Annotated in this window: 51 protein-coding genes (2 of these 51 cut by a window edge); 19 read left to right on the top strand and 32 right to left on the bottom strand. The window is 72.9% G+C overall.

Features of this window, described 5'->3' with window-relative positions; all coding sequences use genetic code 11:
- Window positions 1-1,546: the 3' portion of an MFS transporter gene (locus HHX37_RS09385; RefSeq protein WP_310740318.1), read on the top strand. It extends 134 nt beyond the left edge of the window; only the last 1,546 of its 1,680 coding nucleotides appear in the window; its start codon lies beyond the left edge, outside the window; it ends in the stop codon at window positions 1,544-1,546.
- Window positions 1,547-1,594: 48 nt separating this feature from the next.
- On the opposite strand, the gene HHX37_RS09380 is transcribed toward HHX37_RS09385, so the two are convergent.
- A complete protein-coding gene (locus HHX37_RS09380) occupies window positions 1,595-2,065 on the bottom strand; it encodes a MarR family winged helix-turn-helix transcriptional regulator (RefSeq protein ID WP_182885356.1) in 471 nt (156 codons plus the stop codon).
- Window positions 2,066-2,125: 60 nt separating this feature from the next.
- Between HHX37_RS09380 and HHX37_RS09375 the strand changes: the two genes are divergently transcribed.
- The 3 genes from HHX37_RS09375 (at window position 2,126) to HHX37_RS37650 (ending at window position 5,174) form a co-directional block, all read left to right on the top strand.
- On the top strand, window positions 2,126-2,542 hold the full coding sequence (locus tag HHX37_RS09375) for a cupin domain-containing protein (RefSeq protein WP_182885147.1): 417 nt from the start codon (window positions 2,126-2,128) through the stop codon (window positions 2,540-2,542).
- A gap of 197 nt (window positions 2,543-2,739) precedes the next feature.
- Window positions 2,740-3,192 (top strand): DUF6220 domain-containing protein, encoded by a 453-nt coding sequence (locus HHX37_RS09370; RefSeq protein ID WP_182885146.1) that lies wholly within the window; start codon window positions 2,740-2,742, stop codon window positions 3,190-3,192.
- On the top strand, window positions 3,189-5,174 hold the full coding sequence (locus tag HHX37_RS37650; RefSeq protein WP_182885145.1) for a multicopper oxidase family protein: 1,986 nt from the start codon (window positions 3,189-3,191) through the stop codon (window positions 5,172-5,174). The genes HHX37_RS09370 and HHX37_RS37650 overlap by 4 nt, the downstream gene beginning before the upstream one ends.
- Before the next feature lie 79 nt (window positions 5,175-5,253).
- On the opposite strand, the gene HHX37_RS09360 is transcribed toward HHX37_RS37650, so the two are convergent.
- From HHX37_RS09360 to HHX37_RS09345, 4 genes are all read right to left on the bottom strand, one after another.
- Window positions 5,254-5,901, bottom strand: coding sequence for a response regulator (locus HHX37_RS09360; RefSeq protein ID WP_117409025.1), 648 nt, complete (start codon window positions 5,899-5,901; stop codon window positions 5,254-5,256).
- Window positions 5,892-7,139, bottom strand: a complete 1,248-nt coding sequence (locus HHX37_RS09355) for a sensor histidine kinase (RefSeq protein ID WP_182885144.1) — start codon at window positions 7,137-7,139, stop codon at window positions 5,892-5,894. Before HHX37_RS09355 ends, HHX37_RS09360 begins: the two co-directional genes overlap by 10 nt.
- A 71-nt stretch (window positions 7,140-7,210) precedes the next feature.
- A complete protein-coding gene (locus HHX37_RS09350) occupies window positions 7,211-7,915 on the bottom strand; it encodes an alpha/beta fold hydrolase (RefSeq protein ID WP_182885143.1) in 705 nt (234 codons plus the stop codon).
- 11 nt (window positions 7,916-7,926) lie between these two features.
- Window positions 7,927-9,138 carry a YbfB/YjiJ family MFS transporter gene (locus HHX37_RS09345; protein ID WP_259406335.1) on the bottom strand — a complete coding sequence of 404 codons (1,212 nt, stop codon included), beginning with the start codon at window positions 9,136-9,138 and terminating at the stop codon, window positions 7,927-7,929.
- Between the two features lie 76 nt (window positions 9,139-9,214).
- Between HHX37_RS09345 and HHX37_RS09340 the strand changes: the two genes are divergently transcribed.
- Window positions 9,215-9,832 carry a TetR/AcrR family transcriptional regulator gene (locus tag HHX37_RS09340; RefSeq protein WP_182885142.1) on the top strand — a complete coding sequence of 206 codons (618 nt, stop codon included), beginning with the start codon at window positions 9,215-9,217 and terminating at the stop codon, window positions 9,830-9,832.
- A gap of 55 nt (window positions 9,833-9,887) precedes the next feature.
- Here HHX37_RS09340 and der read toward each other — a convergent pair whose 3' ends face one another.
- The 11 genes from der to HHX37_RS09285 form a co-directional block, all read right to left on the bottom strand.
- Window positions 9,888-11,318, bottom strand: coding sequence for a ribosome biogenesis GTPase Der (gene der / locus HHX37_RS09335; protein WP_117409021.1), 1,431 nt, complete (start codon window positions 11,316-11,318; stop codon window positions 9,888-9,890).
- Between the two features lie 3 nt (window positions 11,319-11,321).
- Window positions 11,322-11,990 (bottom strand): (d)CMP kinase, encoded by a 669-nt coding sequence (gene cmk / locus HHX37_RS09330; protein ID WP_396775188.1) that lies wholly within the window; start codon window positions 11,988-11,990, stop codon window positions 11,322-11,324.
- Window positions 11,991-12,159: 169 nt separating this feature from the next.
- Complete coding sequence (locus HHX37_RS09325) at window positions 12,160-13,254, bottom strand: prephenate dehydrogenase (protein ID WP_117409019.1); 1,095 nt, start codon at window positions 13,252-13,254, stop codon at window positions 12,160-12,162.
- Window positions 13,255-13,356: 102 nt separating this feature from the next.
- On the bottom strand, window positions 13,357-13,716 hold the full coding sequence (aroH, locus tag HHX37_RS09320) for a chorismate mutase (protein ID WP_182878998.1): 360 nt from the start codon (window positions 13,714-13,716) through the stop codon (window positions 13,357-13,359).
- Window positions 13,717-13,833: 117 nt separating this feature from the next.
- Window positions 13,834-15,843, bottom strand: coding sequence for a pseudouridine synthase (locus HHX37_RS37645; RefSeq protein ID WP_182885141.1), 2,010 nt, complete (start codon window positions 15,841-15,843; stop codon window positions 13,834-13,836).
- Window positions 15,843-16,550: an SMC-Scp complex subunit ScpB gene (gene scpB, locus HHX37_RS09310; RefSeq protein ID WP_182885140.1), complete on the bottom strand. Its 708-nt coding sequence runs from the start codon at window positions 16,548-16,550 to the stop codon at window positions 15,843-15,845. Before scpB ends, HHX37_RS37645 begins: the two co-directional genes overlap by 1 nt.
- Before the next feature lie 76 nt (window positions 16,551-16,626).
- Window positions 16,627-17,502, bottom strand: a complete 876-nt coding sequence (locus tag HHX37_RS09305) for a segregation and condensation protein A (protein ID WP_138462370.1) — start codon at window positions 17,500-17,502, stop codon at window positions 16,627-16,629.
- A 42-nt stretch (window positions 17,503-17,544) separates the two neighbouring features.
- On the bottom strand, window positions 17,545-18,438 hold the full coding sequence (locus HHX37_RS09300; protein WP_182879001.1) for a ParA family protein: 894 nt from the start codon (window positions 18,436-18,438) through the stop codon (window positions 17,545-17,547).
- 97 nt (window positions 18,439-18,535) lie between these two features.
- A complete protein-coding gene (locus tag HHX37_RS09295; protein WP_310737879.1) occupies window positions 18,536-19,480 on the bottom strand; it encodes a site-specific tyrosine recombinase XerD in 945 nt (314 codons plus the stop codon).
- Between the two features lie 34 nt (window positions 19,481-19,514).
- Window positions 19,515-20,153, bottom strand: coding sequence for an NUDIX domain-containing protein (locus HHX37_RS09290; RefSeq protein ID WP_182885354.1), 639 nt, complete (start codon window positions 20,151-20,153; stop codon window positions 19,515-19,517).
- Between the two features lie 20 nt (window positions 20,154-20,173).
- Window positions 20,174-21,844, bottom strand: coding sequence for a CTP synthase (locus tag HHX37_RS09285; protein ID WP_117409012.1), 1,671 nt, complete (start codon window positions 21,842-21,844; stop codon window positions 20,174-20,176).
- A gap of 156 nt (window positions 21,845-22,000) precedes the next feature.
- Between HHX37_RS09285 and HHX37_RS09280 the strand changes: the two genes are divergently transcribed.
- Together HHX37_RS09280 and HHX37_RS09275 are read left to right on the top strand one after the other, a co-directional pair.
- Complete coding sequence (locus HHX37_RS09280) at window positions 22,001-22,687, top strand: acyltransferase (protein WP_182885139.1); 687 nt, start codon at window positions 22,001-22,003, stop codon at window positions 22,685-22,687.
- Window positions 22,688-22,889: 202 nt separating this feature from the next.
- Window positions 22,890-23,468, top strand: a complete 579-nt coding sequence (locus HHX37_RS09275; protein WP_182879003.1) for a Uma2 family endonuclease — start codon at window positions 22,890-22,892, stop codon at window positions 23,466-23,468.
- A 96-nt stretch (window positions 23,469-23,564) separates the two neighbouring features.
- Here the strand turns inward: HHX37_RS09275 and HHX37_RS09270 are convergent, their stop codons facing one another.
- Entirely contained in the window at window positions 23,565-24,170 is a 606-nt protein-coding gene (locus HHX37_RS09270) for a DUF4126 domain-containing protein (RefSeq protein ID WP_117409010.1), read from the bottom strand.
- 320 nt (window positions 24,171-24,490) lie between these two features.
- On the opposite strand from HHX37_RS09270, the gene HHX37_RS09265 reads away from it, so the two are divergent.
- Window positions 24,491-25,537 (top strand): serine hydrolase domain-containing protein, encoded by a 1,047-nt coding sequence (locus HHX37_RS09265; protein WP_182885138.1) that lies wholly within the window; start codon window positions 24,491-24,493, stop codon window positions 25,535-25,537.
- A gap of 109 nt (window positions 25,538-25,646) precedes the next feature.
- Here HHX37_RS09265 and uvrB read toward each other — a convergent pair whose 3' ends face one another.
- Entirely contained in the window at window positions 25,647-27,758 is a 2,112-nt protein-coding gene (gene uvrB / locus HHX37_RS09260; RefSeq protein WP_117409008.1) for an excinuclease ABC subunit UvrB, read from the bottom strand.
- 260 nt (window positions 27,759-28,018) lie between these two features.
- Between uvrB and HHX37_RS09255 the strand changes: the two genes are divergently transcribed.
- From HHX37_RS09255 to HHX37_RS09245, 3 genes are read left to right on the top strand one after another with little or no spacing between them, the layout of a single operon-like run.
- A complete protein-coding gene (locus HHX37_RS09255) occupies window positions 28,019-29,056 on the top strand; it encodes a hypothetical protein (protein WP_220502332.1) in 1,038 nt (345 codons plus the stop codon).
- 10 nt (window positions 29,057-29,066) lie between these two features.
- A complete protein-coding gene (locus HHX37_RS09250; RefSeq protein WP_182885137.1) occupies window positions 29,067-29,720 on the top strand; it encodes a hypothetical protein in 654 nt (217 codons plus the stop codon).
- Window positions 29,693-30,571 carry an inositol monophosphatase family protein gene (locus HHX37_RS09245; RefSeq protein WP_182885136.1) on the top strand — a complete coding sequence of 293 codons (879 nt, stop codon included), beginning with the start codon at window positions 29,693-29,695 and terminating at the stop codon, window positions 30,569-30,571. The genes HHX37_RS09250 and HHX37_RS09245 overlap by 28 nt, the downstream gene beginning before the upstream one ends.
- Here the strand turns inward: HHX37_RS09245 and HHX37_RS09240 are convergent.
- From HHX37_RS09240 to HHX37_RS09215, 6 genes are all read right to left on the bottom strand, one after another.
- On the bottom strand, window positions 30,568-31,173 hold the full coding sequence (locus HHX37_RS09240) for an energy-coupling factor transporter transmembrane component T family protein (RefSeq protein ID WP_182885135.1): 606 nt from the start codon (window positions 31,171-31,173) through the stop codon (window positions 30,568-30,570). The two genes, HHX37_RS09245 and HHX37_RS09240, sit on opposite strands and share 4 nt — an antisense overlap.
- Window positions 31,170-31,844, bottom strand: coding sequence for an energy-coupling factor ABC transporter ATP-binding protein (locus tag HHX37_RS09235; RefSeq protein ID WP_182885134.1), 675 nt, complete (start codon window positions 31,842-31,844; stop codon window positions 31,170-31,172). Before HHX37_RS09235 ends, HHX37_RS09240 begins: the two co-directional genes overlap by 4 nt.
- Entirely contained in the window at window positions 31,845-32,996 is a 1,152-nt protein-coding gene (locus HHX37_RS09230) for a thiolase family protein (RefSeq protein ID WP_182885133.1), read from the bottom strand.
- Window position 32,997: 1 nt separating this feature from the next.
- Window positions 32,998-34,497, bottom strand: coding sequence for a class I adenylate-forming enzyme family protein (locus tag HHX37_RS09225; protein ID WP_182885132.1), 1,500 nt, complete (start codon window positions 34,495-34,497; stop codon window positions 32,998-33,000).
- Between the two features lie 7 nt (window positions 34,498-34,504).
- Window positions 34,505-35,116: a biotin transporter BioY gene (locus HHX37_RS09220; RefSeq protein WP_182885131.1), complete on the bottom strand. Its 612-nt coding sequence runs from the start codon at window positions 35,114-35,116 to the stop codon at window positions 34,505-34,507.
- A gap of 136 nt (window positions 35,117-35,252) precedes the next feature.
- Window positions 35,253-36,443 carry an SLC13 family permease gene (locus HHX37_RS09215; protein ID WP_182879012.1) on the bottom strand — a complete coding sequence of 397 codons (1,191 nt, stop codon included), beginning with the start codon at window positions 36,441-36,443 and terminating at the stop codon, window positions 35,253-35,255.
- Window positions 36,444-36,634: 191 nt separating this feature from the next.
- On the opposite strand from HHX37_RS09215, the gene HHX37_RS09210 reads away from it, so the two are divergent.
- Window positions 36,635-42,412, top strand: coding sequence for a TIR domain-containing protein (locus HHX37_RS09210; protein ID WP_182885130.1), 5,778 nt, complete (start codon window positions 36,635-36,637; stop codon window positions 42,410-42,412).
- A 12-nt stretch (window positions 42,413-42,424) separates the two neighbouring features.
- On the opposite strand, the gene HHX37_RS09205 is transcribed toward HHX37_RS09210, so the two are convergent.
- The 6 genes from HHX37_RS09205 to HHX37_RS09180 form a co-directional block, all read right to left on the bottom strand.
- Window positions 42,425-43,015 carry a TetR/AcrR family transcriptional regulator gene (locus HHX37_RS09205; RefSeq protein ID WP_182877155.1) on the bottom strand — a complete coding sequence of 197 codons (591 nt, stop codon included), beginning with the start codon at window positions 43,013-43,015 and terminating at the stop codon, window positions 42,425-42,427.
- The gene (locus HHX37_RS09200; RefSeq protein WP_182885129.1) at window positions 43,008-43,883 is read right to left on the bottom strand and encodes an alpha/beta fold hydrolase; all 876 of its coding nucleotides are present in this window, start codon (window positions 43,881-43,883) and stop codon (window positions 43,008-43,010) included. The genes HHX37_RS09205 and HHX37_RS09200 overlap by 8 nt, the downstream gene beginning before the upstream one ends.
- A gap of 198 nt (window positions 43,884-44,081) precedes the next feature.
- Complete coding sequence (gene coaE / locus HHX37_RS09195; protein ID WP_182885128.1) at window positions 44,082-44,678, bottom strand: dephospho-CoA kinase; 597 nt, start codon at window positions 44,676-44,678, stop codon at window positions 44,082-44,084.
- A gap of 10 nt (window positions 44,679-44,688) precedes the next feature.
- Complete coding sequence (locus HHX37_RS09190) at window positions 44,689-45,156, bottom strand: GNAT family N-acetyltransferase (RefSeq protein ID WP_182877152.1); 468 nt, start codon at window positions 45,154-45,156, stop codon at window positions 44,689-44,691.
- 139 nt (window positions 45,157-45,295) lie between these two features.
- The gene (gene rpsA / locus HHX37_RS09185) at window positions 45,296-46,771 is read right to left on the bottom strand and encodes a 30S ribosomal protein S1 (protein ID WP_117408740.1); all 1,476 of its coding nucleotides are present in this window, start codon (window positions 46,769-46,771) and stop codon (window positions 45,296-45,298) included.
- Window positions 46,772-46,980: 209 nt separating this feature from the next.
- Complete coding sequence (locus HHX37_RS09180) at window positions 46,981-48,057, bottom strand: polysaccharide deacetylase family protein (RefSeq protein ID WP_182885127.1); 1,077 nt, start codon at window positions 48,055-48,057, stop codon at window positions 46,981-46,983.
- 74 nt (window positions 48,058-48,131) lie between these two features.
- Between HHX37_RS09180 and HHX37_RS09175 the strand changes: the two genes are divergently transcribed.
- Entirely contained in the window at window positions 48,132-48,965 is an 834-nt protein-coding gene (locus HHX37_RS09175) for a DUF2127 domain-containing protein (RefSeq protein ID WP_182879018.1), read from the top strand.
- Window positions 48,966-49,104: 139 nt separating this feature from the next.
- Here the strand turns inward: HHX37_RS09175 and polA are convergent, their stop codons facing one another.
- Window positions 49,105-51,789: a DNA polymerase I gene (gene polA, locus HHX37_RS09170; protein ID WP_182885126.1), complete on the bottom strand. Its 2,685-nt coding sequence runs from the start codon at window positions 51,787-51,789 to the stop codon at window positions 49,105-49,107.
- Window positions 51,790-51,887: 98 nt separating this feature from the next.
- Between polA and HHX37_RS09165 the strand changes: the two genes are divergently transcribed.
- From HHX37_RS09165 to HHX37_RS09140, 6 genes are all read left to right on the top strand, one after another.
- Complete coding sequence (locus HHX37_RS09165) at window positions 51,888-52,262, top strand: PaaI family thioesterase (protein WP_117408745.1); 375 nt, start codon at window positions 51,888-51,890, stop codon at window positions 52,260-52,262.
- A 459-nt stretch (window positions 52,263-52,721) separates the two neighbouring features.
- Window positions 52,722-54,008, top strand: coding sequence for an ABC transporter permease subunit (locus tag HHX37_RS09160; protein WP_259403192.1), 1,287 nt, complete (start codon window positions 52,722-52,724; stop codon window positions 54,006-54,008).
- A 13-nt stretch (window positions 54,009-54,021) separates the two neighbouring features.
- Window positions 54,022-55,011 carry a branched-chain amino acid ABC transporter permease gene (locus HHX37_RS09155; protein WP_117408737.1) on the top strand — a complete coding sequence of 330 codons (990 nt, stop codon included), beginning with the start codon at window positions 54,022-54,024 and terminating at the stop codon, window positions 55,009-55,011.
- The gene (locus HHX37_RS09150; RefSeq protein ID WP_117408736.1) at window positions 55,001-55,930 is read left to right on the top strand and encodes an ABC transporter ATP-binding protein; all 930 of its coding nucleotides are present in this window, start codon (window positions 55,001-55,003) and stop codon (window positions 55,928-55,930) included. The genes HHX37_RS09155 and HHX37_RS09150 overlap by 11 nt, the downstream gene beginning before the upstream one ends.
- On the top strand, window positions 55,927-56,820 hold the full coding sequence (locus tag HHX37_RS09145) for an ABC transporter ATP-binding protein (protein WP_182885125.1): 894 nt from the start codon (window positions 55,927-55,929) through the stop codon (window positions 56,818-56,820). Before HHX37_RS09150 ends, HHX37_RS09145 begins: the two co-directional genes overlap by 4 nt.
- A 119-nt stretch (window positions 56,821-56,939) precedes the next feature.
- Window positions 56,940-57,437, top strand: a complete 498-nt coding sequence (locus HHX37_RS09140; protein ID WP_182885124.1) for a hypothetical protein — start codon at window positions 56,940-56,942, stop codon at window positions 57,435-57,437.
- 19 nt (window positions 57,438-57,456) lie between these two features.
- Here the strand turns inward: HHX37_RS09140 and HHX37_RS09135 are convergent, their stop codons facing one another.
- Window positions 57,457-57,671, bottom strand: partial view of a MauE/DoxX family redox-associated membrane protein gene (locus HHX37_RS09135; RefSeq protein WP_182885123.1) — the 3' end only. 319 nt of this gene lie beyond the right edge of the window; only the last 215 of its 534 coding nucleotides appear in the window; its start codon lies off the right edge, out of view; its stop codon occupies window positions 57,457-57,459.

The raw sequence follows: 57,671 nt of genomic DNA, 5'->3' as shown, positions 1-57,671 counted from the left end.
CGTGCCGCTCAACCACCTGGAGAGGGCGACCCCGGTCGTGACCGGGTTCCTGCTCGGGTACGTCGCGGCGATGCCGCTGCTGGGCCGGCTGTCCGACCGGTACGGCAGGCGTGCGCTGATCCACGCGTGCCTGGCCGGGTTCGCCGCGGGCTCCCTCCTCACGGCCCTGGCGGCGAGCGTCCCGGCGCTGGTCGCGGGCCGTACGCTCCAGGGCGTCGCGGGCGGCGCGCTGCTGCCGATCACGATGGCTCTCATCGGCGACCTGTGGGACGAACGGGCCCGGCCCGTGGCGCTCGGCGCGGTGGGCGCGGCGCAGGAGCTCGGCAGCGTGCTCGGCCCGCTGTACGGCGCGGGCCTGGCCGCGCTCGCCGGATGGCGCGGCATTTTCTGGGTCAACCTCCCGCTCACGCTGATCGCCGCCGTCGCCGTGCAGGCGGCGGTGCCCGGCGGCCGGGAGCCGTACGGCGCGGATCACCCGCCACCAGGCGCGGCGCGCCCGCGTCGTTCGCCGGGCCTCGCGGAGGCGGGCGCCCCCGCGGGCACGGCGATCACCGGCGGGACGGACGCCGCCGCACGGCCGGACGCCTCGCCACCGGACGGCTCACCGGTGATCGCCGCACGGCCGAGCACCTCACCGGCGGATGCGTCGCGGGCGGACGCCTCGCGGCCGGATCTGGGCGGCGGAGCACTGCTGGCGCTGGCCCTCGGCCTGCTGGTCGCGGGACTGTACAACCCCTCCCCCGGCACGGCGGTGCTGCCGCCGTGGGGGCTGCCGTGCGTGGTCGCCGGGGTGGTGGCGGCCGTGCTGTTCGTGGTGTGGGAGATCCGCTCTCCGGTCCGGCTGCTCGACCTGACGGGCGTGCCCCGGAGGCCGCTGCTCGCCACGCTCGCGGTGAGCCTGCTCGCCGGGGCGGCGCTGCTGGTCACGCTGGTCGACGTGCAGCTCGTCGCGCAGACGCTGCTCGGCCTCGACGCGGTGGGGGGCGCGCTGGTGCTCACCCGGTTCCTCGCCGCGCTGGCGGTGGCGGCGTTCCTCGGCGGGTTCCTGGTGCGGCGGTTCGGTGAGCGGCCGGTGGCCGTGGCGGGCATGGCCCTGGCCGCGGCGGGCTACTGGATGATCTCCCGTTGGCCGCTCGACCTGGCCTCGGCCGGGGTGCGCACGGACGTCGACCTCGTGGTGGCCGGCCTCGGCCTCGGCGTGGTGATCGCCCCCGTCTCCTCCGCGGCGTTGCGCGTGGTCCCGGCGGCGCGGCACGGCGTCGTGTCGGCGGCGGTCGTGGTGGCCCGGATGATGGGCATGCTGCTGGGCGTCGCCGCGCTGTCGGCGTGGGGCTTCCACCGGTTCCAGTCGCTCACCGCGCATCTCGACACGCCGCTGCCGTTCGGTGTGGACGCGGCCGAGTACGCCCGCAGGCTCGCCGAATACACCGCGAAGGTCCGGGCGGCGCTGCACACGGAGTACGCCGAGATCTTCCTGATCACTTGCGGGCTGTGCCTGCTGGGCGCGGTCGCCGCCCTCGCCCTCCCCCGGCGTTCCGCGGACTGAGCCCGACGCCAAGCCCGACGTCACGCGCCGACGTCGCACGGCAGCGGGTCAGGAGGCGCCGAACCAGCCGGGCACGTCGAGCCGGAAGACGTCCGGGGGCGTCACCCTGCGCAGGTCGGCTTCCAGCTCCCTGAGCCGCTCCGGCCCGATGACCGCGGCCCAGCGGGCCCGCAGGTCGTCGAAGATGCGGGCCGAGCGGGTCAGCAGGTCGACGCCCGCCGGTGTGAGCCGCACGATCTTGCGGCGCGTGTCGCGGGCGTCCCGGGCACGCTCCACGTAGCCCAGGCGCTCCAGTGTGTCGATGGTCTTGCCCGCCGCCTGTTTGCTGACGCCCAGCGTGCGGCCGAGTTCCACGGCGGTCGTGCCCTCCGCGCCGATCGCCTGCATGACGAATCCGTGCATGGGCCGGGCGTGCGGGTGCCCCTGACGGGCCAGTTCCGCGTGCAGGTCGTCGATGAGCACGCGAAATCCCAGGAAGAGCCGCAGCGGTAGCTCGAATCCGGGCGGGTCGATTGACACGATAGACAACCTGGTTCACTATAAGGACAACGACGTTGTCTATTCTAGGAGGCACCACCGATGTCTGTCATCCATTCCGCCGACAGCCGCCGGAGCACCACGCCGAACGGCGTCATGACCACCCTGGCCTCCCCGACGCAGGGAGGGGCGGCGCACGCCGTGTGGCGTGTGGACATGCCCGCGGGCAACAGCGGACCCCTGCACTCCTGCGACCGCGAGCAGGTGTGGACCTTCCTGTCCGGCGGCGCGACCGTCGACCTCGACGGCGAGACCTACGGCGTCGAGGCGGGAGACACCATCGTCCTGCCGGCCGACCTCAGCCGCAGGGTGCACAGCGACGCGGAGTCGGGCTTCAGCGCGATCGCCGTCGCCCCCGCGGGCGCCGAGGTCTACATCCCCGGCGGGGTCACCGCCGAGGACGCCTGCGACCTCGCGCCCAAGGGCACCGACCGGATCGTCCCGCCCTGGATGCGCTGACCGCCCCACTCCGCCCGATCTCGCCCCGCCCGATCTCGCCCCGCCCGATCTCGCCCCGCGCGACTTCCCGGCGGGGCGGGACGGGTGTCCCGGGCGCCCGGGACACCCGCGGGTCCACCATGGCCGCGTACCTTTCCGGCGCTCGCCGCCCCGCAGAACCCCCGGGGCTCCGCCCGTACCTCACAGGAGGCCCCACAATGCGCAAGGTGTTCTTCGGTCTCGCCGTCGTGCAGCTCGTCGCCGTGCTCGCCCAGTTCTACCTCGCCACGTTCGGCGCGTTCGAGACGCCGCATCCGGCGCCGGGCGACCCGGACGCCGCCATCGGCTACCACGCCATGAACGGCACGATGGTCATCCCGCTCGTCTCGCTGGTGGCCGCGATCGCGGCCCTCGCCGCCCGCGCGGGCGGCCGGACGGCGGGCCTGGCGATCCTTCCGTTCGTGCTGGTGGCCGTGCAGCTGTTCGTCATCTTCCCGCTGGCCGAGATCGCCGGGGCGACGGAGACCGCCACGACGACGGCCTCCCTGTTCGTCATGGGCTTCCACGCCCTCGACGGCGTGGCGATCCTCGCCGCGGCCGTCGTCCTCGTCCGGCGGGCCCACGCCCTGACGAAGAGCGACGCCGCGATCCCGGCGCACGCCGCGGCGTGACCACCGCTCGGCTGATCGCTCTCGATCAGATCCTTTTCGTCCTGGTCGCGGCCGCCTGGGCCGCGACCGCCGGGATCGCCCTGACCGGGCTGCGGCAACCCGCCGCGGCCGGTCGGCGGACCCGGCTGATCGCCGCGGCGTCGTGCGCCGCGGCGATCGTCGTGACCGCGCTCAGAGTCGCCGTCACCACCGGCCTGGCCGGAGCGGGCTGGTGGTTCGTGGCGGAGAAGGTCACCCTCGCACTGCCCCTGGTCGTCGTGCCCGCGCTCGTCTCGGCCGCCGTCAGCCTGCCCCGCCTGCTGCGCGGCCCGGCGATCGGCTCGTCGACCGGCTCGACCCGGATCGTCGCGTTCCCCCTGCTGGTCACCGCGTACGGCGCGGTGGCCGGGATCGCCTGCGCGGTCGTGATCTCCTATCCGGTCACGACCGGAGGGGCGGCGGCGGTGCTCGCGCTCTTCGCCGCGGCGTCCGCCGTGACGTGGCGGCTGCTCGGCCCGGCCCGCTCGCCACGGCACGGCTGGCAGGCCGCGGGAACCTGCGTGCTCGCCCTCGCTCTCGCCCTGACCATCGGCGGAGGGTGGCCGAGCGGCCACCTCCACCCGGGGCACGACGCGGGCGGGCGCGGCGTCTCCGTCGACCTGCTGCGTGGCCCCGCTCCCGCCGCGGCCGGCGGCCCGGCCGGGGCCAGGGAGCGGGTCCGCCGCTTCACGCTCACCGCCCAGCCCGCGACCGTACGGCTGCCGTCCGGCGGCGGCGCCGAGGCGTGGTCGTTCAACGGGCAGGTGCCGGGGCCGGTGCTGCGGGTGCGGCAGGGCGACCTGGTCGAGGTCGTCCTGCGCAACCGGCTGCCGGTGCAAAAAGGCACGGTGCAGGGAGGCACCGGGCAGGCCGGCAACGGGCAGGCGGGCAGCGGGCAGGGCGTCACGATCCACTGGCACGGGTACGACGTGCCGGCCGCCGAGGACGGCGTGCCCGGCGTGACCCAGGACGCGGTCTGGCCCGGCCAGTCCCACGTCTACCGCTTCCGCGCCGAGGACGCCGGCACGTACTGGTACCACAGCCACCAGAACTCCAGCGTCGCCGTGCCACGCGGGCTCTTCGGCCTGCTGGTCGTCGACCCGGCGGCCCCCGCGCCGGAGAGCGAGGACCACGTGCTCGCGCTGCACACCTTCGGCTCGCGCCCGACGCTGTCGGTGGACGGCGCCGCGCCGTCCGACCTGCTCACCCGCCTCACGCTCGCGCCCGGCGCCCGTACGCGGCTGCGGGTGGTGAACACCGACACCCGGCCCGTGGTCCTCGGCCTGAGCGGCGTGCCGTACCGGATCGCGGCGGTGGACGGCGGGGACGTGCCGGGGGCGACGGACCTCGACGGCGCCCGACTGCACCTCGCGGCGGGCGGGCGATACGACCTGACCTTCACCGTGCCCTCCGGGCCGGTGCTGCTGACGACGGGAGACCGGCCCGCGTTGCTGGTCAACGGACCGGCGACGCCTCCACCGGCGGCCGGGCCGATCGTCGACATCACCCGGTACGGCTCTCCCGCGGCCCTGCCCGCCCGGTTCGACCGGGAGACGACCTGGGTGCTGGACAAGACGCTCGCCGTCTCCGGAGGCCTGCCGCGGCTCGCCCAGACCGTGAACGGCAAGGCGTGGCCGAACATCCCCACGCCGGTCGTCCGGCAGGGACAGACCGTCAGGATCCGGGTGGTGAACCGGGGCACGGACACCCACCCGATGCACCCGCACGGCCATCACGTGCGGATCCTGTCCCGGAACGGCGTACCGGCGACCGGGCTGGCGATGGACACCTTCGACGTCGCCCCCGGCGAGGTCTGGGAGGTCGCCCTCGTGGCCGACAACCCCGGCGTGTGGATGTCCCACTGCCACGATCTCGCGCACGCCGCGCAGGGCATGGAGTTCCATCTCGCGTACGAGGGGGTCACCACGCCGTACGACATGACGGCCGGCAACCACCCGGCCTGACCGCGTCATCCCGGCCCGTGCCGTCCTGCCCCGCGCCGTCCCCGCTCCCGCCGTCCTGCGGCGGGCCGGCGACGCGACGTCAGGACCGCAGGTAGGCCAGCACCGCCAAGACGCGGCGGTGCTGGTCGCCGTCCTCCGCGTGCAGGCCGAGCTTGGCGAAGATGCCGCGGATGTGCTTTTCCACCGCGCCCTCGGTGACGACGAAACGGCGGGCGATCGCGGGGTTCGACCTGCCCTCGGCCATCAGCGCGAGGACCTCCCGCTCGCGCGGCGTCAGCGAGGCCAGCGGGTCGTCCCGGCGCCGGCGCACCATCAGCTGGGCGACGACCTGCGGGTCGAAGACCGTCCCCCCGGCGGCCACCCGGCGCAGGCCGTCCATGAACTCCTCGACGTCCACCACCCGGTCCTTCAGCAGGTAGCCGACCGCTCCCCGCGCGTCGGCCAGCAGGTCGTCGGCGTACGACACCTCGACGTACTGCGACAGGATCAGCACGGGCGCGCCCGGCACCTTCTCCCGCGCCTCGACCGCGGCCCGCAGGCCCTCGTCGGTGAACGACGGCGGCATCCGGACGTCCACCACCGAGACGTCCGGCCGGTGGGCGACGACGGCCTCGACCAGTCCCTCCCCCGTTCCGGTCGTCTCGACGACCTCGCAGTCGAACTCCTCCAGCAGGCGGACGAGTCCCTCCCTGATGAGGACGGCGTCGTCGGCCACCACTACGCGCACGGAACCTCCGCCGTGATCGAGGTCGGCCCTCCGGCGGGCGAGCGCACCGTCAGCTCGCCGTCGACCGCCCGCAGCCGGTCGGCCAGGCCGGACAGGCCGTGTCCCTTGGCGACGTGAGCGCCGCCGACCCCATCATCCCCGATCGTGAGCAGCAGGACGTCCCCGATCCGGGTCAGCGCGATCATGCAGGACGTCGCCCTGCTGTGCTTGGCCACGTTGGTCAGGGCCTCGGCGGTGACGAAGTAGATCGTGTTCTCGATCAGCGCGGGGTACCGCTCGGTCGTCTGGACGTCCAGCTCCACCGGGACCGTGCAGCGGCCGGCGAGGGCGGCGAGCGCGGGGGCGAGGCCGCGGTCGGCGAGAATCGGCGGGGCGATGCCGCGTGACAGCGCCCGCAGCTCGTCGAGCGTCTCGCGGGTGGCGCTGATGGCGTTGCCGATCGTCTCGTGCGCGGCGGTCGCGTCCCGCTTCAGCTCCCGCTGCGCCCGCGACAGCTCCATCGCCAGGTGGACCAGGCGCTGCTGGGGGCCGTCGTGGATGTCCCGCTCCAGGCGGCGCAGCGCGTCCGCCTCCGCGTGGGCGGCGGCGTTGCGGCCCTCGGTCAGGTCCTCGATGCGCTCCTGCAGCGCGGCGACGCCGGTCAGCAGCGCCCGGCCGAGCGACGCCTGGATCAGCGCGCAGGACCGGACGACCGGGTAGAGCGTGAGCGCGGACAGGGCGCCCAGAGCCAGGTAGAAGACGCTGTTCACGAAGTAGCCCCGGCCGAGCCCGAGCAGTTCGGGCAGCTCGTGGTTGTCCGGGATGTTCGACAGGATCCACCCGTACAGCGGGTAGGTCAGCCCGAAGAGCGAGACGGCCCACCAGGTGACGGTCACGCAGAACGCGGCGACCGCGACCGGGAAGGCCAGCAGGCCGTGCAGCGCGTCGAGCCAGGGCTGGCCCCCGGCGAGCGGCGTGACCGTGCGGCGCAGGATGCCCGCGCCCTCCGGCGCGCGCGGGTAACGCGGCCGGGGCAGTTCCCGGCCCAGCACCGGCCGCATGCGCAGCCGTTCGACGTCACCCATCCCCCTGGCCATGAGGAGGGTGAGCGCGAGGATCGGCACGCCCAGCCAGACGACCAGCAGTCCCGCACCGGCGGACAGGCCGCCCACGGTGAGGACGAACGTGATCGCCGCGAGCGGAAACCCTATGAGGACGTAGACCGTGTCACCGGCCAGACGGGAGAGAAGTCGGCGCATGCCCCCAACGCTATTGACTCGCCCGCCGATGATCGATCCTGCGGACGTCAGACCCGGGGGTAGGGCCAGCCCTACCATCCCCCGGCGACCGGCGGGGTTCCGGGCCCCCCGGGCCCGGCGGCGCCGAGCAGGATCCCGAGCAGCTCCCGCGGCGCGTCCCGCATGAGGTTGTGCCCGCTGTCCAGCGCGTGCACGGTCCACGACGGGTCCTCGCGCAGCCGCTCGTACGTACTCGTGAAGGCGGACCGCACGTCCCGGTCGGCGTACACGTAGACCCGCCGCCGGACGCTCGCGAGACCTCCGGTGAGCCGGAGCGGCTGCAGCAGCGAGGCGACGGGGTGCGGGGTCGCCCGGGGGTCGAAGAACGGCAGCGGCCGCGTGGCGTATCCGGTCTCCTCCACGTCCGCGTACCACTGCCGCTCCTGCTCGGAGGCGAGGGTCCAGCAGGAGTCGCCGTCCTCCGGCACGAAGGCGTCGAGGTACGCCAGGGCGGCGACCCGGCCCGGCAGGCGGTCGGCCACCCCGGTCATCACCATGCCGCCGTAGCTGTGCCCGGCCAGCACCGCGTCCCGGACGTCCCCGGCCTCCAGCACGCCGGTCACGTCCTGGATGTGGGTGTCCAGGTTCACCCCGCCGCGCAGCAGGTGGGCGCGTTCGCTCACTCCGCTGAGCGTCAGCGGAAGGGCCTGGTGGCCATGGCCGCGCAGGTCCTCGACGAGGTCCTGGAAACACCAGCCACCGTGACACATGCCGGGGATCAGGACGAAGGTCGCCATGGTCGTGCTCCTCACTGTCTCATGGACGCTTCCCCTCCGGGCGTCTTCTCGGCGCTGCCCGGCGGGGTGTGACGTGTGGGATCGGCGAAGGCGGCGACCAGGGCCGCCGCCGCGCACAGGATCGCGGTCCACGCCAGGGCGGCGCCGGCCGAGGTGTGGTCGGCGACGAGCCCGGCGAGCCACGGGCCGGCGGTCTGCCCGGCCGCGAAGAGTGTGGTGAACGCCGCCAGCGTGGCCGTCCAGTCCGCGGGCGCGGTGTTCGCCTTGATGATCGCGGTGACGGCGGCGGGCACACCCATGAACGTCGCCCCGTAGACGACCACGGACGCGAGGACGACCGGCGGTGCGGGCGCCGCCATCGCCGGCGCCGCTCCGGCGGCGGCCAGGAGGCCGAGCAGCACGGTCAGTGCCCGGGTGCCGGGCCAGCCGGTGGTCGGACGGCTCCACAGGGCGGGCGCCGCCACCACCGCCAGGCCGAGCGCCGTCCAGGCGAGCACCACCTGCCCGAGCGGCGCCTCGGCGAGGTAGGCGGACAGGAAGGTGATGTACGTGATGTAACCGGCGGCGAACAGCAGGTAGGCCAGGGCGATCCCCCGCAGTGGGCGCAGCTGAGCCCGCCCGGCGGTGACGGCCGGCGCCTCCTCCCCGGCCTGGGCGGCGGTCCAGCTCACCAGCGCCGCCAGCCCGGCGGCCACGCCCAGGCCGACCCAGGCCGGCCGCCAATGGCCGCCCAGCGGCGGAATGCCGGCGCCGGCGACGGCGATGCCCAGCCCGGTGCCCGCGAAGTAGACGGTGATAGGCGTCCCGGAGGCGGCGCGGGCGGCGAGGCGTGAGGCGATGACGCCGCCGCTGACGAACACCGCGGCCCCTGCCGTCCCGGCCGCGGCTCGGGCCGCCAGCAGCACCGGATAGGCGTCGCTCGTCGCGGTGGCCGCGAGCACCGGCGCGGTGAGGACCGTCCCCCATCGGAAGACGGTCGCGGCGCCCCGGCGGCGAACGGCGGCCGCGGTCATCAGCGCACCGAGCAGGTAGCCCAGTCCGTTGGCGGCGCTCACCGCTCCGGCTTCGGCCAGGGTCCACCGCAACTCGTCCCGCATCGCCGGCAGGAGCAGCCCGTACGCGAAACGGGCCAGCCCGAGAGCCGACGCGGTGCCGAGAGCCAGCCGCATCGCCTGTCGTGTCTCGGGCCCGGCCCGCATGCCTACGGCGAAGAGGTGGGGCATGACACTCCAGAGATCGAACCGATCGGTACGATCTCAGATCGTAGCAATGCATCGAACCGATCGGTACCATCTAGGTATGCCGGTTCCCAAGGGCTCGACGATCGACCCGGAGCGCACCCGTGCCGCCATCCTGGAGGCGGCCACCCCCGTGCTGTACGAACGTGGGCTCGACGGCGTCGGCGTGGCCGAGCTGTGCGCTTCGATCGGGGTGTCGAAGGAGACGCTCTACCGGCACTTCGGCACCAAGGACGGGCTGGTGGAGGCCATGCTCACGGCCCGCAGCGAACGGGTGACCCGCTGGCTGGCCGAGGCCGCCGCGGAGGCCGGGGACGACCCCCGTGACCAGCTCGCCGCGGTGTTCGACGCGCTGCGGGAGTGGTACGAGGACCCGGTCTTCCGCGGCTGCGCGATGCTGAACGCGGCGGCCCAGCATCACGTGGAGGCCGTGCGCGCCATCACCGCACGCCACCTCGATCGCTACCTCGACCTGCTGACGGGGATCGCCGAGCGTGCCGGAGCCACCGATCCGCCCCTCCTGGGGCGCCAGTTGCTCATGCTGGTCGAGGGCGCCACCGCCGTCGCGGCGCACCACGGCACGGCCGGCACGGGCGAGCAGGCCCGCCAGGCGGCGCTCACCCTGCTGTCGGCCGCCGCCCGGCCGTCCGCGTGTTCCCGGCGCGGCTCCGGAGTCTGACCCCGGCCACCGCCACGACCACCGCCACGGCTTCCGCGGCGCGCGGCCGGTGGGGTCACTTCTTCTTGCGCTTCTCCCGGATCTTCATCGTGACGTCGATCGGGGAGCCGGCGAAGCCGAACTCCTCGCGGATGCGGCGCTCGATGAAGCGGCGGTAGGTCTCCTCCAGGAACGCCGAGGTGAACAGCACGAACTTCGGCGGCTCGGTCGAGGCCTGGGTGGCGAACAGGATCTTCGGCTGCCTGCCCCCGCGCACCGGCGGCGGCGTGGCCTGCACCAGCTCGGTGAGGAACTGGTTGAGCCGGGCCGTCGGCACCCGCGTGCCCCACGACTCCAGCGCCCGTTCGATGGCCGGGGCGAGCTTCTCGACGTGACGGCCGGTCTTCGCGGAAATGTTCACCCGCAGCGCCCAGGGCGTGCGGACGAGCTGCCGGTCGATCTCCTTCTCCAGGTAGTAACGCCGGTCCTCGTCGACCAGGTCCCACTTGTTGAACGCGACTACCATCGCCCGGCCCGACTCGATGACCAGGCCGATGATCCGCAGGTCCTGCTCGGTCAGCACGTCGGAGGCGTCGATCAGCACGACCGCGACCTCCGCCCGCTCCAGCGCGGCCCGGGTGCGCATCGCCGCGTAGAAGTCCGCGCCCTTGAGCTCACGGTCGCGCCGCCGGATGCCGGCGGTGTCGATGAAGCGGTACGTCGTGCCGCCCAGCTCGACCAGCTCGTCCACCGGGTCGCGGGTGGTGCCGGCCATCGGGTCGACCAGCACCCGCTCCTCTCCGGCGACCTTGTTGAGCAGCGACGACTTGCCCACGTTGGGCTTGCCGAGCAGCGCGATCCGGCGCGGGCCGCGCCGCTCGCCGAACGTCTGCGGCGGCGTCTCCGGCAGCGCGTCGAGCACCACGTCGAGCAGGTCGCCGCTGGCGCGGCCGTGCAGGGCCGAGACCGGGCGCGGCTCGCCCAGGCCGAGCGACCACAGCCCGGACGCCTCCAGCTCCATCTGCTGGTTGTCGACCTTGTTGGCGGCCAGCACGACGGGCTTGCCCGCGCGGCGCAGGACCGCCCCGACGGCCTCGTCGGAGTCGGTGACCCCGACGCTCGCGTCCACCACGAAAAGGATCACGTCGGCCAGCTCGGCCGCGATCTGCGCCTGCTCGGCGATGCGCAGGGCCATGCCGGTCGCGTCCGGGTCCCAGCCGCCGGTGTCCACCAGCGTGAACCGCCGCCCCCGCCAGGTGGCCTCGTAGGTCACCCGGTCGCGGGTCACCCCGGGCACGTCCTCCACGACCGCCTCACGACGGCCGATGATGCGGTTGACCAGCGTCGACTTGCCGACGTTGGGGCGCCCCACCACGGCGACGACCGGCAGCGGGCCCGAATCGGGCTCCCGCTCCGCCTCCTCGGCGGACAGCTCGGCGAGCTCGGCCTCGATCCAGCCGCCCTCGTCCTCGTCGTACTCCACCGTCACGTCCATACCCTGCCTCATCCGTCAGACCCGCTCCTTGACGATCCGGAGCACCTCGGCGATGACCTCGTCCAGGTCCAGCGGCGTGGTGTCGAGCTCCACCGCGTCCGCGGCCTTCGCCAGCGGGTCGGCCTTGCGCGTCGAGTCGAGGGTGTCGCGGCGGGCCATCGCGGCCCTCTGCGCCTCCACGCTCGTCCCCTCCAGCTCCGCCGTACGGCGCAGCGCGCGGGCGTCGGCGCTCGCGGTGAGGTAGATCTTGACCGGCGCGTCCGGCGCGACCACGGTGCCGATGTCGCGCCCCTCGACCACGATCCCCCCGCCCGGCAGGGAACTCGCGATGATCTCCCGCTGCAGGGCCACGAGCCGGCGGCGCACCTCGGGCACCGCGCTCACGGCCGACACCGCGCCGGTGACCTCGGCGCCGCGGATCGGCCCGTTGACGTCGACGCCGTCGACGGCGACACCCGGCGCGTCCGGATCGGTGGTCATCGTCAGCGCGGGCTCGGCCGACCTCGCGGCGATCGCCGCGGGGTCCTCCAGGTCGACGCCCCGCTGGAGCATCCACCACGTGACCGCCCGGTACATGGCGCCCGTGTCGAGGTAACGCAGGCCGAGCGCCCGCGCGACGCCCCGCGACGCGCTCGACTTGCCCGACCCCGAGGGACCGTCCATCGCGACGACCAGACCCGACACCGGTCTCTCCTTCTCCTTCGGAATCGTCGTCCCCGAGGCTACCGGGATACCGCGGGAAAGCATGCATCGGCGGCCGGCCGGAGGCCCCGACGGTCTGGGGCCTCCCGGTCAGGGGCCGGGCGTTCGCTCGGTCTGCCCGGAGGTCACCGGCCGGGGCGGGCGGGCCGGTCTAGCCGGCGACCTGCCAGCCGCGCTCACGGAGGGCCTCCGACAGCGGGGCCGCCGCCTCCGGCTGGACGTACAGCTCGGCTGCGCCGAGCGGCAGGCCGGGGGCGTGCTCCAGCCGGATGTCCTCGATGTTGAGGCCCGTCTCGCCCGCCGCCTGAACCAGGCGGGCCAGCTCGCCCGGACGGTCGCCGATGAGCACCTGCACCACCGCGTACGTGCGCGCCGGGCCGCCGTGCTTGCCGGGGATCCTGCCGGTGCCGCGCACCCCGCGTGCCAGCAGGTCGGCGATCTGGTCCATGGCCGCGCCGTCGCCCGCCAGCGCGCGCAGCGATCTGGCGGCGGCGCCGAGGTCGTCCGCCACCGCCTCCAGCACCTCGGCCACCGGCAGCGCGTTGCCCGAGAGGATGCCCATCCACAGCGCCGGATCACTGGCGGCGATCCGGGTGACGTCGCGCACGCCCTGCCCCGACAGCCCGAGCGCCGTCTCCGGCGCCTCGGCCAGCCGGGCGGCCACGGCCGCGGCGGTCACGTGGGGAGCGTGCGAGACGACCGCCACGGCCCGGTCGTGCTCGCCGGCGTCCACCCGCACGGCGTTGCCGCCGCACAGGTCGATGAGCTCCCGCACCGCCGCCACCGCCTCGGGCGCGGCGTCCTCCGTCGGGCAGTACGCCCACGGGCGGCCGAGGAACAGGTCGGCCCGGGCCGCCGCGGGACCGGACCGCTCGCGGCCGGCCAGCGGATGCCCCGCGACGTACGTCGTCAGGTCGCAGCCGAGCTGGGCCGCCTGGGCCAGCGGAAGGACCTTCACGCTGGCCACGTCCGTGTAGAAGCGGGCGGCGCCCTGCTTCTGCAGGTCGAGCAGCTGCTGCGCGACGAACTGGGGCGGCACCGCGACGACCGCGAGATCCACCTGCCGCGCGCCCGTCCAGTCCTCCCCCGCGCCCAGCTCACGCGCCAGCCGTACGGCTCCGGCGTCCCGGTCGGCGAGGAAGACCCGCAGGTCCCGCTGCCGCAGCGCCAGTGCGATGGACGTGCCGATGAGGCCCGTCCCGACAACGACCACGCTGCCGATCCCGGCGCCCTCGATGGGAGTCATCGTGCTCTTCCTGCCGTCACCGTCCCGGGGACGCGGCCCGCGGGCGAATGCCTGTGGATGGGAGAATCCCGTTCTGCCGGACCTGTGGCCCGGGCCGTCTCCCTACTGGGCGATGTCCACGCGAAGCGCCAGGGCGCCGCGCAGGTACACGTGCTGGATCTCCTGCCGCGGCCGGTCGGTCTGCACGTGGGCCATGAGCCGCACCACGCGCGGGAGCGCGCCCGGCACGTCGATCTCGGTCGCGCACAGCAGGGGGACGTCGTGGAACCCGAGCTTGCGCGCGGCGAGGGCGGGGAACTCCGCGGTGAGGTCGGGCGTGCACGTGAAGATCACGCTGATGACGTCGTCGGTGGTGAGGTTGTTGCGGCCCATCACCTCGCTCACCAGTTCCGTCGTCCCGGCGAGGATCGCGTCACGATCGTTGCCCTCGACCTGGACGGCTCCGCGAATCGCCCGCACCATGTCGTTCCCCTCTCGCTGAGACGGGCCGGCCCGCCGTGACGACGAGCGCGGCCCATCTACCGCCTGTTCGGCTTAATTCTGCCCGGATTGCGGGTGTATGCCCGCAGTTTTGCCAGGCTACAGGCCGACCGCCGCGTACAGCTCGCCGATCTCCTGAACGGTGAGCGTGCGCACCGTGCCCGGCTTCAACCGGCCGAGCTTGACCGGGCCGAACTCGATGCGGGCCAGGTCGATCACGCGGTGCCCGACCGCCTCGAGCAGCCGCCGGACGATGTGCTTGCGTCCCTCGTGCAGCACGATCTCGACCAGCGCCTGCTGGCCGTGCTCCTGCACGATCCGGAACTCGTCGACCTTGGCCAGGCCGTCCTCCAGCTCCACGCCCTTGCGCAGCACCTTGTGCAGGTCGCGCGAGACGGGGCCGGGCACCTTGGCCCAGTACTTCTTCTGCACGCCGAAGCTCGGGTGGGTCAGCCGGTGGGCCAGCTCACCGTCGTTGGTGAACAGCAGCAGGCCCTCGGTCTCGGTGTCGAGACGCCCGACGTGGAACAGCCGGGGCGCGAGGTCCTGCACGTAGTCGTGCAGGCACGGCCGGCCCTCGGGGTCGTCCATCGTGCTCACCACGCCGATCGGCTTGTTGAGCGCGTAGTAGACGGTCTCGGCGGAGGTCGGGATGCGCTTGCCGTCCACGTGGATGACCTGCTTGTTGGGATCGACGCGGGCGCCGAAGCGGCGCACGGTCTGGCCGTCCACCGTCACCCGGCCGTCGCCGATCAGCTCCTCGCAGGCCCGCCTGCTGGCCACCCCGGCCTGGGCGAGCACCTTCTGGAGCCGGTCGCCGCCCGGCACCTCGGTGGTGTCGCGCTCGTCGGTGTAGTTCTCGTCGTAGAAGTCGGGGTCGCGCAGCGGCTGCCGGGACGTCTTGAACGGGTTGCCCTGCGTTCCCCGGACCCCTGCACCCCGGGCCCCTGCGCCCGTACCGCCCGTGCTCCGGCCCCCTGCCGACCCGGCGCCGGAGGGACGGCCCGCGCCGGCGCCGCGCACCGGGCGTCGTGCGCCCCCCTCGGTGCCGCCGAAGCGGCCCCGCGTCGCGCCACCGGTGCGGCCGATCGTCTGCACCTCGTCACGCCGGGCCCCGGCCCCGCCGCGGGCCGCACGGAAACCGGCCCGCTCGTTCCGGTCGCCCCGCTCGGCGCGGCCGTCCCGGTCGGTGCCGCGGCCGGTGCGGGAGTCCCGGTCGCCGCGGACTTCGCGATCGCCGCGCCAGGAGTCCCGGTCGCCGCCGGCGCTCCGGCCGGCGTATCCGTCGGCGCGGTCCTCACCGCCGCGGAAGGGGCGGTCGGAGCCGCGGTCCGTCCCCCTGTCCGTCCCACGGTCCCGCAGACCGTCCCGGCCGCCTTCCGGCCTGCCGTACCGCCCGCGCGTCCCGGCCCCCTCCGTACGGAAGGTGGAGCGGCCCGCGGACGGAAACTCACGTCCGCCACGCTCCCTGCCGGAGTCGCGGTCGAAACCACGGCCGCCGTCCCGGTCACGGCCGAAACCGCGCGCACGGTCGGAGCCACCTGAGCGGTCGAAGCCGCGCCCGCCGTCGCGGTCACGCCCGAAACCACCACGGTCACGGTCGGAACCACGGTCGCGGTCGGAACCACGCTCAGGGCCGAAATCACGGTCACGGCCGAAGCCGCGCCCACCGTCGCGGTCGCGGTCGCCGGAGCGGCCGGCCTCGGGCCTGCCGTACCCGCCACGCGAGCCGCCCCGCTCGGCGCGGAACGACGTGCGGTTGTCATCGCCGAAACGCCGGCCGCCGGGGCGGGCGTCGCGGCGGTCGCCACCACGGGCGTCCCCTGCACGCGCGTCCCTGGCAGGACGGTCGCCGTACCGGTCGCCGCGCGGGGCGCCCTCGTCGCGGGACCGCCTGAAGTCGGATCGAGAGTCGGACCTGAAGTCCTGCCTGGAGTCGGAACCGTACCCGGACCGGGAACCAGGGACGCGGGAACCGCCGCGCCGGTCGTCCTGGGGACGGAAGCCGCCGGACCCGCCACGGGATCCACGCGCGCTCGCGCCCTGCTGACCGGTGCTCCGGCTCCGACCGCGTCCCTCACCGGACGGGGTGCCACGCCTGTTGTCCACTACTTCTGCTCCTCAAGAATTTCCACGTCGTCCGGGAGGAACGGGGCGAGCTCGGGAAGCTCGTCGAGGCTCCGCAGCCCCAGTCTCTCCAGGAAGTAACTCGTCGTCCGGTAGAGCACCGCCTGGCTCTCCGGGTCGGTTCCGGCCTCTTCCACGAGGCCTCGTGCGACCAGCGTCCGCATGACGCCGTCGCTGCTCACGCCGCGCACCGCCGCCACCCGGGCCCGGCTGACCGGCTGCCGGTAGGCGACCACGGCGAGGGTCTCCAGTGCGGCCTGTGTGAGCCGCGCCTGCTGGCCGTCCCTGACGAACCTCTCCACCAGCGCGGCACACTCCGCCCTGGTGTAGAAGCGCCAGCCTCCGGCCACCTCCCGAAGGTCGAAACCCCGCCCGGACGCCGTGTATTCCGCCGACAGCGTGCGGAGCGCGGCGGCGACCTCCGCCGTCGGGCGTTCGAGCACCTGCGCGAGGGTGATCTCCGCGACCGGTTCGTCCACCACCATCAGGATCGCCTCGAGCGCCTGGGCGAGCGACGGCCCCTCCGAAGGCGTCTCCTCGCCGCCGGATCCGGCGTCGTCCGCCAGGGACGGCGCGACCTCGGCGGCGAGTGTGGGGTCGCCGGCGGGCCCGGGCGCCACGTGAGTGGCGCGGGTGTCCGGAGCGCCGTCTGTGCCGTCGGTGGAACCGGGGATGCCGCTCGCTGTCATCGCTCCTCGCTCGTCGTCCGTGGTTCCGCCTCCGGCGCGCCGTCTCCGCCGCGTCACCGCGCCCGGCGCGGGCGGGTCACTCCTCCGGTGCGCCGGACGGCTCCGCCGGTCGCTCCTCGCTCCGGCCCTCGTCGTAGTCGTCGCCGACCGTGACGTCGCCGTCGGCGGTTCCCGTCCAGGTGACGTACAGGTCACCGAGCGGTTCGACCTGCTCGAAGGAGACCGCGGCCTCCCTGAACAGCTCAAGTACGGCCAGGAACCGGGCGACGACCTCGAACGTCCCCGAGCAGTCGGCGGTCAGTGCCCGGAAGGTCGCCGTCTGCACCCGCCTCAGCCGCTCCACAAGGATAGCGGCTTGTTCCCGGACGCTGGCGAGCGGTTGGTAGATGTGCGCGACCGACACCGACGGCGGTGCCTTGGGCGTGAAGGCCCTGGCGGCGATCCTGGCGAGCTGCGCGGGCCCGATGCCGAGCACGAGTTCGGGCAGCAGGTCGGCGAAGCGCTTCTCCATCGGCACCGCGCGCGGGAAGCGCAACGCCTCCTCGGCCATCCGCCCCGAGAAGATCTTCGCGACCTCCTTGTACGCGCGGTACTGCAGCAGCCGGGCGAACAGCAGGTCACGGGCTTCCAGCAGGGCGAGGTCCTCCTCGTCCTCCACCTCGCCGGTGGGCAGCAGCCGAGCCGCCTTGAGGTCGAGCAGGGTGGCCGCGACCAGCAGGAAGTGGCTCGTCTGGTCGAGGTCCCACTCGGGTCCCCGCGACCGGATGTACGCGATGAACTCGTCGGTGACCTTGTGCAGGGAGACCTCGGTGATGTCCAGCTTGTGCTTGGAGATCAGCCCGAGCAGCAGGTCGAAGGGGCCTTCGAAGACGTCCAGATGGACCTGGAAGCCGCCCGGCGCGCTCTCCCCGCTCCCCTGGTCCGTCTCCTGGCCGGTCGTCACGCCTGCCATTGTCCTCCACCGGCGCGAGCGCCGGCACCTACATCGTCATGGTCAGACGCGGGCGGGCCACCTGGCCAGCAGCTCACGGGCCAGCTCGCGGTAGGCGGTGGCGCCCATCGAGCCGGGGTCGAACTGGGTGATGGGCTCTCCCGCGAGGGTGGCGTCCGGGAACCGCACCGTACGGTTGATGACGGTGTGGAACACCTTGTCGCCGAAGCCCTGCATGATCGTCGAAAGGACCTCGCGGGCGTGCAGCGTCCGGGGGTCGTACATGGTGGCGAGCAGGCCGTCGATCTCCAGGCTCTTGTTGAGCCGCTCCTGGACCTTGCCGATCGACTCCATCAGCAGCGCCACGCCGCGCAGCGCGAAGAACTCGCACTCCAGCGGGATCATCACGCTGTGCGCGCAGGTCAGCGCGTTGACCGTCAGCAGGCCGAGCGACGGCTGGCAGTCGATCAGGCAGATGTCGTAGTGCGGCAGCAGGGGCTCCAGCGCCCGCTGCAGGGCGTACTCACGCGCGACCTCGTTGACGAGCCTGATCTCCGCGCCGGACAGGAAGATGTTGCTCGGCAGGAGTTGCATGCCGTCGACGGTGGTGTCGAGCAGGACGTCCTCGACGGTGACGTCGGGCTCCTCCATGATGAGGTCGTAGACCGTCGCCTCGAGCGGCCGGGGGTCGATGCCGAGCCCCACCGACAGCGCGCCCTGCGGGTCGAAGTCCACCAGCAGCACCCGCTGCCCCACCTCGGCGAGCGCGGCGCCCAGGTTGATGGTGGTCGTCGTCTTGCCGACGCCGCCCTTCTGGTTCACCATCGCGACGATGCGCGCGGGTCCGTGGGACTCCGGCGGTGTCGGATCGGGGAACACGGGGGTGGGACGGCCGGTAGGCCCGATCGCACCGCCTGGAGACCTCGCGGTCCACGTCGGCTCTGTGGTCGCAGTCACCTGTTGGTCCTCCCCTGACGGCCTCGAACCTGATCGAATCTAAAGGGTCGGCACGTATGCGGCAAGGCGGCGCGCCACGCGTCCGCGGATGCGTGCCTCAATGCAGGGCGCGGGGATGCGCCGCCGCGTAGACCTCGCGGAGCTTGTCGACCGTCACCAAGGTGTACACCTGCGTGGTGGTCACCGAGGCGTGGCCGAGCAACTCCTGGACAACCCTAACGTCGGCTCCGCCGTCGAGGAGGTGGGTTGCGAACGAATGTCGCAACATGTGCGGTGATACGCCGGACAGCCCGGCCCGTTCCGCCGCCAGCTGCAGCACCTCCCACGCGCCCTGCCGGGTCAGCCGCCCGCCCCGCGCGTTGAGGAACAGCGCGGAGGTGCCCCGGCCGTGCGCGGCGAGCCCGGGCCGCGCCCTGACCAGGTACGCGTCGAGCGCCTGGCGGGCGAAGCGGCCGAGGGGCACGATCCTGCTCCGCCCGCCCTTGCCGCGCAGCCGCACCTGGTCGTGGTCCTGTCGGCTGTCGAGGCCGAGGTGACGGCCCCCGGCGTGGCCCGCGGGCACGTCGTCCACCGCCAGCCCCACCGCCTCGGAGATCCGGGCGCCGGTGGCGTACAGGACCTCCAGCAGCGCCCGGTTGCGCAGGGCGAGCGGGGCGTCCTCCGGCCCGCACGCGGCGATGAGCCGCTCCACCTCCGCCACGGTGATCGCCTTGGGGAGCCTGCGGAGCTGGCGCGGCGGGCGCACCTCGTGGGCCGGGTCGTGCCCGGCCACGCCCTCCCGCAGCGCGAAGCGGTGCAGGCCGCGTACGGCCGACACGGCGCGGGCGGCCGAACTGGCGACCAGCGCGGGGTGGTCGTCGTCGCCCTCCCGCAGCGCGGCGAGGAAGGCGACCACGTCCGCCTCGGCGACCTGCCCGAACGTCTCCAGCCCGCGCGCCCGGAGGTACTCGACGTATCGGCGCAGGTCCCGCCGGTAGGACGCGAGCGTGTTGGCAGACAGCCCCCGTTCCACCGCCAGATGGGCGAGGTAACTGGACAGCACCGCCTCGGGCTCGCTCAGGACGTCTCCTACGGACTCATGCCTCCGGCGCGCCGGCGGGACGAAGGCCCTTGAATCCGTCGGCGGAAGCAGCGTACGCCGCGAGGATACCGGCGACGGCGGGAGAATTGTGGATCATTCCGCTCAGCGCCTTCTCGACCGCCGTGACCAGGGGAATCCAGACCGCCGGCATGTCGGTCTCCTCGTGCTCGCGCACGTAGGTGTTCTCCTCGTCGGGGATCGGCTCCACGTCGCGGGCGAGGAAGATCCGGATCCGCTCGTCCGACATGCCGGGCGAGGTGGCGAGGTCGACCAGCGTGTGCCACGTGCGCGCCCGGTAGGCGGCCTCCTCGGCGAGCTCACGTGCCGCGCACTCCACCAGCGGCTCCCCCGGCACGTCCCGGATGCCGGCCGGGAGTTCCCACATCAGGCGCCGCATCGGGTGGCGGTACTGGCGGATCAGCAGCACCCGGTCCTCGTCGTCCAGCGCGACCACCGCGACCGAGCCGGGGTGGACGACGTAGTCGCGGTCGGCGACGACGCCGCCGGGCATCTCCACGGTGTCGGTGCGCACCGAGATGACCCGCCCGGCGAAGTGCCGGGTGGTGGCGACGACGTTCCAGGACTCCTCGGCGTCCTCCACGTTCACCGCGTCCACGGTCCCTGCGTTCTCCATGATCTCCGCGTCCTCGGCGTTCACTTGGCCCGTCCCGCCTTCGCCGCGTTCTCGCGCTCGCCCGCGTACTCGAGGGCGGCCTGGACCAGACCCGTGAACAGGGGATGCGACCGGGTCGGCCGGGAGCGGAACTCGGGGTGCGCCTGCGTGCCGATGAAGAACGGGTGCAGGTCGGTCGACAGCTCGGCGTACTCCACGAGGCGGCCGTCCGGCGACAGCCCGGAGAACACCATGCCGGCCTTCTCCAGCTGGTCGCGGTAGGAGTTGTTGACCTCGTAGCGGTGCCGGTGCCGCTCCTCCACCTTCGCCTTGCCGTACAGGCGCCGGGCGAGCGAGCCGTCCGTGAGCTTGGCCGGGTAGAGGCCGAGCCGCATCGTGCCGCCCATGTCGCGCTCGCCGGCGACCACGTCCTTCTGGTCGGCCATGGTCGAGATGACCGGGTCGGCGGTCTCGGCGTCGAACTCGGTGCTGTCGGCGTCCTCGATCCCGGCCAGGTGGCGGGCCGCGTCGATGACCATGCACTGCATGCCGAGGCAGATGCCGAGCAGCGGGACGCGCCGTTCGCGGGCGTGCCGGATGGCGCCGACCTTGCCCTCGATGCCGCGCACCCCGAAACCGCCGGGGACCAGCACGCCGTCGACGCCGTCCAGCTCGCGGGCCGCGCCCTCGGGGGTCTCGCAGTCGTCGCTCTTGACCCAGCGGATGTTGACCCGCGCGTCGTTGGCGAAGCCGCCCGCGCGCAGCGCCTCGGTCACCGACAGGTACGCGTCGGGCAGGTCGATGTACTTGCCGACCAGCGCGATCGTGACCTCCTTGGCGGGCCGGTGGACCCGGCGCAGGAGCTGGTCCCACTCGGTCCAGTTCACGTCGCGGAACGGCAGGCCGAGCCGGCGCACCACGTACGCGTCGAGCCCTTCGGTGTGCAGCACCTTCGGGATGTCGTAGATCGACGCGGCGTCGACGGCCGAGACCACCGCGTCCTCGTCCACGTCGCACATCAGGCTGATCTTGCGCTTGAGCGAGGAGGTGATCGGGCGGTCGGACCGGCAGACGATCGCGTCGGGCTGGATGCCGATGCTGCGCAGCGCGGCGACCGAGTGCTGCGTGGGCTTGGTCTTCAGCTCCCCGCTCGGGCCGATGTACGGCAGCAGGGAGACGTGCAGGAAGAAGACGTTGTCGCGGCCGACCTCGTGGCGGACCTGCCGGACGGCCTCCAGGAACGGCAGCGACTCGATGTCGCCGACCGTGCCGCCCACCTCGGTGATGACCACGTCCACGTCCGGGCCCGCCATGCCCCGGATGCGGTCCTTGATCTCGTTGGTGATGTGCGGGATCACCTGCACGGTGTCGCCCAGGTACTCCCCGCGCCGCTCCTTGGCGATGACGTTGGAGTACACCTGGCCGGTGGTGACGTTGGCGGAGCCGTGCAGCTCCGTGTCGAGGAACCGCTCGTAGTGGCCGACGTCGAGGTCGGTCTCGGCGCCGTCGTCCGTCACGAACACCTCGCCGTGCTGGAAGGGGTTCATCGTGCCGGGGTCGACGTTCAGGTAGGGGTCGAGCTTCTGCATCGTGACGCGGAGACCGCGTAGCTTGAGGAGGCGCCCGAGGCTGGAGGCCGTGAGCCCCTTGCCGAGACTGGAGGCGACGCCGCCGGTGACGAACAGATGCTTGGTTTGTGCGGCGCTGCGCAAGGAACACTCCCGTGGTCGTTTGTAGAACCGGCGCTCCGGATGGACGCCGCCTGCCCACGGGCTCTCAGAATATCAAACGCTGGGCAACATTGGGCTTGTCACGTGCACTAATCCGCAATAGCGGGACAAGACGACCAAGCGGTAACTTGTCGCGTTATGTCGTTCGTGAAGCGCGCCGTCGGCCGCATGGTCCACCGCTGGTGGCCCTACGTGCGGGAGGCGGCGGCGGTGACCCCCGCCGCCACCGGCGCATACCGGTTCCGCAGCCTCGGCGAGGGAGTGTGCATCTCGTTCCCCCAGGGCGCGATCTTCGGTGAGCAGTGGATCGAGATCGGACCGCACACGCTGGTCGGGGAGCGGGTCTCGATCTCCGCCGGGATGGGGCCCGGCGTGGACCTGGGCCCCGACTCGATCGTCCGGATCGGCGGAGGCTGCTCGATCGGCCGGGGCAGCCACATCGTGGGCCACCAGTCGATCGACATCGGCGACGACGTGTTCACGGGCCCCTACGTCTACATCACCGACCAGAACCACGTGTACGACGACCCCGAGACGCCCATCGGCCGCCAGTGGCCGCGCAACAGGCCGGTCTCGATCGGCTCGGGGTCCTGGATCGGCACGGGGGCGATCATCCTGCCCGGGACCCGGATCGGCCGACAGTCGGTGGTCGCGGGCGGCGCGGTCGTACGCGGCGAGTTCCCGGACCACTCGGTGATCGCCGGCGTGCCCGCCAAGGTCGTCCGCCGGCACTCCCCCGGCCTCGGCTGGCACAGCCCCTCCGCCATCGCCCGCACCCCGCTCTCCCCACCGCATCCGGCAGGCAGACCCGCCCCACTGTCCTGACCCACCCCTCCACGGCCGCGATCCGCACGGCCCGCCACACCCCGCAGCGAGTACGAGCGCCCGGCGGCCGACGTACGCGCACCCTCGCCCATGACCGGATCGGACGACTGGCGGTCCCCGTCCACGGAACCACTCGCCTGTGGTTACGGCTCGTGGCAGGATGATGATGTCGAGTGATCACCCCAGGGAGAGGAGGCCTTGGATGACCGCGGCTTTCCCCGAGTGGTTCTATCCCGGTCCGCCCGGCGGGTGGACCGCTGACATGCTCGACCGTCTACCCCCTGACGCGCCTCCCCACATCGAGCTGATCGATGGGTCCCTCATCATGATGTCCCCCCAGACGGCCTTCCACATGTTCACGCTCAGGCTGCTTGAGCGTGAACTCACCCCACCGCAGGACTTGTGCGTCGTCCGCGAGATGAGCGTCACCCTGGGCCTGCGCCAGCGACCCGAACCCGACCTCATGGTCGTGAAGCGCAGCGCGCTCCCCGATCTCAGGACAACATCCTTCAAGCCCGAGGACGTTCATCTCGTCGTCGAGGTGGTGTCGCCCGAGTCGGCGGAGAGGGACCGGCTGACGAAGCCGATCAAGTACTCGAACGCCGGCATCAGATACCTCTGGCGGGTGGAGCAGGAGGACCAGCACGCCGTCGCGTACACGTTCGAGCTGGAGCCGAGCGTCAAGGCGTACGTGCCGACGGGCATCCACCGCAAGCGCCTCGTCACGTACGCCGGGTTCGACGTGGACATCGACCTGGACCTGAGCCAGTTCATGGGCTGACACCCGTCCTCCGGCCGGTTCGCGCCCGGGCCGGCGCCTGTCGGAGCGGGGTCCGGACAGGTCCGGGCGCGGCACGGGTCAGACAGGCGGCACGGGTCAGACAGGCGGGGACGCCGCCCGGGCGCGGCGCGCCTCCTTGAACCTTCGTACGCGGCGCAGCACCCGCCAGGCGACGAACGCCAGCACGGCCAGCGCCACCACGACGAGCACCGGCAAGAAGATCGCGATCAGGCTCATCCCGAGCGAGCCGACGTCCTCGACCGTGCTCACCACCGGCGCGCCGACGCCGGCCGTGGTGGCGTTGACCACCGGCCGGGCCCCGGCCTTCAGCAGATGTACGGCGAGGGCCACCGCGATGCCCAGGATCCAGCCCACCGCCGGGTGATCGGCCATCCAGGCCGAGTCGTCGAGCTTCGCCGCCGCGGCCGTGGCGCTGAAGACCACCCCGCCGGACGCCGGCCGCACCGCCGTCTGGATCATGTCGTTGACGTGGTCGACCACCGGCACCTTGTCGAGGACGAACTCGGCGACCAGCAGCACCGCGATGATCGCGAGGACCCAGGTGTCGGACAGCCAGGCGTACTCGTGCGGCAGCCGCACCGCGTCGGTCACGCGCGCCAGCACGCCGACGAGCAGCAACGGGATGTACGCGTTGAGCCCGGCCGCGGTCGACAGCCCGAGCCCGGTGAGCGCCGCGAACATGAGCCACCTCCTCGATGCGACGGGAAACTCCCGCCCTCCCCTCAACGGACGACCCCGGCTCCATGTCCCCGGCGGTTCGCTCCTGCCCACGCCTTCGCGACCCCATCCGCCTCACTTGCCGACGGTTGGCCAGAAGAACATCACTATTTCGGTGATTTCCGGATGGTCCTGATCGATGGAACGTGACAACACGCCCGCACCGACGCCCTTCCCTCACAGAGCGGGCCTCCGCCGAGGGCCGGCCCCGGCCTCCTCGTATCGGCCGTGACCCGTGTCCCCACTCCTGAGTCCCTCGTCTCGACCACCCCGGAGGTTCCCCCGTGATCACTTCGCTGAGGCGCGCCGTGGCGCCGATCCTGACGGCGGCGGCGGTGCTGGTCTCCGCGCCGCTCCCCGCCGGCGCCCTGACCGACGCCCGTGCCGCGGCACGGGCGGGCGTCCAGGACCGCATCGACGCCGCGCTGCACCAGTGGATGACCGCCAACGGCGTCAGCAACGCCGGGCTCGCCGTGATGCGCGACAACGCCCTCGTCGGCTCCTACGGCTACAACGAGATATCGGCGGAGAAACCCGTCAACGTGGCCTCGCTGTCGAAGCCGATCACCGCCGTGTGCCTCATGTCGCTCATCGACAACGGGCGGCTCCGGTTCGACACGCGGCTCGCGGCCATGCCGCGGAGCTTCCGGCTGCGTCTGGGGTACCGGGCGAGCCGGACGGCGCGCAACATCACCATCGAGCAGCTTCTCCGGCACACCAGCGGGATCACCTACGACCCCACGCAGAGCGGGCTGGTCGGCGTCAGGAACGCCTCGTACTCCGACGTGACCCTCGTGCGCCGCGCCCTGTCTCGGCCGATCAGCGCCAAGCACGACGAGGTCTACAACAACATCAACTACGCGATCCTCGGTCTCGTCATCCAGAGCGTCACCGGGCAGCCGTACGAGAGCTACTGCCGCCGGATGGCGCTGGCGCCGCGTGGCGCGACCGGCAGGATCGGTCCCGGCACCCGCGCCATGAAGGCGTTCGGCGGCTGGGAGATCTCGGCGGTCGACTACGCGATGTTCGCCCGCGCCTTCGACCCGCGCGCCCGGCTGCTCAGCCCCGCGGCGCACCGCTTCATCGACGCCTCCGCCGTCAGCGGCAGGCCGGCCGCGTCGCTGGGTGTGTTCGTGGTGCCCACGGCGCACGGCCGCAACGTGTTCCACCACGGGAACTGGCAGTCCAGGGCGACCCGGCCGACCGCCTTCAGCGCCTTCTTCGCGATGTGGGACAACGGCATATCGGTGGTGGTGACCTACGACCGCAACCTGACGGACGCCGCCCGCGTCGCGCTGGACAACGCGCTGCGCCAGGCCGCCTACAGCTGAGGCTCATCCCAGGGCCGCGTGAAGGCCCGGACCCGGCCGCGCGGACCGGCGTCACGTGACGCCGGTCCGCGCCGGAAGGGCCGGGGCCGTGGGGTGAACGCCGGGGGCGTTACTTCACGCCGGCCTCGCGCATGTCGCGGACCTCCCGCTTGAGCTCCTTGATCTCGTCGCGCAGCCGGGCGGCCACCTCGAACTGCAGGTCGGCGGCGGCGGTGTGCATCTGCTCGGTGAGCGACTCGATCAGCGACTCCAGCTGGGCGCGGGGCATCTCGCCCGCGATCGCCTTCGCGTGCTGGCCCGCGCCGCGGGACGCGACCCCCGGCACCGGCGCCTTGCCGCGTGACTGCTGACGCCCGGCGCCGCCGAGAAGCTGGGCGGTGTCGGCGTCCTCGCGGACCAGGCTGTCGAGGATGTCGGCGATCTTCTTGCGCAGCGGCTGCGGGTCGATGCCGTTGGCCTCGTTGTAGGCGACCTGCTTGGCCCGGCGCCGGTTGGTCTCCTCGATCGCCCGCTCCATGCTCGGGGTGACCTTGTCGGCGTACATGTGGACCTGGCCGGACACGTTTCGCGCCGCGCGGCCGATGGTCTGGATCAGCGAGGTCTCCGACCGCAGGAAGCCCTCCTTGTCTGCGTCGAGGATCGACACCAGCGACACCTCGGGCAGGTCGAGGCCCTCACGCAGCAGGTTGATGCCGACGAGCACGTCGAACTCGCCCATCCGCAGCTCGCGCAGCAGCTCGATGCGGCGAAGCGTGTCGACCTCGCTGTGCAGGTAGCGGACCCGGATGCCGTTCTCGAGCAGGTAGTCGGTCAGGTCCTCGGCCATCTTCTTGGTGAGGGTGGTGACCAGGACCCGCTCGTCCCGCTCCGCCCGGGCCCGGATCTCCTCCATGAGATCGTCGATCTGGCCCTTGGTCGGCTTGATGACCACTTCGGGGTCCACCAGGCCGGTCGGGCGGATGACCTGCTCGACCACGTCGCCCTTGCTGCGGCCCAGCTCGTACGGCCCCGGGGTGGCGGACAGGTAGACGGTCTGGCCGATGCGCTCCAGGAACTCCTCCCACTTCAGCGGGCGGTTGTCCATGGCCGACGGCAGGCGGAACCCGTGGTCGACGAGGGTCCGCTTGCGCGAGGCGTCCCCCTCGTACATGGCGCCGATCTGCGGGACGGTCTGGTGTGACTCGTCCAGCACGAGCAGGAAGTCGTCGGGGAAGAAGTCGAGCAGCGTGTGCGGCGCCGTCCCGGGCCCACGTCCGTCGATGTGCCGGGAGTAGTTCTCGATGCCGGCGCAGGTGCCGACCTGGCGCATCATCTCGATGTCGTAGGTGGTGCGCATGCGCAGCCGCTGGGCCTCCAGCAGCTTGCCCTGCCGTTCCAGCTCGGCCAGCCGCTCGGCGAGCTCGGCCTCGATGCCGCCGATGGCCCGCTCCATCCGCTCGGGGCCGGCCACGTAGTGCGACGCGGGGAAGATGTGCAGCTCCTCGTCCTCGGCGACGACCTCGCCCGTCAGCGGGTGGAGCGTCGCGAGCTTCTCGATCTCGTCGCCGAACATCTCGATGCGGACGGCCAGCTCCTGGTAGACCGGGATGACCTCGACCGTGTCGCCGCGCACCCGGAACGTCCCCCGGGTGAAGGCGAGGTCGTTGCGGGCGTACTGCATGTCGACGAGCTTGCGCAGCAGCTGGTCGCGGTCCATCTGCTGGCCGACCTTGAGCTTGACCATCCGGTCGACGTACTCCTGCGGGGTGCCCAGGCCGTAGATGCAGGAGACCGAGGCGACCACCACGACGTCGCGCCGGGACACCAGCGACCAGGTGGCCGAGTGACGCAGCCGCTCGACCTCCTCGTTGATCGAGGAGTCCTTCTCGATGTAGGTGTCGCTCTGCGGGACGTACGCCTCGGGCTGGTAGTAGTCGTAGTACGACACGAAGTATTCGACCGCGTTGTTCGGCAGCATCTCGCGCAGCTCGTTGGCGAACTGGGCGGCGAGCGTCTTGTTCGGCTGCATGACCAGCGTCGGCCGCTGGACCCGCTCGATGAGCCACGCGACCGTGGCCGTCTTGCCGGTGCCGGTCGCGCCGAGCAGGACCGTGTCCTTCTCTCCGGCGTCAACCCGGCGCTCCAGCTCCGCGATCGCCGTGGGCTGGTCGCCGGACGGCGTCATGTCGGTGACGACCTGGAAGGGCGCGACCCTGCGCTTCAGGTCCATCATGGATGTCATCGCCGCTCAGCTCCTCGCTCGCCCCGCCCGCCGGGCGGGAACCGGGGACGCGCCCGGCCCGCCGCCGTTCACACTCCATAACCTACGCGCGGCCACCGACATTTCCGGTCCCCTCCGCACGCCGGGGTCCCGCCCACGGCCTGGCGCGAGGGGCAGCCGCACGTCACCCCGCCGCACCTTTGCCGGGGCATGACGCTCTCGTTACGATGCCAGCCGGGGATCACGGGATGCCGGCAAGCACGGGATGGCGGGGCGGACCTATGGCGGGGTTGCGAGATGCCGTGGGCCAGGCCGCCGCGTGGGCCGGCAAGAACGTCGACGGCGCCATCGCCCTGGTGCTGGCCGTGGTGGTGGGCGTGCTCGGCGTGCTGCCCGACGACGTCCTGTCCGACAAGGTCAAGTCGCAGCTCGTCAGCGGCACCACGCTGGTCGTCCTGGCCCTGGTGGCGACCGCGCTGCTGCGTGACCGCGCCCGGCAGGAGCCGGTCGAGGAGGCCATGCACGCCACCTCCGGCGTCCTGGCGCGGCTGCCCGAGCGTCTCGGCCGCCTCGACCAGCTGGAGGAGCTGGTCGCGGGCACCCGCAGGGCGCTGGAGGACATGGCGGTCATCCGCATCCTCGGCAGCCGGCACGAGATCGCCCAGGCGCACGCCGACGCGCGGCGGGGCACCGACCACTGGACGTTCAAGGGCGGCACCGGCACCTACATGCGCGCCGTCACGCTCCCCGAGTGCGTGGCCGCCGCGCGGCGCGACCGGCGGCACCTCACGATCCGGATGGAGATCATCGACCCCACCGACGAGGCGGTGTGCGAGAGCTACGCGCACTACCGAAGGTCGCTGTCGGACCGCCCGGACGGCACGGGCGAGATGTGGACGACCGAACGCGCCAGGAAGGAGTCGTACGCGAGCGTCCTGGCCGCGTTCTGGTACCGCCAGCGGTACGGCCTGCTCGACATCGCGGTCGGGCTGTCCCCGGTCATGACGACCTTCCGCTGGGACATGTCGGACCACGCCCTCATCATGACCTCCGAGGACCCCAACCGGGCGATCATCGCCTACAGCGGTTCGTTCTTCTACGGAAGCTGCGGCGCCGAGCTGCGCACCAGCTTCGAGCAGGCCCGCCGTCTGCCGATCGACCGCTACCGGTCGGTGCAGCTGAGCGACGAGCCGACGGTCGAGGAGGTACGCCGGCTGTTCGACGGCGTCGAGCTGCCCCTGCCCAAGTCGTTCACCGACCGGGACGTGGTCGACGTCACCCGCAAGGCCCTGCGCGCCAAGGACCCGTACGCGCCGTGAGCCGCCGGCCATGAGATATCGGGAGGTGCTCGGCGTGCTGACGGGCGGGAACGCCCGCGAGTGGGCGCTCGGCGTGCTCACCGAGATCGCGGCGGGCGGCACCCCGGTCCTCGGCGTGCGGCATCCGCTCGGGTTCCTCTGCCTGCCCGTGGAACGCGACGGCGGCATCGGGGTGTGCGTGCACATCTGGACCTCCGCCGCGCGGCCCGCGCGCAGCACCACCTCGCAGATCCACTGCCACAGCTGGGACCTGATCAGCCACGTCCTGTACGGCCAGGTGCGCAACGTCCACGCCGCGCTGACCGACACGGCCGAGTCCCCCACCCACCGCGTGTTCGAGGTGGTCAGCAGCCCTGAGGGCGACGTCCTGCGGCCCACCGGCAGGACGGTCAGGTACGCCCCCGGGCGCGCCGATCTCTTCGGCGCGGGAGACACCTACACGCTCGTCGCGGGCGCCTTCCACAGCAGCGTCATCCCCGAGGACGGCGAGGCCGCCACGGTGGCCCTCGGCCGCGTCAGGCCGGAACGGGGAGACCTGTCGCTCGGCCCGCTCGCCACGCCCCTCCACCACGTCAGGCGGGAACGCCTCGACGCCGCCGAGACCGCACGTGCCGCCGAGCTGGCCAGGAGAAGCCTGTGGACCTCGAACACGCAAGGCGGATAGCCGTGGAGGCCGCCCTGGCCGCCGGGTCGATGCTCAGGGAGAGCGTGCCGGGCGCGGCCGTCGCCCGGCCGAAGGGCGCGTCGGGCGACGTCGTGACCGACCTCGACCTGGCCGCCGAGAAGCTGATCATCGAACGTGTCCGGGCGGCGTTCCCGGCCCACCGCATCGTGGCCGAGGAGTCGGGGGTCCACGCCGGATCCGATCCCGGCCCGCCCGCGGGCCGCCCCGGGGACGACCCGGCGGGCGGAGGGTGGACCTGGCTGGTCGATCCCCTCGACGGCACCAACAACGTGGCGATCGGCCTCCCGGCGTACGTCGTGGGCCTGGCGCTGTGCGCGGGCTCCCGCCCGGTGGTGGGCGTCGTCCACGAACCGGTGTCCGGCCACACCTGGTCGGCCGTACGCGACGCCGGGGCGTCCGGGCCCGCGGGGCGGCTGACCGGGCCGCCACGGCGGGCCCTCCCGCACGGCCCGGTGCTGGGCTGGACGCAGGGCCACGGGGTCTCCCGGCGCGACCGGGCGGCGCGGTCGCTGAGGATGACGATGGAGGTCCGCGCCCGGCGGGTGCTCCAGCTGTGGGCGCCGCTGCTGTGCTGGGCGATGCTCGCCCGCGGCGACATCGACGGCATGATCGGCTATCACGCCGAGGGTCTCGACCTGCCCGCCGGTGCGCTGATCGCGCGGGAGGCCGGGGTGGAGATCCGGGGGTTCGACGGAAGGCCCTTCGAGGCGTCCGCCGAGGGACCGCCCGAGGACCGCAGCTTCGTCGCCGCGCCGCCCGCCCTGGTCGGCGACCTCCTCGACCTGGTCGCCGAGGCCCGCCGCCTCGCTCCCGCCCTCCCCCCGGTCTAGTCGTCCAGGCCGCGGGCGGCGAGCGCCTCGCCCAGGGCGTCGGCGTGCCGCAGGGCGCCCACCACGAGCGGGACGGCGAAGGCGCGCGGGCTCCGTTCGACGCCTCTGGCGCGCTGGGCCTCCCTGACCCGGGTGGCCAGTTCCGCGACGACCGGCACGCTGCGCAGCGTGAGAGACAGCAGCAGCGACAGGCGGAACGGGTCGAGCCCGGCGAACCTCGCGGGGGCGAGGCACCGCTCCAGGAACGCCATGAGATCGCTGGTGCGCGTCGTGAGGGTGACCAGCCCGGCGAGGGCGATCGCGAGTACGACGCGGAGCGTGGACGACACCGCGCCGGACAGGTCCGCGACCACCAGTTGCATCCCGAACAGGACCAGGGCGAACCAGCGGACCGGCCGCACCTGCGCCCAGGCCGCCGCCGCGCCCACGCCCGACACGGCGTACAGGGCCGCCACGACGACGGCGGCCGCCGCCAGCGCGGCGGGCGGGCGCAGCAGCAGGAGCACCGTGCAGCACACGGCGAGCCCGGCGAGCTTGACGCCTGCGGGCAGCCGGTGCAGGGGCGAGCCGCCCGGCACGTAGGCGCCGGTGAGGCCCTTCACGCCATCATCTTCCGGTAGTGGCCGATCGCGGTCGCGGGATCGGCGTCGGCGACGACGCGGCCCTGGTCCACCACGAGCACGCGGTCGAAGTCCTCCAGCAGCGCGAGGTCGTGGGTGACCACCACCACCTGCTGGGACAGGGTCCGCAGCACGCCCGCGACCTGCCGGGAGTGCCGCAGGTCGAGCAGGGTGGTGGGCTCGTCCATGACGAGGATCTCCGGTTCGAGCACCAGGACCGAGCAGAGGGCGAGCAACTGCTTCTGCCCGCCGGACAGGTGGTGGGCGGGGTGGTCGGCGTGGTCCGCGAGGCCGTACCGCTCCAGCGTCTCCCGCACCCGGCGCTCGGTCTCCTCGCGCGGCAGGCCCTTGCGCCGCAGCGAGAAGGCGACGTCCTCGGCCACCGTCGGCATCACGATCTGCGCGTCGGGGTCGGTGAACAGGAACCCGACGCCGCGCCTGATCCGGGCCGCGTGGCGGCGCGTGTCGAGCCCGGACACCGTGACGGTGCCCGACGACGGCAGCACCAGGCCGTTGAGCAGGCGGGCGAGCGTGCTCTTGCCCGAGCCGTTGGCCCCGATCACCCCCACCCGGCGCTCGGTCAGCGTGGCCGTGACGCCGCGCAGCACCTCCCGCTGCCCGAGCCGCACATGGACGTCCGTCAGCCGGATCACTCAGACCACCTCGAACAGGGCGGCGATCCCCAGACCGCCGCCGACCGCGACCGCCGCCAGGCCCAGCGTGCCCGGCGGCGCTCCCTCCCCGAGGAGCCGGCCGAACAGCCGGGTCACCACGACGGCGCCGGTCGCGCCCCAGGGATGGCCGAGGGCGAGCGCGCCGCCGTCGGCGCAGACCCGGTCCGCGTCCGCGCCGAGCGGGTCGAGACCGAGCGCGTCGGTGACGGTGAGCACCTGCGCCGCGAACGCTTCCACGATCTCCACCGCCGCCACCCGCGCCAGGTCCGTCCCGGTCCGCTCCAGCACCCGCCGTACGGCGGGCACCGGCCCCCATCCGGGCAGCGCGGGGTCGCAGCCGGTCACGGTCCCGGCCAGCAGGCGCAGGCCGGGCAGGCCGGCCGCCGCGCGCAGCCGCTCCGGCACGACGGCCACGGCCGCGGCGCCGTCGCTAACCGGGGAGGAGTTGCCGGCCGTCACCGTGCCGCCCGGCACGAACGCGGCGGGCAGCCGGGCCAGCGACGCGGGCCGCAGGACGCGCGGCCGCTGGTCGTCGGTCCGGCCGCCGATCGGGACGACCTCCCGCGCGAACCGGCCCGCCGCGCGGGCGGCCAGCGCCCGCTCGTGGCTCCGGCGGGCGTAGGCGTCCTGGCGCTCCCTGGTCACGCCGTACGCGGCCGCGAGCGCCTCCGCCGCCGGGCCCATGTCGGGGTCCGGGTGACCCTCCGGGGCGAACGGCGCCCGTTCGTACGGCACGCCCGGCTCGCCCTCCCGCCTGCGGACCCGCAGCGGCGCGGTCGAGGCGCTCTCGGCCCCGCCGGCGACGACGAGGGCGGCCTCCCCGCACCGCACGGCCTGGGCCGCCAGCAGGATCGCGGCGAGCCCGCTGCCGCACTGCCGGTCGACGGTGACGCCCGGCACCTCCGGCCCCAGCCCGGCGGCCAGCGCGCAGACCCGCGCCAGGTTGCCGCCGGGGCCCGTGCAGTTGCCCAGCACCACGTCGTCCACCGGAACGCCGAGAGGCGCGGCGTCGCGGACCACCGCCTCGACGACGGGCGCGGCGAGCCGGTGGACCGGCACGGTCGCGAAGGCGTGACCGGCGGTGCCGATGGGGGTACGGCGGGCCGCCACGATCACCGGCTGGTCGTCCATCTCAGCCGAGCCGCCAGATCTCCGCGTCGCCGATCACCGCGCCGCTTCCCAGACCATCGCTCTCGGGGCCACCGCTCTCGGGGCCTCGGCTCGCGGAGCCGCTCTCCGGGTCGCCGGTGAAACGGGCGGCGAGGTGGGCGGCGAGCAGGCCGCGGGCCGGCTTCCCGGCGGGCGTGCGGGGCAGGGACCCGGTGGCGTACCAGCGCCGGGGGCGCTGCGCCGGGTCGAGTTCGGCGCGCGCCACCTCCTCCAGAGCCGCCCGGGAAAGTCCGCCGGTCCGCACGACGGCCCCGACGGCGCCCTCTACGGCGCCTTCGACGACGGCGGTGACGACCGCGCCGAGGTACGGGTGCGGCGTGCCGACCACGACCACGTCGTTCACTCCCGGCACCTTCCTGAGCACCTCCTCGACGTCCTCGGGCACCACCGTGGCGCCGCCGGTCTGGATCGCGCCGTCGCCGCGGCCGCGCAGCCGCAGGACGCCGCCCGGCCGGTACGGCTCGGCGAGGTCGCCGACCGTCGTCCAGCCGTCGCCGTCCCGGCGCAGGGGGCCGGCGGCGCCCGCCAGGTAGCCCTCGCACAGCCAGGGGGAACGCACCCACACCTCGCCCAGGGAGTGCCCGGGCTCCGGCCTGACGTCGATCTCGACGCCGGGGAATGGCCGCAGCCCGCTGCCGTCGGCGTCCACGGCGACGAACGACAGCTCGGTCGCGCCGTAATAGGACACCACACGCACTCCGGCCTCCGCCGCCCGGGTCCGGGCGGCGGGGTCCAGGGCGGCCCCGCCGACCACGGCCGTGCGCAGCGGGCCGCCGGTCGCCTCCAGTGCGTCCAGCACGGCCGGCAGCCGGTGGGGCACCACGTGGACGGCGGTCGCCCGGCGCAGCTGCCCGGCCAGCGCCGCGGGAGACCACCGGCCGGGCACCACGGCGGTGGCGCCCGACGCCAGGGTGTGCGCCGCCGCGAAGCCGTACAGGGAGGAGACCAGTGGGCCGGGGATCAGCACGACGTCGTCCGGGCCGATCCCGGTCAGCTCGTCCAGGTGGGCGAACGACCCGGTCCAGGAGGAGCGGGTGCGCACCAGAGCGCGCGGCCTTCCGGTGCTGCCGGAGCTGAAACAGGCCCAGGTCAGGTCGTCCGGGCCCGGATCGTGCCGTACGGGCGGGCCGTCCGCACCGGGCAGCGGGGCGTCGAATCGGGCGGTGACGGGCACCGCCGCCATGACCTGCTCGCGCCGCTCCTCGCTCCACGTGTGGTCGCAGAGCAGCGGCGTGACCCCCGCGAGGTCGCAGGCGAGCACGGCGACGAGCAGGGCCACCGGGTCGGCCTGACCGGCCGCGACCAGCGCGCCGCGCCCGGCCCCCCGGTCGCGCAGGTGACGCGCGGCCCGTCCGGCGCGGCCGGCGAGCTCGGCGTAGGTCAGGTCGCCCCCGGGACCGGACACCGCGACGTGGTGCGGACGGCCGGCGGCGTGGCGCAGGACCCGGTCGGCTACCGGCACGGGCGGATCACCGTCCCCCGGCCCGCAGCCGCTCGCGGTGCACCGCCGGGACCGCGTCCGGGTAGGCCCGCTGGGTGCCCCGCGCCACGACCGCCGCCAGCACCGCCTTGATCAGGTCGCCGGGCAGGAACGTGGCGCTGAGCAGGGCGGTCTTGCCCAGGGAGAGACCGGTGACCAGCGCCTGCACGGGGATGCCGCACAGGTAGACCACACCGACGCCGCCCGCCAGGCAGGCGGCGAGTATCCGCATCGTGCCCGGGGCGCGGCCGCCGCGCTCGACGATCCAGCCGGTCAGGGCCGCCCCGGGAAGCCAGCCGACCAGGAAGCCGGCCGAGGGGCCGGCGAAGACGCCGAGGCCGCCGCGTCCGCCGGCGAGCAGCGGGAGCCCCGCGGCGACCAGCACGAGGAGGACCGCGACGGCGAGGGCGGACCGCCAGGTGCCGAGGATCGCCCCGGCGAGCATGACGCCGAACGTCTGCAACGTGATCGGCACCACGTCGCCGAAGGCGTTCAGCGTGCCCGGCAGGCCGAGCACGGCGATCAGCGCGGCGAAGACGCTGACCCTGGCGATGTCTCCCGCGGGGAGACGCCGCCGCGATGGGCGCTGTTCATCTGTCACGGGACGATCCCATACCAGGACCACCCGTATGACCCATGAGGATTTCCACAACTTTTTCCCGTGTCGTTCTCAGGGGTGTCCATAGCCGCGGCGTTCCACGCGTACGCCGCCTGGCCGGGACCGCGTGGCGGGGCGCTCAGCCGGTGAGGACCAGGACGGTCACCGTCGCGGCGAGGCCGGTCACGGCGAGGCCCGCGCCGGTGACGACGAACTTGGCCAGCGGCACCCGCACGTTTCCCCGGCGGCACCACTCGAACCACAGCAGGGTCGCGAGCGACCCCCACGGCGTGATCACCGGGCCGAGGTTGGTGCCCGCGAGAAGCGACAGCAACTGCGTGTGGTTGGCCGCGGGGATGACCTGCTCGCCCGCGACGTACGCCGGGAGGTTGTTGACCACGTTGGACAGCGCGGCCCCGGCGGCGGCCGCGCGGTAGGCGCCGTCTCCGTCGCCGCCCACGCCGACGAGCGCGCGCATCACGTCCGCCAGGCCGAGACGGCTGAGCGTCGGGACCACGAGGAACAGGCCGGTGACGAAGACCAGCAGCCGCCAGGGGATCAGGCTCCACACGAGCTTCGCCCGGTCGCGCCAGGCGAAGGCGGCGACCACCGCGACCGCCGCGACGAGGGCCGCGACGCCGATCTCGACGCCCGCCAGGATCGCGGCGATGAACAGCAGGCAGGCCACCCCCGAGACGCCGAACAGCACCCGGTCGGGCACCGGGACCGGCGGCGGCGGCTCGTACCGGTCCTCGCCCCGCTCGCCGCGCCGCCAGAAGAACACCCAGAGGAAGGCCATCGTGACCGCGATCGAGACGAGCTGGGGCGCCCACATGCGCGCGGCGAACTCCTGCGTGGTCAGCGCGACGCGGTTCATGGCGAGCAGGTTGGTGAGGTTGGAGACCGGCAGCAGCAGGCTCGCGGTGTTGGCCAGCCACACCGTGGTCATCACCATCGGCAGCGGGGCGATCTTCGCGCGGGGCGCCAGGGCCAGCATGACCGGCGTCAGCAGGACGGCCGTCGTGTCCAGGTTCAGAAATATCGTGACCAGAGAGGCGAACGCCGCGCACAGCAGGAAGAGGCTCGCGTAGCTGCCCCGGCCGACGATCGCGATGCGGGTCGCGATCACGTCGAAGACCCGCGCCTCCTTGGTCAGCTCGGCGAGCACGATGACCGCGCCGAGGAACAGCAGCAGGGGCGCGATGCGCCCGACGCTCTCCCTGGCCGTCTCGGCCGGCAGCAGGCCGGTGGCCACGAACACCAGGCCCGCCGCGAGCAGCCCGAACCTGATCCAGTCGAGAACGCTCAGCCGCCGCAGCCCACTCGCCACGCGGACACCCTATCCCCCGGGGGCGAGATGATCGAACCCCTCCAAACCGTCGGTGACAGCGGGAATACTGGGCCCCATGACGCACGTCGATGGGGGCTGCCGATGGGCGATTGCGGCGATCAGGGCATGAGCCGGCGAATCACCAGGCAACGGGCGGTACGCAGGCCCGGGCCGCCGGTTGAGGGGGCGGCATGAGCGGGCGCGGGGACGCCAGAACGGAGATCTTCGTCAGCTACTCCCCCGCCGACGAGCGGTGGGCGACGTGGATCGCCTGGCAGCTCGAAGCCGCCGGCTACCGCACGATGCTCCAGGCGTGGGACTTCGTGCCCGGCACCAACTTCATCGACTTCATGGACCGCGGCGTCAGCGAGGCCGACCTGGTCGTCGCCGTGCTCACCCGCAACTATCTGGGGTCTCGGTACGGCAGGCTGGAGTGGCAGGCGGCGCTGCGCGCCGATCCGGACAACCCGTCCAACAAGCTCGTGACGGTCCGGCTGGAGGACTGCCCGCTCGACGGGCTGCTCTCCACGATCACCTGGGTCGACCTCCTCGGCGTGACCGACCCCGGCGAGGCGCGGCGGCTGTTGCTCACCCGGATCAGGCAGGCTCTGGCCGGACGGGCGAAACCGGACGAGGCGCCCCGGTTCCCGGCCGGGTCCGCCGACGGCTCACCGGGTCCGCACGGCTCGCACGGCCCGCGTGCCCTCCGGCCGCCCGCCGACCCCCCGCCCGCCGTACGGATCCCCCGGGCGCGGCGGTCCCCGGCCGCCGAGCCGGCCTTCCCGACGGCCGAGCGCGCGGGCGGCGCGTCGTCGGTCACCGTGCTGCACGTCGCCGGGCCGCGCTTCGGGCGCGGGCTGGCGGAGGCGGACGAGCCGCTCGACGCGGGCGAGTTGCAGGCGAGCGTGTGGGCCGACCTGACCCGCCTCGCCGACGCCGGGGTGCCCCGGCCCGACCTGCTCGTGGTGACCGGAGACCTCACCGAGTCGGGCAGCATCCGCGAGTGCGAGCAGGCCCTGGCGTTCCTCACCGGGCTGCGCGTGCTGCTCGGGCTCGAACCCGGACGGCTGGCCGTCGTCCCCGGGCCGCGCGACGTCACGAAGGCGGCCTGCCGGGCCTACTTCGCCACCTGCGAGGCCGACGACGTGCGCCCGCAGCCGCCCTACTGGCCGAAGTGGCGGCACTTCTCCACCCTCTTCGGCGAGCTCTACCAGGGGCTCGACGGCCCCGCCTTCGACAGCGCCCAGCCGTGGACGCTGTTCGAGCTGCCCGAGCTTCGCACGGTCGTCGCCGGGATCAACTCGACCATCGCGATGAGCCACCGCGAGGAGGACGCCCACGGCTTCGTCGGCGAGGCCCAGGCGGCGTGGTTCGCCGAGCGGCTGCGGGCGTACGAGGGATGGCTGCGGATCGGCGTCGTCGCCCATCCCCCGCGCCCCGGCCTGCGTGACGCCGACACCCTGGAGCGCCTGCTGGGGTCCCGGCTCGACCTGCTCGTCCACGGGCGGGACGCCCGGCGCGGCGATCCGGCCGAGGCCGGGGAGCTGAACGGCCTGCCGTGCGTGCCGGCGCTCGCTCCGGGACGGCACCAGATCCTCCAGTTCACGCCCGAGGGGCTGCGCCGGTGGACCCGCGACCGGCCGGAGCTGCGCGAGCCGGAGGTCCTGCCCTACCACTGGCGCGGATGGCGCCCGCAGAGCCCTCCGCCGCCGGTCGCGGAGCCGCCGGAGGAGGCCCCCGAGGAGCCCGCCGGCCCGGCCGACCTGCTGCTCGACCTCATCGCCGAGGTCTGCGAGACCCGGTTCGAACGCGCCAAGATCAAACGGGTGGCCGGGGACCCGCCGCGCCTGCTCGTCACGCACCCCGAGGACGGCTTCGTCCGGCAGGTCCTCGTCGGCGCGCACGCCGGGGAGCCGGGCGAGGAGCACGTCGAGGCGTTCCTCGGGCACGTCCACGCGGCGGGGCTGGAGCACGCGGCGGAGCTGATCTACCAGGGCCCGCCGCCGCCCCGGGCGTTACGCGACGACGCCCTGCGGCGCGGGCTGCGCCTGCGCAGCTTCACCGAGTTCCAGGGCCTGCTCGACCTGTCGGCGTACGTCGCCGGGCAGACCGCGCGGCTGCGCGGCGACCGCCGCTACCCGCCGGAGCTGTACGTGCCGCAGCGGTTCCGCGAGCTCGACCGCAACGGCGGCGAGGTGCGCGACGACCTCGGCGGCGAGCTGATGCGGCTGCTCGCGGCCGACCACGGGCGGTTCGTGCTCGTGCTCGGCGACTTCGGCCGGGGCAAGACGTTCTCGCTGCGCGAGGTGGCCCGGCGCATCCCCGCCGAGCTGCCGCACCTCATCCCGATCCTGATCGAGCTGCGCGCCCTCGACAAGGCGCACTCGGTCGCCGGGCTGGTCGCGGCGCACCTCGCCAACCACGGCGAGGAGCTGATCGACCTCAAGGCGTTCCACTACATGCTGCGCCAGGGCCGCATCGTGCTGCTGTTCGACGGGTTCGACGAGCTGGTCACCCGGGTGACGTACGAGCGGGCGGCCGACCACCTGGACACCCTGCTGCGCGCGGCGGAGGACAAGGCCAAGATCGTGGTGGCCGGGCGGACCCAGCACTTCAAGTCGCGCAGCCAGGTGATGACCGCGCTCGGCGAGAAGGTCGGCCTGCTGCCCAACCGCCGGGTGCTCGGCATCGAGGAGTTCACCGAGGAGCAGATCCGCGCCTACCTGGTCAACCGGTACGGCTCGCGGGAGGCGGCCGACGACCGGATGGCCCTGCTCACCGGCATCGCCGACCTGCTCGGCCTGGCCCACAACCCCCGCATGCTGAGCTTCATCGCCGACCTGCCGGAGGAGCGGCTGCGCGCCGTCGCCCGGGCCGGAGAGACGATCAGCGCCGCCGGCCTCTACCAGGAGATCCTCGACACCTGGCTGGCCTTCGAGGAGGAGCGGGTCGGAGGCGTGGCCGGGGCCCCCGGCGGGCTCACCCGTGAGGAGCTGTGGCGGGCCACGACCACCCTCGCGCTGCGGCTGTGGGAGACCGGCGAGACCTACCTGCGGCCGGCCGAGCTGGCCGAGGCCGCCGACACGCTCACCGGCCTGGCCGCCGACCCGCAGGTCCCCGTGCCGTACGGATCGGGCGGGGCGGCGGGGGCCGCGCGGCTGACGCCCGAGCAGGCCGTGCACGCGGTCGGAGCCGGCAGCCTGCTCGTCCGCACCGACGAGGGGCTGTTCGGCTTCATCCACGCCTCGGTCGCGGAGTGGCTGGTCGCCCGTCATCTGGCGGAGTCGCTCGGCGGTCCTCCGGGCGGGCCCCCCGGCGGGCCTTCCGCCTGGCTGGGCCTGCGGCCGCTGTCCACGCTGACCGTCGACTTCCTGTGCGACCTCGCCGACGCGTCACGGCTGCAGGCGTGGGCGGCCAGGACGCTCGCCTCCCCCGCCTCCGGCGACGTCGCCCGGGCCAACGCCATCAAGGTGACGACCCGGCTGCGCACCTCGGCGCGCACCGACCTGCGCGGGGCGCGGCTCAGCGGCGAGGACCTGTCGTACCGCGAACTGCAGGGCGTCGACCTCACCGGCGCCGACCTGACCGACACCCGGCTCGTCGGGGCCGACCTCTCCCACGCCGTGCTGAGGGACGCCCGGCTGGCCGGCGCCCGCCTGGACGAGGCCGTGCTGGTGGGCGCGGACCTGCGCGGCGCGGACCTCACCCGGGCCCGGCTCGCCCGCGCCGACCTGCGGGACGTCGCCGTCGAGGGCAGCCGCTGGGACCGGGCCGCGCTCATCGGCTCCACCGGCGTCCCCTTCGCCGCGCCGGAACTGCGCGGCGCGGCCGTCGCACCCGCCGTACCGGCCGGGCCCGGCGGCCCCGGACGAGCGGGCGACGCGGTCGGCGCCGAGCCCGCCCCCGCCGTCGTGGGCGTCCCGTACGGCTACCACTTCGAGAGCAGCCGCCTGCCCGAGCCGGTCGCCTACCACCCCGACGGCGGCGTGCTCGCGCTCGGCGGGGAGGACGGCGGCGTGCTGGTCTGCGACGCCGTCACCGGGTCGGCGCTGCGCACGCTGCACGGCCACCGCGGCCGCGTCTACAAGGTCGCCTACGGCGAGGCCGGGCTGGTGACCGGCGCGAGCGACGGGACCGTGCGGGTGTGGGACCCCCACACCGGAGCGCCGTCCCACGTCCTGCACGGCCACCCCGAGGGGGTGTGGCCCGTGGTGACCTCCGGCGACCTGATCGCGGCCGGCGGCGCCGACGGGGTCGTGCGGATCTGGGCGTCCGGAGAGCTCGTGCGGGAACTGCCGGGCCACACCGCCCCGATCTACACCGCCGTCTTCCTGCCCGGGCTGCTGGTGACCGGCGACCGCGCGGGGGTGATCCGCGTGTGGGACCTCGCCACCGGGCAGGTGCGCCATCATCTGCGTGGCCACAGCGGAGCCGTCTACCGGCTGGTGCTCAGCCCCGACGGCACCCGCCTGGCCGCCGGCGACGGGCAGGGCGTGCTGCGCCTCTGGGACCCCCGCTCCGGCGCCGCGCTGCACGAGCTGACCGGCCACCCCGGGCGGATCTACTCCCTCGCCTTCCACCCGGAGGGCCGGCTGCTCGCCTCCGGTGACACCGAGGGGGCCGTACGGCTGTGGGACCCGGTCACGGGCGAGGCGGCCGGCAGCCTGCCGGGGCACCGCGGCGCGGTCTACCAGGTGCTGTTCGACCCCACCGGGGAACTGCTCGCCACCGGTGACAGCGACGGCGTCGTACGGATCTGGGACCCCGTCACCGCCCAGGCGCGGGCCGAGCTGACCGGGCACCGGGGATCGGTGTGGCCGTTCGCCTTCCGCCCGGACGGCCGGCAACTCGCGACCAGCAGCAACGACGGCACCGCCCGCCTGTGGGACCCGCGCACCGGCCAGTGCGCGCAGACGCTGCGCGGGCACGGCCGCCGCATCACCTCGGTCCGCTTCTCCGCCGACGGCGGCATGCTCGCCGCCTGCGGCAACGACGGTTACGTACGCCTGTGGGACCCGGCGACGGGACGGCGCCTGCGCTCGCTCACCGGGACGGCCGACCGGCTGGTGTCGGCCGTCTTCAGCCCGGCCGGCCCGCTGCTGGCGACCGCGAGCAACGACGGCGGGGTCTACCTGTGGAACCCGGTGGCGGGGGTGTACGAGCGCGAGCTCAACGTGGAGACCGACCATGTCTGGGCCGAGGCGTTCAGCCCCGACGGGGAACTGCTGGCCACCGCCAACGACGACGACAGCGTGCGGCTGTGGTACCGCCCCACCGGGCGGCAGGTCGCGAACCTCTCCGGGCACCGGGGACGGGTCAGGTCGATCGCCTTCGACCCCGGCGGCCGGTTCGTCGCCACCGGCTGCGACGACCGCAGGGCGCGGCTGTGGGACCTCCGGACGGGCACGTGCACGGCGACGCTGGACGGCCACGGCGACCGGGTCTACGCGGTGGCCTTCTCCCCGTCGGGCGACCTGCTGGTCAGCGCGAGCAACGACGGCACCGCCCGCCTGTGGGACGTCGCCTCCGGCGAGTGCGCGCACGTGCTCGACGGCGGCGGCCGGCTGTGGACGGCGGCCTTCAGCCCGTCGGGCGACCTGCTCGCCACGGCCGGCGACGACCTCGCCGTCCACCTGTGGGACCCGTCGACCGGCGCGCGCGTCGGCACGCTCGCCGGCCACGGCCGCCGCGTCTGGTCCGTCGCGTTCCATCCCTCGGGCGACCTGCTCGCCAGCGGCGGGGACGACGGCGTGGTGATCCTGTGGGACGTCCCGGGGCGCAGGCGCCGCACGACCCTGCTCGGCCTGCCGGAGGGCTGGGCCGCCTTCTCCCCTGACGGGCTGTACAAGCTGGAGGGCGACGTGACGGGCCAGTTCTGGTTCGTGATCGGCATGTGCCGGTTCGAGCCGGGCGAGCTCGACGAATACCTGCCAGAGGTCCGGCGGCTGGCCCTGGACGAGCCCTTCTGACCCGCCGGGGGGTCAGCGCTCGGACGGCTCGGTGCTCGTGATGCTCGTTTCGCGGGCGGTGCGGAGCCCGGAGACGACCATGTGGGCCAGCAGGGCGTAGCTCTCGTCCAGGTCCTCGGCGAGACGGAACGCACCCTCCGCCTCCAGGACGGCGAACCCGTGCGTCACGGCGCGCAGGCAGCGGACCGCGTGGATCGCCGCCGAGCCCTCCAGGCCGTACGCCCGCAGCGCCGCGAGGAGGACGCCGACGAGCCGCTCCCCCGCCTCGGCCGTCTCCGGGAGCGGCGCCTGGACCAGCACCGAGTAGCGGTGCGGGTGCCGGGCGGCGTACGCTCGCCAGCCGTCCATTAGGGCGCGCAGCGCGTCGTCGCCCGACCGGCCGAGCGCCGCCTCCGCCGCGATCTCGGTCAGCTCCGCCAGCACCCGCCCGGAGACCAGGCCACGCAGCTCGGCGAGCCCGCGTACGTGCTTGTAGAGCGAGGGGGTGGCGACTCCCGCCCGCCCGGCGACCGCGGACAGGGTGAGCGCGTCCGGGCCCTCCTCGTCCACCAGCCGCAGCGCGAGGGCGACGACGGCGTCCGGGGACAGCGCGGCCCTAGGCACGGGCCTCCTCCTCGAGGAACGCGAGCACGGCGGCGGCGACCTCGCCGGGGTACTGCGCGTGCGGGTAGTGCCCGGCGCCGTCGATCATCGCCACCCTGCCCAGCCCGGCAGGCATGCCGGCGACGACGCCGTCCGCCTCGGCGCGGGGGTCGGCCCAGTCGGGGTCCCGAGACCCCATGACGACCAGGGCGGCGCAGCGGATGCCGCCGAGGTGCGCGCCGGCGTCCTTCGGGGCGGCCGTGCCCATCGCGCTGAGCACGGCCATGCGGCCCGGCCTGGCCAGGTCGTCGCCCAGGGCGGTCAGGTAGTCCGCCCAGTCGGCCGGCTTGACGCCAGGGTAGGCGTGGCCGAGGTAGCTCTTCCACAACCCGGCGCTGCGGAAGATCGCCACGCCCATCAGCAGCAGCATGCCGCGGCGGTAGGCGCTGTCGCGCAGCAACCCGCCCAGGTCGGGCTGCTGCGGCCGGGTGAACGGGCCGATCTCCACGAGCGCGCCGACGAGCTCGGGCCGCCGCGCCGCCGCGATGGTGGCCGCCCCTCCGGCGAACGAATGCCCCACGACGACGGCGGGCCCGCCCAGGTGCTCGATCAGGGCGACGATGTCGTTCGCGGTGTCGGTGCGGGTGTAGGAGTCCCAGCCGAGGCTCGACTCGCCGTGCCCGCGCAGGTCCACGGCCGCCACGCGGTACCCGGCGGCGGCCAGCACGGGCGCGAGGAACCGGTAGGCGCGCCTGCTGTCCCCCATCCCGGGGACCAGCACGACCAGCGGGCCCTCCCCGATCACGTCGTACGCGATCTCGCCCTCTCCGATCTTCAGGAACCGTGTCACACCGCTCTCGGTCACGCCGTCCTCCAGGCTTATTCTCATAGCCTTGAGGCTAATGGCATTAGCCAGACGAGGTCAAGGTCCGGCAGGGCGATGGCCTTCGGCCATGCGGACTGTACGGAAGCCACGCGGACGCCTTTACGATGTAGATTCGCATGGAAGGCGGCCCACGTGGCGGGCGATGAACCGCTCATCCGCTCCCCGGCCGGAGCCGCCCGGCTCCGCCGGTCGTCGGCGCTGCTAGAAGGCGCGGGCGGTCAGGTCCTGCCAGACCTTGTCGACCTGGGCGTCCAGTTCGTCCAGGGAACCACTGTTGCCGATCACGATGTCGGCGATCCTCAGCCGGTCCTCCCGGGAGGCCTGGGCCGCGATCCGGGCGCGGGCGTCCGCCTCCGGCATGCCGCGCGACCGCAGCAGCCGCTCCAGCCGCACGTCGTCCGGCGTGTCCACGACGATCACCACGTCGTACAGCGGAGCCAGCTTGTTCTCGGCCAGCAGCGGCACGTCGTAGACGACGACCGCGTCGTCCGGCGCCTCCCGCTGCAGTTGCTCACTGCGCTCGCCCACCTTGGGGTGGACGATCCCGTTGAGGACCCGCAACTTCTCGGTGTCGGCGAACACGATCGAGCCGAGCCGTTCCCGGTCGAGGGTGCCGTCGGGGCGGAGGACTTCCTCGCCGAACGCCGCGACGATCTGCGCGAGCCCGGGGGTGCCGGGTTCCACGACCTCTCTGGCGATCTTGTCGGCGTCGACCACGACGGCGCCGCGCGCGGCCAGCCGGCGCGACACCTCGCTCTTGCCCGAACCTATGCCGCCCGTGAGCCCAACCTTCAGCACGCCCCGCAGCCTATCGGGCGGGCTGGGGCTCCCGCCGCAGGTGGACCAGCATCAGGTGGTCCTGCACCCGCTCCCGCTGGGTCTCCCGATAGCCGAGACGCCGGTAAAGGCGCAGGTTCCCCTCCGACAGATGCCCGGTGAACAGGTCGAACGCCGCCGCCTCGGGCACCGCCTCGTGGATCGCGGCCAGCAGCGCGCTGCCGATCCCCTGCCCCTGCCGGTCGGGCGCGACCACGAGCCGGCCCACCAGGCAGGTCGAGCCGGACAACCGGCCCCGGACCGCGCCGACCACCCGCCCGCCGTCCGTCGCCTTCAGCACGATCGCCGTCTCGATCACCGTACGCACCTGATCCAGCGACTCCACGAGCGGCGCGATGAACGGGTCGCCGTAAAGCTGCGCCTCGGTCACGTACGCGGCCCGTTGCAGGGTCAGGATCTCCCCGGCGTCCCCGGGCACGGCCCGCGCGATCTCCACCACGCCGCCACCCTATCGGCGATCAACCCGGTGCGACCGGCGGGCCGGGTGCGGACAGCGGAAAGGCCCCGCCGAAGCGGGGCCTTTCCTTTGGTGTTCCGATGTCCGTCGGGGCCGTGTGTCAGCCCGTCGGGACCGCGGGTCAGCTCTGGCCGCCGGCCAGCTTCTCACGCAGGGCCGCGAGGGCCTCGTCGGAGGCGAGAGCGCCGCCGCCGGTGGAGGAGGACTGCGAGGTGGACTCGCCGCCGCCGCTGTAGGACGACGGAGCGGCCTCGCTGGCCGCCGCCTCCTCCTGGCGGGCCTTCTCGATCTGCGAGCGGTGCGCCTCGAAGCGGGCCTGGGCCTCGGCGTACTGCCGCTCCCACTCCTCGCGCTGCTTGTCGAAGCCCTCGAGCCACTCGCCGGTCTCGGCGTCGAAGCCCTCGGGGTAGATGTAGTTGCCCTGGTCGTCGTAGGTCGCCGCCATGCCGTACAGCGTGGGGTCGAACTCGACCTCGGCGCCGACGCCCTCGTTGGCCTGCTTGAGGGACAGCGAGATGCGGCGGCGGTCCAGGTCGATGTCGATGATCTTCACGAAGATCTCGTCGCCGACCTGCACGACCTGCTCCGGGATCTCCACGTGGCGCTCGGCCAGCTCGGAGATGTGGACCAGGCCCTCGATGCCCTCCTCGACCCGGACGAACGCACCGAACGGCACCAGCTTGGTGACCCGGCCGGGCACGACCTGGCCGATCTGGTGCGTGCGGGCGAACTGCTGCCAGGGGTCCTCCTGCGTCGCCTTGAGCGACAGGGAGACCCGCTCGCGCTCCATGTCGACGTCGAGAACCTCGACGGTGACCTCCTGGCCCACCTCGACGACCTCGGACGGGTGGTCGATGTGCTTCCAGGACAGCTCCGACACGTGCACCAGACCGTCGACGCCGCCGAGGTCGACGAACGCACCGAAGTTGACGATCGAGGACACGACGCCCTTGCGGACCTGGCCCTTCTGGAGGGTGTTGAGGAACGTCTGGCGCACCTCGGACTGGGTCTGCTCAAGCCAGGCGCGGCGCGACAGGACCACGTTGTTGCGGTTCTTGTCGAGCTCTATGATCTTCGCCTCGAGCTCGCGCCCGACGTACGGCTGAAGGTCGCGGACCCGGCGCATCTCCACGAGGGAGGCCGGGAGGAAGCCACGCAGGCCGATGTCGAGGATCAGGCCGCCCTTGACGACCTCGATGACCGTGCCGGTGACGATGCCGTCCTCGTCCTTGATCTTCTCGATCGTGCCCCAGGCGCGCTCGTACTGGGCGCGCTTCTTGGACAGGATGAGGCGGCCTTCCTTGTCCTCCTTCTGGAGGACCAGGGCCTCGACGTGCTCTCCGACCTCGACGACGTCAGCCGGGTCGACGTCGTGCTTGATCGAAAGCTCGCGGGACGGGATGACGCCCTCGGTCTTGTAGCCAATGTCGAGCAAGACCTCGTCTCGATCGACCTTGACGACGGTGCCCTCAACGATGTCGCCGTCGTTGAAGTACTTGATGGTCTCGTCGATCGCGGCGAGGAAGGCCTCCTCGGAACCGATGTCGTTGACCGCTACCTGCGGGGTGCTCGAGGTGGCCTCAGTGCTGCTCGTCATGTGTGGAATTGCTCCGAACCGGACAGATGTCGTTGTGACAGAAGCGCGGCGGGCCTGTTTTCGTTCACCGGGGTGCCGTTTGTTCCTGGTAGCGACCAGATGACCGAGCGCGAGCCCGCTCCGTCCGTGACGCGCGCGAGCCCACAGCGCAGCGATCAGCATATGAGACATGGCGAGCCGGGTCAATCCGAGGCAACCGGGCGTTCCCCCTAGTACGTGATCACGGACTTGGCACGGTCCGGCGAGAGCGTTGCCCGGAGTTTGCGCGGCACGGACACCTGGTCCGGATCCCCGTCCGAGGTGTAACGCTTTTTTGGGTGTTCCCCGAGCCAGTCGAGCCAGTAGGTCGTGCACCAGCGCCGGCAGTCCCCGCGTTTTCCGTTGGACTGGATCCTCGGGATCGCGTAGCGCGGGAAGCTTTTCGCGTAGGGCGAAACCGCGGGCTCCGCTCCGGCCAGGAAGACGGCGTCGAAGTGGTACCGGGTGCCGTCCCACTTCCCGTCGTGCGCCCGGCTCAGCTTCCTCGGGCGGGAGCCGTACGGCAGCGCGAAGGTGGTCGAGGGCGGCGCGCCGATCTTCTTGAGCAGCCGCTCCTCCCGGACGATCTGCTCGCTGACCCGCTTGTTCGACAGCCGGCGGAGATCGGCATGGGTGTAGGTGTGGTTGGCCACCTCGAAGCCGTGGTCCAGCAGCCACTTCACGGCCTTCTTCTGCTGCTCCCGGTCCCGCAGGCCGAACGGGTCGCGGTTGACCCAGAAGGTCGCCGCGGGCCGGAAGTTCGGATACTTCGCGGCGACCTCGTAGATGATCCCGACGGCCGTGTCGTTCTTCGGCATGCCGTTCCGGTCCACCGCGAAGTGGCTGGGATGGCCGTCGTCGAAGGTCAGGACGACGGGATGGGTCCCGGCGGGGATGTCGATCTTCCTGGCGACCAGTTCGGCCGCGGTGATCGGCACGTAGCCGCTCCTGGCCAGGCGCTCCAGTTCCTTGCGCAGCTGGGCCGGGGTCCGGTCGATCGAGGCGACCCGCCTGGGCAGGATGCGGTGATACATGATCACGGGAACCAGCCCCGCCTCGTTCGCCTTGACCTTCTTCGCCGACTCGGCGGTCGCGCGCACGGGTGGCGCGCTGGGCTGCGGCGAGGCCGCGAGCGGCTGTGGCCGGACCTTCGACCGGCCGTCCCCCTGTGACCCGCCTCCCTGCGCCCGGGTCAGCAGCACGAGCGCGACGACACCGACCACGACGATGACGACGGTTGCGACGACGATGGAGGCGACGGTGGTCATCCGGGCAAGGTTGCGCACAGTTATTTGACCTTACTGCCCGCCGTGTCCCTATTCATCTGTGTTGGAATTTTTCTGTGGACTGGAGCCTGCGTGCCTGCGGACGGCACGGACACGTCACCTACGCGCCGGACGAGGACGCGCTGCGGGCCCGGCTGCGCACCGAGACCCCGCTCGGCGAGGCGTGGCGCTGCCTGCGCTGCGGCGACTTCACGCTGGGCCCGCCGCGCGGCGCGGGGCCGGCCGGGGACGCCCCGGTCGTGCTGCGCGGCCGGGCGCTGCGGGATGCCGCGGTCCTGCGGGCGATCGCCGTCTTCCGCTGGGCCAAGGCGGTGCTCGTGCTGGGCGGCGCGTACGGCGTCTGGCGGTTCCGCGCGCACCACGACGCCGTGCGGCGGGCCTTCGACGAGGACCTCCCGCTGGTCGAGCCGCTGGCCCACCGGCTCGGGTGGAACCTCGACCAGTCAGGCGTGGTGCACACGCTGCGGACCGTGCTGGCGGCGCGGACGAGCACGCTCGCCTGGATCGTCCTCGCCCTTGCCGCCCTCGCGGCGCTGATGCTCGTCGAGGGCGTGGGCCTGTGGCTGCTGAGGCGCTGGGGAGAGTACTTCTCGGTGATCGTGACCTCGGCGTTCATCCCCGTGGAGATCTACGAGATCGCCGAGAAGGTGAGCCCGTTCCGCATCGTGCTCCTGCTGGTCAACATCGCGGCCGTCCTGTACATCGCACTGAGCAAACGGCTGTTCGGCCTGCGCGGCGGGCGGACGGCCCACGAGGCGGAACGGCACGAGGCGAGCCTGCTGGAGGTCGAGCAGGCCGGCCTGGCCCTCGCCGGCCGGGGCCAGCGCAGCGACCGCGGCGGGCGGGGTGACCGGGGCGACCGCGCCCGTCCCCCCTCCAACCGCCGCTGACAGCGACGCACCGCGCACACGGCGCACGGCGCCGCACGTAGACCGCGGCCACCACCGGCACACCGCACCCACCACCACGCGCACCGCGCAGACCGCCGGGCCGCCGCGCGAGGGCCGGCGGAACCGCGGGGCGGTACGGTCAGTGCCCGGCGTCCTCCCAGGTGGCGCCGACGCCGACGCTGACCTCCAGCGGCACGCTCAGGTCGTAGGCCCGGCACATCTGCTGCCGCACGATCTCGGTGAGCTCCTCCAGCTCGCCCGGCGCGACCTCGAACACCAGCTCGTCGTGCACCTGGAGCAGCATGCGGGAGCGCATGCCCTCGATCGCGCGCTGCACGTTCAGCATGGCGACCTTGATGATGTCGGCGGCCGAGCCCTGGATGGGCGCGTTCAGCGCCATGCGCTCGGCCATCTCCCGGCGCTGCCGGTTGTCGCTGGTGAGATCGGGCAGGTAGCGACGGCGGCCGAGGATGGTCCCGGTGTAGCCGTCCTTGCGGGCCTGCGCGACGATCGCGTCCAGGTAGTCGCGGACGCCGCCGAACTCCTCGAAGTACTCCTCCTTGAGCGCCCGCGCCTCCGCCACCGGGATGTTGAGCTGCCCCGAGAGCCCGAAGTCGGACAGTCCGTAGGCGAGGCCGTAGTTCATCGCCTTGATCCGGGCTCGCAGCTCGGCGTCCACCTGCTCCGGCGGCAGGTCGAAGACCCGCGACGCGGTCGCCTTGTGGAAGTCGTGCCCGGACTCGAACGCCGCGATCAGCGACTCGTCCCGCGACATGTGAGCCATGATCCGCAACTCGATCTGGCTGTAGTCGGCGGTCAGCAGCGTCTCGTAGCCCTCCCCCACCACGAAGCCCTTGCGGATGCGGCGGCCCTCGACGGTGCGGATCGGGATGTTCTGCAGGTTCGGCTTCTCGCTCGACAGCCGCCCGGTGGCCGCCACGATCTGGTTGAACGTGGTGTGGATCCGCCCGTCGTCGGAGATCTCCTTGATCAGGCCCTCGACCGTGGTGCGCAGCTTGGTCTGGTCGCGGTGGCGCAGCAGGATCACCGGAAGCTCGTTGTCGGTCTGCTGGGCCAGCCACGCGAGCGCGTCGGCGTCGGTCGTGTAGCCGGTCTTGATCTTCTTCGTCTTCGGCAGGCCGAGCTTGCCGAACAGGATCTCCTGCAGTTGCTTGGGCGAACCGAGGTTGAACTGCTCCCCCACGGCCTGGTGGGCGGCCTCGGTCGCCTGCTTGACCGCCGCGCCGAACTCGGCCTCCAGCCCTGCGAAGTACTCCCGGTCGGCGGCGATGCCGGCCCGCTCCATCTCCGCCAGCACACGCACCAGTGGCAGCTCGACGTCGGTCACCAGACGCGTGCCGCCGCGCTTGGACAGGTGGCCCTCCAGCGCGTCGGCGAGATCGCGCACGGCCTGGGCACGCAGGGCCAGATCTCTGGCCACGCCCTCGTCGGCGTCCTCGAACAGCGAGGTCTGCCCGCCCGGGGCGGACTCCGCCCGCAGCTCCCGGTGGAGATAACGCAGCACCAGGTCGTCGAGCGGGAACGACCGCTGCCCCGGCATGGCCAGGTAGGCGGCGAGCGCGGTGTCGCAGGTCAGCCCGCGCAGGTCGTGGCCCTGCGCCCACAGCGCCAGCAGCGCGCCCTTGGCGTCGTGCACGGCCTTCGGCCGGCTCTCGTCCGCCAGCCAGGCGCCCAGCGCCGCCTCGTCCTCCTCGGTCAGCCGGGTGGGGTCGAGGTAGGCGGCGCCGCCGGGGCCGGCGATCGCGATGCCGTCGAGCCGCCCGGTGCCGCTGCCGTACGCGGCCTGGAAGGCCAGCCCGGCGCGGTCTTCCGGAAGGGTGGCGAGCCAGGCCGCCACCTCGCCCGGCTCCGGCACCGTGACCTCCAGCTCGAAGCCCTCGCCGGCGGCCTCGGGCTCGGTGGTGCCGAGGGTCTTGAACAGCCGCTCGCGCAGCTCGCCCCGGATCTGCAGCGAGTCGAGGAGCTTGTTGACCTCCTCGCGGTCCCACAGGCCTATGGTCAGCGCGGACACCTCGGCGTCGACCGGGGCGTCGCGCTTCAGCTCGGTCAGCATCCGGTTGTGGATCACCTGGCCGAGGTGCTCGCGGAGCTTGTCACCGGCCTTGCCCTTCACCTCGTCGGCCCGGCGGACCAGCTCGTCGAGCGAGCCGAACTCCGCGATCCACTTGGTGGCGGTCTTCTCCCCCACGCTCGGGATGTTCGGCAGGTTGTCGCTCGGGTCGCCGCGCAGGGCCGCGAAGTCCGGGTACTGCGCGGGGGTCAGGCCGTACTTGTCCATCACGGCCTCGGGGGTGAAGCGGGTCATGTCGCTGATGCCGCGCCGGGTCATCAGCACCGTGACCCTGTCGTTCACGAGCTGGAGCGCGTCGCGGTCGCCGGTGACGACGAGCACGTTCATGTCCTCGGCGGAGGCCCGGGTCGCCAGCGTCGCGATCACGTCGTCCGCCTCGAAGCCCGCCAGCGACAGGCGGGGGATCCGCAGCGCGTCGAGCAGTTCGAAGATGAGCTGCATCTGGCCGCGGAAGTCCTCCGGGGTCTCCGCCCGGTTCGCCTTGTACGCCTCGAACGCCTCGTGCCTGAAGGTGGGCTCGCTGCGGTCGAAGCAGACCGCGAGGTGGCTCGGCTGCTCGTCGCGCAGGATGTTGGCCAGCATCGAGGTGAAGCCGTAGACCGCCTCGGTGTGCTGACCGTCCGTGGTCATGAGATTGGCGTCCTTCAACGCGTAGAACGCGCGATAGGCGAGGGAATGCCCGTCCAGGAGCAGCAGACACGGACGGGTGGGGGTCGCTTCACTCTTCGGCACACCCGCAGCCTAGTCTCCCTCTACGACAGAAAACCCGTGGTCTTCCCACCGGAGGCGTCCCCTTGACCTTGACGAATCCCGGCCAGTTCGTGGCGGAGATGAACGCCGCTCCGGGCCTGCACCGGCTCATGGGCATCGAGATCCTCGAGGCGAGCGCGGAGCGGGTGGTCGGCCGCATGCCCGTCGAGGGCAACACCCAGCCGTACGGCCTGCTGCACGGCGGCGCCTCGTGCGTGCTGGCCGAGACGCTCGGCTCGACCGGCGCCGCCCTGCACGCCGGGCCGGGGCGCAGGGTCGTCGGCATCGAGATCAACGCCACCCACCACCGCGCCGCCACCTCCGGGCACGTCACCGCCGTCGCCACCCGGGTGCACGGCGGGCGCACGCTCGCGACGTACGCCATCGAGATCACCGACGGCGAGGGCCGGATGGTCTGCACGTCGCGTCTCACCTGTCTCATCAGATCCGAATGAGCGCGCCCGCGCGCGCCCCGGGACATAGGCATGCGGACAAGAGGCGCAACCGACTTTCGGGACGCATCGAGGGTCAAACCGGAACGGTTCGCGACTCTCTTTGCACGCGGGTCGCTCCGGTCGCTAGCGTTGTGGCTCCAGAGCCCGTGGGGAACCGAGTAGACAACGTGCGGAGCCGGGGAAGCTGTGTACGGTCCCAAAGGTCGCCCCACGGGCTCAACGTCTCTCCGCGCCGCCCGTTCTCCAGCACCGTCGCCTCGAATGACTCATGACAGCCCGCTGACCTGCGAAACCTTTTCTCACGTCAGTGACACACCATGGTCACCGATTGGTGACGAGGAGCCCTGAACCGGGCGTCCCAGGCTTATGCTCCGGCCACAACAAGACAGAACCTGTCCGATGTTGCGCGTCCGCAGTTGGGGCACGACCCCGCCACGACTCGAATCAGAGGGAGCACCATTGCGCAGAGCCGTGATCGCGTTCACGGCCTTCATGGGTGGACTCGTCTTTCTGCTCGCCGCCCCCGCGTGGGCGGACGGAGAGGCACTGAAGGGCACACTCCAAAACCAAGGCCAGCCGGTGAACGGCGTGAAGATCAGTGTGGTGGCGGAGGACGGCAAACCCGTCGACGACGCCACCTCGGGTGCCGACGGCAAGTGGGAGGTGCCCGTACCCAAGGCGGGCAAGTACAAGGTCAGCCTGGACACGTCCACGCTCCCCGCGGGCGTCGCCCTGAAGTTCAAGGACAGGTCCACGCTCGACGTGCAGGTCTACGAGGGCAGCGTACGGAACGTCCTGTTCGCCCTCGCGCCGGCCGGAGCGAAGGGCGGTGCCGCGCCCGCCGCCGACGACGGGGGGACCTCGTTCTGGGACCGGGTCGCGCAGCTCACCTTCGAGGGCTTCAACCTCGGGCTCATCATCGCCCTCGCCGCCATGGGCCTGTCGCTGGTGTTCGGCACCACCGGCCTCACCAACTTCGCCCACGGCGAGCTGCTCACGTTCGGCGCGATGTGCGCCTACTTCTTCAACGTCGTCGTGGGGGTCCACCTCGTCTGGGCCGCGCTGCTCTCCGTCGTGATCGGCGGGATCTTCGGGTACGGGCAGGACCGGTTCTTCTGGGGACGGCTGCGCAGGAGAGGCAGCAGCCTCGTGGCCATGATGATCATCTCGATCGGCCTGGCCCTGTTCCTGCGGTACGTCTTCCTGTTCTTCTTCGGCGGTGAGGGCGCGCCCTACGCCGACTACAACGCCCAGCCGGGCGTCCAGGTGGGCCCGATCTCCGCCGCGCCGAAGAACTTCGTCGCCATGGGCATCGAGCTGCTCGTGCTCGTGATCGTCGGCGTCGCGCTGCTCAAGACCCGCATCGGCAAGGCCGCCCGCGCGGTCTCCGACAACCCCGCGCTGGCCGCCTCCTCCGGCATCAACGTCGACCAGGTCATCCGGATCATCTGGACCGTCGGCGGGGCGGTCGCGTCACTCGCGGGCGTCATGCTCGGCCTGTCGCAGAACGTCAGCTACCAGATGGGCTTCCAGATCCTGCTGCTCGTCTTCGCGGGTGTCACCCTCGGCGGCCTCGGCACCGCGTTCGGCGCCCTCGTCGGCTCCATCGTCGTCGGCCTGTTCATCCAGCTGTCCACCGTCGTGGTGCCGACCGAGCTGAAGACCGTCGGCGCGCTGCTGGTGCTCATCCTCGTCATGCTCTTCCGGCCACAGGGCATTCTCGGCCGGCGCGAGCGCATCGGCTGATCGGAGACCACACGTGGACTGGAACGCAATCCTCATCACCACGGTCAAGGCCTCGATCGGCCTGGAGACCGTCGTCTACGCGCTCGCCGCGATCGGCGTCAACATCCAGTTCGGCTACGCCGGGCTGCTCAACTTCGGCCAGGCGGCCTTCCTCGGCGTCGCCGCGTACGGCATGGCCGTCACGGTGGCCACCTTCCACCTGCCGTTCTGGCTGGGCATCGCGATCGGCCTGGCCGCCACCATCGTGCTGGCCTTCCTGCTCGGCATCCCCACCCTGCGGCTGCGGGCCGACTACCTCGCGATCGTCACCATCGCGGCGGCCGAGATCGTCCGGCTCGTCTTCAGATCGGTCAAGTTCAGCAGCGTCTTCGGCGGCTCGGACGGCCGGCAGAACTTCTCCGGCGACTTCTTCGCGATGAACCCCTACGCCCCCGGCACGTACGGCATCGGCCCGATCAGCTTCAACGAGCGGGTGACCTGGATCCTGACCGTCGGCTGGGTGCTCATCGCGATCTGCTGCGGGCTGGTCTACCTGCTCATGAAGAGCCCGTGGGGCCGGGTGCTCAAGGCCATCCGCGAGGACGAGGACGCCGTGCGCAGCCTCGGCAAGAACGTCTTCTCCTACAAGATGCAGGCCCTGGTGCTCGGCGGCCTGGTCGGCTGCCTCGGCGGCTTCCTGTTCGCGCTCGGCCAGGCGTCGGTGCAGCCCGACCTGTTCAGCACCGAGTTCACCTTCTACGCGTACACGATCGTGATCCTCGGCGGCGCGGCCCGCGTCTTCAGCCCCGTCGTCGGCGCCGCGATCTTCTGGGTGCTGCTGGTCTTCGTCGGGAACACGCTCAGCGAGGCCGTCTCGGCCGGGCTGCTCCCCTCGCTGTTCACCGTGAACAACATCGGCGCCGTCCGGTTCATGCTGGTCGGCCTCGGCCTGATGCTCCTGCTCATCTTCCGGCCCCAGGGCATCTTCGGCGACAAGAGGGAGATCGCGCTCGATGCACGCTGACAGCACCACGACGAAGAAGGCGGCGGCGCTGGCCGCCTTCGCGGGCCTCGATCGCGAGCCGGGGGTCGCCAAGCCCGACCCCATCCTCGTCGTCGACAACGTCGTACGCCGCTTCGGCGGCCTCACCGCCGTCGACGTCGCCCACCTGGAGATCCAGCGCGGGTCGATCACCGCGCTCATCGGCCCGAACGGCGCCGGCAAGACGACGTTCTTCAACCAGCTCACGGGCTTCGACAGCGCCGACGAGGGGTCGTGGACCTTCAACGGCAGGCAGCTCAAGGGCGTGCCCGCGCACCGGGTGGCCCGCACGGGCATGGTGCGCACGTTCCAGCTCACCAAGGCGCTGTCGAAGCTTACGGTGATGGAGAACATGCGGCTCGGCGCGCAGAACCAGCGCGGGGAGAACTTCTTCCGCGCGCTCGTCCCGGGCAGCTGGCGCCGCCAGGAGGACGAGATCACCGAGCGGGCCGAGGAGCTTCTCGAACGCTTCAAGCTCGACGCCAAGCGCGACGACTTCGCGGGCTCGCTGTCCGGCGGCCAGCGCAAGCTGCTGGAGATGGCCCGGGCGCTGATGGTCGGCCCCGAGCTGGTCATGCTGGACGAGCCCATGGCGGGCGTGAACCCGGCCCTGACCCAGTCGCTCCTCTCGCACGTGAAGGACCTGCGCGAGGAGGGCATGACGGTGCTCTTCGTCGAGCACGACATGGACATGGTCCGCGACATCAGCGACTGGGTCGTGGTGATGGCGCAGGGCGCCGTGATCGCGGAGGGGCCGCCGGACACCATCATGTCCGACCAGCGGGTGGTCGACGCGTACTTGGGCGCCCACCACGACGCGCCGATGTCGGCAGAGGAGTTCGAGGAGCAGCTGCAGGAGGCCGAGGCCGAGCTGGAAGCCGAGATCGAGGAGAAGGCATGAGCGCAGCCGGGCCGGACCGCCCCGTCACGCCGGAGGAGACCGTCACGCCGGAGCCCGCGGAGGCGACCACGTCGGCGGCCGCGTCGGCCGCTGAGGGGACGGACGACGGCGCCGGGAGCGTCTCGCGGGCGGCCGTCACCGACCGCTCCGAGCACGTCGCCGGGGCCGAGAGCGCGCTGCTGCGCGCCGACGAGCTGTACGCCGGTTACATCCCCGGCGTCAACATCCTCAACGGCGCCGACCTGTACGTGAAGAAGGGCGAGCTGATCGGCATCATCGGCCCCAACGGCGCCGGGAAGTCGACCCTGCTCAAGACCCTGTTCGGGCTCGTGCCCGTACGCAGCGGCTCGGTCACCCTGGACGGCGAGGACATCACCAACCTCAAGGCGCACGCGCTGGTGTCGCGGGGGGTGGGCTACGTCCCGCAGACGAACAACGTCTTCCCCAGCCTCACCATCGAGGAGAACCTGGAGATGGGCGCCTACCAGGTGCCCGGCAGGTTCAAGGAGCGGTTCGAGTTCGTCTGCGAGATCTTCCCCGCCCTGCGGGAACGCCGCAAGCAGCGCGCGGGCTCGCTGTCCGGCGGCGAGCGGCAGATGGTCGCCATGGGCCGCGCGCTGATGACCGAGCCGTCGGTCCTGCTGCTCGACGAGCCCTCCGCGGGACTGTCGCCCAAGCTGCAGGACCTGGTCTTCATCCAGGCCCAGCAGATCAACAAGGCGGGCGTTACCGTGATCATGGTGGAGCAGAACGCCCGCCGCTGCCTGCAGATCTGCCACCGCGGCTATGTGCTGGACCAGGGCCGCAACGCCTACATGGCCAGCGGCCGCGACCTGATCAACGACCCCAAGGTCATCCAGCTCTACCTGGGCACGCTCGCGCGGGCCTGAGCCCGGCCGCACGTACCCCTTCTCAGGACCCCGGCGGGAACCCTCCGCCGGGGTCCTCGTCGTGGAGCTGTGACCGTATCCGCATCCGACCGGCACCCTTCGCGCGCACAATGAGGCGTATGCCGCGAAGCTTCCTCCGGGCGGCGCTGGTCGTCACAACGGTCACCACGCTCGTCGCGAACCTGTCCGCCTGCCGGTCACCGGACCACGGGCCCGCGGCCGCACCCGCCTCGCGCCCCGCTACCGCCTCGCGTCCCGCGACCGCTTCGCCGGACGCCGCGGGAGCCGTGTACGTGACCGGGGCGGAGTCCGGGGACGACCCCTGCGCCCGCGTCGTGTCGGCCGTCGGCTATCTGGGGCTGTCGCTGCTGCCCCCCGGGCAGGAGGAGGCCCAGCACTGGGACGGCGACGTACGCGGCCGTTTCGGTTACCTGCGCGGGACGCTGGCGATGTACGGTCCCCGGCTGCCCGCCCCGGCCGCTCCCGCCGTCAGGGCCGTCGACCGGCTCGCCCGCACCCTCTCCCTCGCCCGTACGGAGGACTCCCGGCGGCCCCGCCTGCTGCGCGAGTACCGCACGGCGTCCGCCGCCGTCCTGGCCGCCTGCGACCGCCCCTGATGTCACCTGCCGGCCCACGTCACCTGCCGGCGTCCGTGACAGGCGTGACCAGGGAGACGATGTCGTCCATGGCGATCACGAGCACGGCGGCGGCGAGCCCCGTCAGCACCGCGAGGGCGAACCATCCCGTGGGCGTGAAACCGGCGGGCTCCCCCGGCGCGACCGCGAGCGCCGCGGCCGCCAGGAGAAGGTTGCGCACGACGTGCCGTCTCCCGACGACGGCTCCGCTCCTGC

It is taken from the genome of Microbispora sp. H10885 (assembly GCF_014161415.1).
GTDB classification, from domain to species: Bacteria; Actinomycetota; Actinomycetes; order Streptosporangiales; family Streptosporangiaceae; genus Microbispora; species Microbispora triticiradicis.
The sequence above is the reverse complement of the archived record's forward strand: the minus strand, read 5'-3'. Positions and strand labels throughout refer to the sequence as shown.

Coding starts and splice junctions, on each gene's coding strand:
- HHX37_RS09375 (WP_182885147.1), top strand. CDS start 2,126: ATGTCTGTCATCCATTCCGCCGACAGCCGCCGGAGCACCACGCCGAAC.
- HHX37_RS09370 (WP_182885146.1), top strand. CDS start 2,740: ATGCGCAAGGTGTTCTTCGGTCTCGCCGTCGTGCAGCTCGTCGCCGTG.
- HHX37_RS09355 (WP_182885144.1), bottom strand. CDS start 7,139: ATGCGCCGACTTCTCTCCCGTCTGGCCGGTGACACGGTCTACGTCCTC.
- HHX37_RS09350 (WP_182885143.1), bottom strand. CDS start 7,915: ATGGCGACCTTCGTCCTGATCCCCGGCATGTGTCACGGTGGCTGGTGT.
- HHX37_RS09345 (WP_259406335.1), bottom strand. CDS start 9,138: ATGCCCCACCTCTTCGCCGTAGGCATGCGGGCCGGGCCCGAGACACGA.
- HHX37_RS09340 (WP_182885142.1), top strand. CDS start 9,215: ATGCCGGTTCCCAAGGGCTCGACGATCGACCCGGAGCGCACCCGTGCC.
- der (WP_117409021.1), bottom strand. CDS start 11,318: ATGAGGCAGGGTATGGACGTGACGGTGGAGTACGACGAGGACGAGGGC.
- HHX37_RS09325 (WP_117409019.1), bottom strand. CDS start 13,254: ATGACTCCCATCGAGGGCGCCGGGATCGGCAGCGTGGTCGTTGTCGGG.
- aroH (WP_182878998.1), bottom strand. CDS start 13,716: ATGGTGCGGGCGATTCGCGGAGCCGTCCAGGTCGAGGGCAACGATCGT.
- scpB (WP_182885140.1), bottom strand. CDS start 16,550: ATGACAGCGAGCGGCATCCCCGGTTCCACCGACGGCACAGACGGCGCT.
- HHX37_RS09305 (WP_138462370.1), bottom strand. CDS start 17,502: ATGGCAGGCGTGACGACCGGCCAGGAGACGGACCAGGGGAGCGGGGAG.
- HHX37_RS09290 (WP_182885354.1), bottom strand. CDS start 20,153: ATGGAGAACGCAGGGACCGTGGACGCGGTGAACGTGGAGGACGCCGAG.
- HHX37_RS09280 (WP_182885139.1), top strand. CDS start 22,001: ATGTCGTTCGTGAAGCGCGCCGTCGGCCGCATGGTCCACCGCTGGTGG.
- HHX37_RS09275 (WP_182879003.1), top strand. CDS start 22,890: ATGACCGCGGCTTTCCCCGAGTGGTTCTATCCCGGTCCGCCCGGCGGG.
- HHX37_RS09270 (WP_117409010.1), bottom strand. CDS start 24,170: ATGTTCGCGGCGCTCACCGGGCTCGGGCTGTCGACCGCGGCCGGGCTC.
- uvrB (WP_117409008.1), bottom strand. CDS start 27,758: ATGACATCCATGATGGACCTGAAGCGCAGGGTCGCGCCCTTCCAGGTC.
- HHX37_RS09255 (WP_220502332.1), top strand. CDS start 28,019: ATGGCGGGGTTGCGAGATGCCGTGGGCCAGGCCGCCGCGTGGGCCGGC.
- HHX37_RS09250 (WP_182885137.1), top strand. CDS start 29,067: ATGAGATATCGGGAGGTGCTCGGCGTGCTGACGGGCGGGAACGCCCGC.
- HHX37_RS09230 (WP_182885133.1), bottom strand. CDS start 32,996: ATGGACGACCAGCCGGTGATCGTGGCGGCCCGCCGTACCCCCATCGGC.
- HHX37_RS09210 (WP_182885130.1), top strand. CDS start 36,635: ATGAGCGGGCGCGGGGACGCCAGAACGGAGATCTTCGTCAGCTACTCC.
- HHX37_RS09200 (WP_182885129.1), bottom strand. CDS start 43,883: ATGAGAATAAGCCTGGAGGACGGCGTGACCGAGAGCGGTGTGACACGG.
- rpsA (WP_117408740.1), bottom strand. CDS start 46,771: ATGACGAGCAGCACTGAGGCCACCTCGAGCACCCCGCAGGTAGCGGTC.
- HHX37_RS09180 (WP_182885127.1), bottom strand. CDS start 48,057: ATGACCACCGTCGCCTCCATCGTCGTCGCAACCGTCGTCATCGTCGTG.
- HHX37_RS09165 (WP_117408745.1), top strand. CDS start 51,888: ATGAACGCCGCTCCGGGCCTGCACCGGCTCATGGGCATCGAGATCCTC.
- HHX37_RS09150 (WP_117408736.1), top strand. CDS start 55,001: ATGCACGCTGACAGCACCACGACGAAGAAGGCGGCGGCGCTGGCCGCC.
- HHX37_RS09145 (WP_182885125.1), top strand. CDS start 55,927: ATGAGCGCAGCCGGGCCGGACCGCCCCGTCACGCCGGAGGAGACCGTC.
- HHX37_RS09140 (WP_182885124.1), top strand. CDS start 56,940: ATGCCGCGAAGCTTCCTCCGGGCGGCGCTGGTCGTCACAACGGTCACC.